The sequence below is a fragment of the Guptibacillus hwajinpoensis genome, assembly GCF_020524165.1.
GTDB lineage: Bacteria > Bacillota > Bacilli > Bacillales > Guptibacillaceae > Guptibacillus > Guptibacillus hwajinpoensis_D.
The window spans coordinates 517,366-575,036 of the sequence record NZ_JAIVKU010000005.1 but is presented as its reverse complement, the minus strand read 5'-3'; the positions used below and the strand labels follow the sequence as shown (position 1 = coordinate 575,036).

The following is a 57,671-nucleotide window of genomic DNA, read 5'->3' as shown; positions in this document are numbered from 1 at the left end:
AATCCTCAAGAACCGCTCTGGTATCTTCAAACGCACATCATTCTATTTGCATATATCGTTGTTTCCGAAACGGTGACAGTCATTATGGAGAAGCGCTATGCTGTGAACAAAAATGATTATCTCTTCACTTTATTTGAACTAGTGATTATCGTAATCTTTTCACTCCTGCTCTATTTCACCAATTTTTTTGGACTCATTTAAGTTGATGGGAATTAGTTTAACATCGAGTAAATGGACTCTTATCATTCGGGAAAATTTCTTATTCTTGAGGAGAGGAGAAACCACTAAGCGAGGGGAGGCTTTGATATGAACGTCGGCCTATTCATCATCGGAATCGCTCTCTTAATCGTTTCTTATTTGGTAGGGGTGAAGAAACAAACGTGGCTACTAGCTGGCTTTAATGAAAAAATGGTGGAAAATAAGTCCTTACTCGGCACCATTACGGGTCTACTGTTTTTTCTGCCATTAGGCGTCATCATCATTGTTATGAGCATAATTGATTTTAAGCATAAAAGCTTGATTATTCTGATAGCAATGGTTGTTCTATATGCAGCTGTCGCCATTTTGATTAATCGAAAGTTACTGCATTCATAGATTCGTAAACACAAGGAGATGACCGGTGTGATCGTGATTGAGAAAGCTTTGCCAGAACATGTGAATGGAATAGCGGAAGTTTGCTCCAACGGATACCGCCACACGTACGAGGAAACGCACTCGAAGGAGTACATTGAGCGAGTGATACGAGATTTTTACAACGAAGAACGCATTCTTAAAGAAGTGAAGCACTCGAGCAGAGAATGGAACGGGTGGTTTGTGGCACTTGATGGAGACAACGTAGTGGGAGCGATTGGTGGTGGCATGATTGGATCCGAAGAAGGTGAGGTATTTGTTCTTTATTTAGATCCGAGTCGTAAGCGAGAACGTATCGGCTCGAAATTGTTAAATGAGTTAACAAAGGATCAACTACGACGAGGGGCGAGAGAACAGTGGGTATCTGTCTCGAAAGGGAACTCGAAGGGAATCCCCTTCTATGAAGCAGTCGGCTTTACAGTGCAGTCTGAACAGGAGAGTTACCAGAACCTAGAACAAGAAGCGTACAAATCCCTTCGTTATCGACGGTACTTATAAAGAGAAAAAGCGACAGTCGGTCACGTTTTCTTTTGATCTTGTCCTATCTCCTTAATTGATTTTTAAAAAACAGCACTGTTTCCAGCTCATCTTCTCGATCTTTAAAAAGCTTGAGCTGCTTTCCCAATCGACATAGCCATCGTATCAAAGAATAATGCTTTCACTGCTTTTCCACACTTTCAACTCTAAACTGGTTTTGCTCCATTAGTTAGAATTTTAACATAATTTAGGGCGTGAGATTGAATAACGTTTGTTGCTTTGAAATAATAGGGGGAGTGTCTAAGAAAAAAGAAATAATGATGAGAAAGGCGGCTAAATCGTGTACTGGTTCATAGCACTTTTCGATGAAGAGACGGAAGCAAAGGTGAAAGAGATCTGGAGGGAGCTTAAAGAGCAAGGTCTTTCTTATTATATCGATGAAGTAAAAGATGGCAGACCACATATAACGCTTGCGAGTTATGAGCATTTAGATAAGGAAGAATACATAAGAAAAATCGATGCCCTCTACGATGGTGCTGAAAAAATAGAGATTACCTTGAATACGGTTAGTTCATTCTTGAATTATGGAACGATCTTTTTCGCTCCAACTGTAACCGAAAAGTTACTTTCTCTTCATTCCGCTCACCATCATCATTTTGAAGACTTTAATGGAAGTGCGAACTCCTTATACTTTCCTGGTCAATGGATACCGCATTGCACGGTAGCAAATCAGCTTAAGCCTGATGATTTAGCACAAGTGTTTCAGTATTGCTTTAAAGAAGTTAAACCCATCGTTGGGAAAATTGAAGCCGTTGCGTTGATTGAATTAAAAGAAGAGGATGAGGACGGCATGGATGCGCCCGTTATTTATACGAAGCATCTAAACTGAAGCATAGAGAAAAGGATATCCTTTATGTCTATCGTGGGATCCTTGTTATGGATGCTATCGTTTGGATGAGTTAAGTTGACTATAACTTGACTTCTAATTGAATGTCTCGCGTTTCTCGTTCATAAATGGCAGGATTGATTTCTTCAGCGATCACGCATCCCATATTTTTGTAGAAATTCTGCGTTTCCACTGAGGGGTGGGCACCGATATATAGCTTCTCGACGCCTAACTGCTTTGCAACCTTTTTCGCTTCGATGAATAGTTTACGGCCAATTCCCATTCCTCGAAAGGGTAAAGAAATATGTATGTAAGACAGTTCGCGATAAGTTGAACGCTCTCCGAACGTCTCGGATTCAACGACGGCAAACCCGATCACGTTCTTTTCTTGTTCTGCTAGAATCACAACGCCTCCATGAGCAATCGTAGATTTAAAGTGAGTAACAATTTCGCGTTTTCGTTCTGTCGTCCAATCATCTTCAAATTGGTCTTCTTTTTCCAATAAGCGATTCGATTCCATCATTAACACATGCGTTGTTTTCTGCTTACGCTCAAATGAATCAAGGATCGAGTTATTAAACGTAGCCGTTGTTAAAACGTGAATGGTATACATGGAAGTTTACTCCTTTTTAGCCGTTGCATGGCATGATATGAGGGGCTAGGTGCGTGAGCTTGAAAAGGAAACCCCGTTTTGCTTCAATCGGGGTTTCCTTTTTAGTTTTCTTAAAATTCCTCGTAAGTCGCGGGATCCTGATCGTTGATCCGACCATCAGCACGAGTCAATTCTGCCATCATGCCCATTTCAGTTTCGTTTAATTCGAAATCAAAGATGGAGAGGTTTTCCCGCTGACGTTCTGGAGAAGAAGATTTCGGAATCGGAATGGATCCTAATTGATAATGCCAGCGTAAAATCACCTGAGACACCGATTTGTTATGTTGCTTAGCGATCTGAGTGATTGTTTCATTTTCCAAAATATCGTTCACTCGAGCTAATGGGCTCCATGATTCGGTTTGTATATTGTTTCGCGCGTGAAATTTTCGTTGCTCTTCCTGGTTAAAGAATGGGTGTAGTTCAATTTGATTGATGCTAGGCTTCACACCCGTTTCATTTTCCAACTGTTCTAAGTGCTCTGGGAGAAAGTTGCATACGCCAATCGAGCGAATTAAGCCCCATTTTTTAGCATCAATTAAAGCTTGCCAGGCTTCTACAAAATGACCTTGCTTCGGGTTTGGCCAGTGAATGAGGTACAAATCATAGTAATCTAAATTTGCGCGATAAAGCGATTCTTGTATAGCTGTTACAGCTTTATCGTACTCCTGATAGCGACCTGGTAATTTCGATGTAACGCGCAATTCGTTTCGTGGAATCGTACTACGACGAATGGCTTCACCAACCGTTCCTTCATTCTCATAATTATACGCGGTATCAATGAGACGGTAGCCAACATCAATGGCGCTCGTGATTCCAGTCGCGCCGTTATTCCCATTTAACTTGTAAGTCCCAAATCCAATTGCAGGTAACGTAAGACCATCATTTAACGTGATTTCTGGGATTGATTGCTTCATCTTCACTCATTCCTTTCTAGAATTCATAACCATTCTTTTAACTAATACCTCGTTGGAAAAATGGCAAACCTATGTAAACGCGACCAAATTAAACCAATTGGAAAAAATCAAAATGATTCTAGAGAGCTTACTGTCATTCGAGTAAGCTCTCTTCTTTTCTGAACGTAGTTAGAGAATCTTCTTTGCATTCTCATAACAGTTTGTATGTGGTTCAGGAGGAGTGAGACCTCTTCTTAAGATTTCAGATGTTAACATTTCGATAAACGCTTGATCTAATTGCAGCTGATACGCATCGCAATAGGCAATCATTAACTCTTGATTTGTAAGAAACATCATGCTTTATGACCTCCCTAGTTTGTTGTGATTGAAACGAGAAAAGAAGTGCTGCTCATTTTTGACTGGGAACATAATCAAGGTAATGAAGCAGTATCCTTTTTCCTTTTAATCGCTTTTCCATATAGGCAACAAACAAGGAAGTGCAGGAAGCATCAACATACTGGTTTTGGATAATCTCATCGACAGCCGACTGATCTGAACGCTTCGGACGATACGGGCGCTCCATTGTCATCGCCGTATAGCTATCAATCAGACCGAGTACTTTCACCGCAAACGGAAGCTGATCACTATGCATGCGGTCGGGATAGCCGGTCCCATCTCGATTTTCGTGATGATGTAAAATAAGGGAAGGCTCAATCTCTATTTCGGGATAGTCACTTAGAAGCTCCAGCCCAAGTTCAGGATGTTGTTCGAGTTCCTTTTTCTCAGAAAGGGTAAGTGGTCCATTCTTATGAAGGATCTCTTTCGTAACAAGCAAGTTTCCGATGTCATGTAAAAGAACTGACTGAAGAATACGAGGCTTCAAAAGGGAATGAAAATGGTAGTACAAGCAAAAATCAATAAAATAGCTAGTAGATTGAACGGAGTGATGAAAGCAGTGCGAATCGTGACGGCGAAGAAGTTCCATTAAACGTAACGATTGGGAAGTAAATAGCTGTGTGTGCCCGTGCAATGTACACTTTTTCATGTTCATTCTCCTCTTTAAGGAGCCGGTTGCACTACTTGCTCCCTACCATTCAAGTGCCCAGGCTAAAATGATAGTTCATCGCATTCTCTTTTAATTTGTTTTGATGTAAGGGAAGAAAATTCCTTATCTTATCAATACCATAAAAAGACGGTTTTGTTAACAGATTTGTGTTCGGTTAGGTTATTCCTATTGGGCAACCATGATATAAACAGATGGTGTTTCTTCTTTAAAATCGAATGAATTTCCCAATACAATATTATCCATTTATAAGATATGATTTTACTATACTCATTTGGTGATCGCCAGATGAGAGAATATACATATCAAGGAGGAGAAAAGATGAAAAAGCTCGCAAAATTTGCAACGATTTCATTTGTTTCAGTCGGATTATTAGCAGGAGCGGCACAGGTCGGTACACCTACAGTTGAAGCGAAAGGTCCTGTGGTTAATGCCCCAGCTGGATGTTATGGGCCGTTCTCTTATACCGTGAAATCTGGTGACACGTTATCTAAGATCGCCTCTCGATATGGGCTATCGACAAGCTACCTTGCAAACTTGAATAATATTTCAAATCCTGACTTGATTTATGTTGGTCAAACGTTAAAAGTTTACAACTGTAATTAACTCCTAAAATAGAGGTTACTGATGTCGATCAGTCACCTCTATTTTACGTATCCAACTAATGATTAACAGCAGCAAGGGAATGCCTAGTACAAAGAAATAGCTTGCAAGAGCATGATACTTCGAGAGAATTGGAACAGTAAACGAGCTATGCGGTATAAGTGAAAGGCTAAGGATTAGCAGTGTGGTTGTGACAATTGACCACGTTGCTTTTTTACGTTTTGTAAGTGTTCTGATTCCTTCAGAAGAGATGTAAAGATAGGATCCGAAAGAGGTTAGGACAGATATAGTCCAGATTGATAGAAAAAGGAGATCAATCCGATCGACGATAAAAGTAACTCCTTTTAACATATAGACCGTTGGATCTTGAATTGTTTCAAGCTGACTGGGACTAAAAAAGGTGAATGTCGCAAACGTAATAAAGCAGTAAAGAGACGTTACTGCAACGTTAGATAGCGTTAAGCTTATAAGAGCAGCTTTCCCTTTGTTTTGTAAATAAGGAAAAACAAATAATGCCATCTCAAAACCAATCATCGAGAAGAACCCTTCAGGTGTTGCTTTTAGAATGGGACGTAACCCATGTTCACCGATGGGGAGAATATAACGTATATCGGAATACCTCATTGAGATAAGGATCATGACGATAAGAGGGAGAATTAAGATGGTGATGAATTGATTGTATCGACCGAGCACTTTTACTCTCCCGGAGACAAGATACGCACCAGATAAAGAAAGAAGCAAAAGCACCACAATCGAAGGCGTTTTGGGAAGAATCCAGGTTTTAATGGAAATGTGAAAAAGCTGAAGAACAAGGATAGCCGTTAAACCAGCAAATAGGACATATCCGATCGAAATCACAGTCCCGACTAGACGCCCAGCGATATGAGGAGCATATTCATAGAGCGTTAATGTAGGAAATCTTTTGCTTAAATAATAAATGATTAAGATAACGATTTGAAAGCCTAATCCAGCTAAGATAATGGCGATCCACCCATCTTTACCAGCTGAGGAGTAAAGCGATGAAGGTAAAGAGAGAATCCCTACCCCCACCTGAGTCTGGAAAATGATAAAGAGAAATTGAACAGAATTTATTTGCTGGCTCGTTTTCATCTCTACTTCCATCTCCGATCCGTCCCACAGTTACTACTACTATTCCCAGCATCAACTAAAACATGCGATTCGAATGAGGAAACCCTTTTTTGGTTCATCTAATTTAGAAAATAATGGATTAGAATTCTGAGGACCTGGGTATTAATTGGTAGATTTTACTTTTGGAGGAGGAGAAGAAGTGGAAGATGCGATTCCGTTTTACGAATCAAAAGGCAGGTTACTTCTATTAACGATTGGAAGCTTATTGTTTGGAGGAGCGGGCGTGTACTTTTCCTATTCGTTATTTAAAGGAGGTAGCTTCTTCATTGCTTTAATTATGCTCCTTTGTGGTGGCTTTTTTCTGTTTTTTCTTTCGATGCACGCCAAAAAATTCTTAACAGGTGAACCACATGTCGTGATAACGCCAGAATACTTACAGCTCTATGTGCTTCCAGCAGAGAAAATAAACTTTCCATGGGAAGACATTGAAGGCTATATTCCTTATCGCATTGAAAGCAATTCGTTTATTGGTCTCGTCTTAAAAAATGAAGAACGTTATGCTAAATTAATGCCAAAAAAGATGAAGAAGTTATCCAGAATGAGTGTAAGGATGGGATATCCCCAATATAATATTGTATTTTCTCATTTAAAGGAAAAGCAGCTTCTACTAGATGAACTAGAAAAAAGAGTTGGTGAAATAGAAAGACATAAAGAGGATCTGCATAAGGAAAAGCGTTTAAATAACGAAAGAGCATAGTCTCATGAGAACTCTATGCCCTTTCCGACAACTTAATAAAAAGGTTGGTTATCAATTTAGCGGCATAAACCACAAATAAGTAAGCGCCTAATAATACGAACCAATTCGTATAAAGCTCAAATAAATGGAGGCCCATTAAGAGAGGTTTAAAGATAAACGTAAACGCAATCGCTGATAGCGTCCCATATAGCCAGTAATTTTTATCTTTATTTAGGCACCATTGATAGAGAAAAATAAAATAAACCGGAATGAAGGAAGCGTCGATACTAATGCTTGATGGCAATTGTGGAATGGCGATATAAGGATAATCCCACCAGGATTTTCGTACTCCTAAAGCGTCCAAATAGGCAGCGAGAACGTGAATGGAAAAACCAAAAAAACCGAGAAGAAAGATTTTCTTTCGATCAATAAAAAGAAAAAGAACGATTAGAGGAATGATTAGCATCGCTAATATCACCCAGAATTGCCATGTGCTATAGTCGGAGAACTGACGCCAGTACTCAATCGTGGCATCCTCAAGTTCTTTTTTTAACGATACGATGTGTTCAAATTGCTTCTCGCGATCCATGTTGAAGACCTCCTTTACAATAGTATTTAACCAGCGAAGCCTGCCTATTACAGATTAAAGAAACTTTTACATATTAAAAGGGATGTCTTGAATCAATGGAGAATTACACTTCTAAATTCCTTTTTTGAGGTGATAAAATGGTTCGAGCAGCGAAGCAGGTGTATGTTAATTTACCAGTGAAGGATTTGGAAAGGTCCATCACATTTTTCAAGGAGCTAGGTTTTGAATTTAATCCAAGATTTACTGATAAGAATGCCACATGTATGATCCTCAATGAAAATACGTTTGTGATGCTACTCGTTGAAGAATTCTTTCAAACATTTACTGACAAAAAGCTAGTGAATGCAAATTCTTCAACAGAAGTGATTATGGCGCTATCAGCTGAAAGTCGCGAAGAAGTGGATGAAATTGTCCGCCAGGCGATCGTAGCCGGTGGAAAGCCCGCGAATGACGTCATGGATCATGGCTTTATGTATAGCTGGAGCTTTCAGGATGTGGATGGACATTTATGGGAAGTGATGCATATGAGTGAAATTGAAGAGGATAAGTAGACAAAGAAAAACCTCATCCCCTTTATGAGAGGGATGAGGTTGATTTACTATTCAGCTACAATAAACTCGAAGTTACCTTCAAACTTAACATCTTTACCAAGTAAGAAACCGCCAGTTTCAATGGCTGCATTGTAAGTCATGCCATATGCTTCACGGTTGATTTTACCCGAAACGTCAAAGCCGGCAACAGTGCTTCCATCTAGTGGACTCTTCGATTTTCCATTATATTCAACGGTAAACGTTTCTTCTTTGGTAACGCCTTTGATCGTGAAGTCGCCTGTAACGACATACTCTTCGTCAGATTTCTTGGTAATCGACTTGCTTTCAAATACCATATTCGGATATTGATCCGCTTCAAAGAAATCGCCAGAGCGAAGGTGAGCGTCACGGTCTTCATTACCTGTATTGATCGATTTTACTGGTATAGTGACTTTAATGCTGGCAGCTGTAAGATTATTTAGGTCGCCATTGAAATCCACGTCAAAGTTCGTAAATTCCCCTTTGGCTTTTGAAACCATCATATGCTTAATTTGAAAATCTAAACTGCTGTGAACCTGATCAAGTGTTAAAGTTGTCATAATAAAATTCCTCCTCAAGAATGGGTGCTTTTTAGTATAAATTAAAGATATCTTATTTTTATCTCGAAGTCAAGATGTTTTATTTCGAGATATTTGTCGAAAGAATCACCGTATCCCGAGTGGAATACGGTGTAGAGAAAACCTAACGTTAATTGGCGACCTTTTCTTCGATGACCATTTCATGCTTGCGTTGCCTTTTTGATTTTCTGAAATGAAGCAGTTCATAGAACACTGGGACGATCACAAGTGTAAGTACCGTAGCACCTGAAAGCCCACCAATCACGACAACCGCAAGAGACTTTGATACAAGACTGCCATCTTCAGCATGACCAAATAGAAGTGGGAGCATGGCACAAATGGTGGCGATCGCTGTCATGATAACCGGACGAAGACGGGTGCTACATGCTTCCATAATGGCGTCGCGAATAATCATGGTTTCTTCGTTTTGTTTCACGCGATCGATTAACACGATGGCATTTGTAACGACGATTCCAATGAGCATTAATGCTCCGATCAGGGCGGTAGCGTCTGCCGGAACACCGGAAATGAGAAGACCTAGCACAGCTCCAATTGATGCTAGAGGGAGCGTCATTAGAATCGCAAGCGGTGCGCGCAGCGTTTTAAAGGTTAGCACCATAATTAAGTAAACGATCAGGATGGACGCTAACATTGTGATGCCAAGGTCTTTAAAGTCATCCGCCTGCTGTTGAGAAGCTCCGCCTGTAGAGAGGGTAATGCTGCTCGGTAAATCGAGATCCTTCACCTTTTGATCAATGTTTTGTGCAATCACCGAAAGTTTTTCTGGCGTAACTTCAGCCGTAATTCGAGCGTACAAATCACCATCTTTATGAAGAACGGTGCTCGGCTTCTCTTCCTTCGTGATCGATGCAACTTGAGAAAGTGGCACCACACCATTAGAAGTTGCGAGCGTTAAATCGTTCAGTTCAGAAAGAGAGTCGGGATCAATGCCAGCATTCAGAAAGACTGGTGTTTGCTGCTCATTCAGCTCAATGGCACCAATAGGCTGGGGACTGACCAGGCTACGAATTTGCATGGCTGTCTGCTGGGCATTGGCTTTTTCCGTATTGACTTGAACTGTATAGACTGGAGATGTTTTATCCAGGTTGCTTGACACTTTTTGAACACCGTCAACGTCTTGCATTTCTTCCATCAGCTGATCAGAAGCGGCAAGGATTTCATTCGCATTGTTGCCAACCACATCATAGGTAATGGAAGAATTGGAAGAGCCGCCAAACATAGAAGAAGGACTTGCTTCAATCGTTACGTTCTTTTCATCCTTTTTCGCCTCATTGACGTGATCAATAAATTTCTCTGCATCAGCATCTTCTTTCATAATGAATGTGTAGGAAACGGTATCTGGATCGCTCACCTGGCCATATTGAGCATCTGCTTCGCTTGAGCCATATTGCGTAATCATGTGATCATAACCATTAAAGTCAGCAAGTGTTTTTTCAAGGTCTATCATACGATCCTGCTTCGTTTCTTCAGGCGTTGCACTTGGAAACACCATGCTCACGGATACCATGGAAGCATCATTTGCTCCGGTAGCGGCTTTTGGCATTGTCATGTAAAGAGCAATCGAGCCACCAAACACTAGAACCGCTAGCAGAATTGGGACAAATTTATGATTGAGCGACCAGCGTAAGACGCTTAGGTAGCGATCAGGCGTTTTGTGTGCTGGCAATGTTGTGTTTTTTAGCATGACTCTACTTAAAAGCGGCACGACGGTTAAGGCAACGAGTAGGGAAGCGAGCAGTGAATACGTTACAGTGAGTCCAAATGGAAGAAGGAAAGCTTTTAATGACCCGTTCACAAGTCCCATCGGTAAAAATACGGCAACGGTAATAAGTGTAGAAGATGTAATGGCTCGTGACACTTCTTGGGTCGCTTCTAGCACCATTTGTTTTGAAAGTTTCTCATTTTGACTACGCCTGAAGATGTTCTCAACAACCACAATACTATCATCGACGAGACGTCCTACTGCAACTGCAACTCCGCCAAGTGTTAGGATATTCAATGTTACGCCCGATAGCCAGAGCAAAAGAAGCGTAATGGCTAGTGAGAGTGGAATCGAAATCGCTGTAATGAGCGTCGGTTTGAATTTCCTTAGAAATAAGAGAATCACGATCGTAGCAAAAAGGGCACCAAGCCCAACTTCTTGAGCCATGCTCGTTACCGAATTTTTCACCATATGCCCCGTGGTGAATAGAGTGGTCGCTTCCACACCAGGATAGTCTTTGTTAATTTTCTTTACCGTTTCTTCAACTTCATTTCCAGCCGTAACCGCGCTTGCGTCACTTTCTTTAAAAAGGACCACTGCGACGGCTTCTTTTCCGTCAACGCGAGCGATCATATCTTCTGATTTAACCTGCTCGACCGAAGCAATATCTTTAAGCTGAACTTCTGGTGCATCTGGGATTTGCAAAGGAATCGGCAAATTTTCCAGCGCGTCAATTGATGTGAGATTATCGGTGACGGTAATCGTGCTTTTTTGACCGTCAATGGTACTGCTTCCGGCAGTGGCTGAAACGTTCTGCCCCTGAAGAACACCCATAACGGCGTTGACCGGAATTTGAAGTTTGGTGAGCTTCTTTTCATCAAGGTTGATTTGAATGCGAGAGCCGCCTTCTCCGACAACGCTTGCAGCAGACAAGCTCTTCTCATTTTCAAACAGTGGCTTGAATGTTTCATTGACTTGATCAATATTCGCCTTTGATAACCCATCCTCAAACGTAATGGATACTTGACCAACTGGAATCATCGTTGTGTTTAACTGTGATACTTGAGGCTTCCCGACACCCTCAGGAAAGGAAAGAGAAGCGAGGGCATCTTGCACATTGTTTTTCGCTTCTTTCATATTCGTTTTGGCATCAAAATTAATGACGATCTGTGAAAAGCCTTCGCCAGTCGTGGAAAGCACCGACGTTTTCCCGTTGATCGAAGCGACTGCCTGCTCTACTGGCTCAGTTACGGATGAAGTCATCGACCCAGCGTCATATCCCTGACCTAGTGTAACGACCGTTACCTGTGGATTATCCGCTTCAGGCAAAAATTCCATTGGCAAGAGAAAGTAGCTAACCGTCCCGACTAACAACGTGATGATAATAAACAATGTCATCGCTGCCTTGTTTCGAAAAGCCCAATTTGTTAATGAAGTCATACAGTTTCCCCCGGTTTCCTTAAAATAGTGAGTCCGCTCCGAAACGTCGTCCTCGTTCTTATTCAATTTACTGTATTTACTTGGAAACCACAGCAGTCCCCAGTCCAAACTTCATCTAGGTCTCAAGACGTAGATGGTGGTGGGGGCTACTGTACTACAAAGCTCATTGTACGCGTGAGATCAAGAACATATGCTTAGAGCGGAGGCCATGAGGGAGTTTGGCTAATAAAATGGAATTTTGGACAATATAATCACTGTTTGGACAATAAATTTCGGTTTTGGCCAATAAAATCGCATTTTAGCCAATATCACATCTCGGGGAGATGATCTCGCACAGAAAATTAGTCATTTTCAGAATAAGTGAGGTTAGGACTTTAGTATTAGGGTATTAACAGATAGTCCATTTCTAGAATACGAGATAAACAGGGATGAACGCGCATAAATGCGAGAGAAAAAACAAGAAGGAGGCAATCCTATTGGACAAATGGATGAAGTTTCTTGAGGTGAATGCTCCTCGAATCTTTGATTTAGCCATTGAGCACACGATTTTAGTTGGCTTAGCGATACTTGTGGCCTTAATGATTGGTGTTCCGCTTGGCATTTATTTAACGACAAATGATTATTTAGCAGAGACGGTTTTGCAGATTGCTTCAGTTATGCTAACGATTCCGAGTATTGCTTTATTCGGTATTATGATTCCAGTCTTTTCGATCATCAACCAGGGAATCGGGTTCGTACCTGCTTTCGTCGCCCTGGTCCTGTATTCGCAACTCCCGATAATACGTAATACATATACCGCTATTAAAAATGTTAGTCCAGAAATGAGAGATGCTGCGAAAGGGCTTGGAATGAAAACAAGTCAGCGATTGCTACGAGTCGAAATTCCAAATGCGTTTCCTATTATCATGGCGGGCATTCGAACAGCTGTTGTTCTAAATATTGGAATTGGTGTCATCGCGGCATATATTGGTGCTGGTGGTCTTGGGGTTCTGATCACGCAGGGTATCTCACGTGGAGACAACTACTTAATCATTAGTGGCTCCATAGCTGTTGCGATTCTTGCGATGATTGCAGACGGTATTTTGCTTTTTATTCAAAAACGGTATACACCAAAAAGCATTGCGAACTAAGGAGTGAGGGGAAGACATGATTACATTTGATCATACAACGAAAACCTATGAGGGCGGCGTAACCGCTGTAAACGGCGTGGACTTTACCGTTGAAAAAGGAAACATCGTCGTATTATTAGGACCATCCGGGTGCGGAAAAACAACGTTACTTCGCATGGTAAACCGTCTTGAAACGATTTCTGATGGAAGTATCACCATTGATGGGGAAGATTCCATGTCCCTCGATCAGATTGCATTACGGAGAAAGATTGGCTATGTCATTCAAAGTAATGGGCTTTTTCCAAACATGACAATTGAAGAGAACGTCATGATCGTACCTGATTTATTAGGATGGAAAAAGAAGGAGAAGCGCGAGCGTTTTAATAAATTGATGGAAATGATCGGGTTAAGTGGTGAAAAGTTTGGGAAGCGGTATCCTCATGAGCTTTCCGGAGGACAGCAACAGCGAATCGGAGTTATTCGTGCTTTAGCTGCTGACCCACCTGTCATGCTGATGGATGAGCCGTTTGGTGCGCTTGATCCAATCATCCGTGAGAAGATCCAGGATGAATTTCTGCAAATACAGCGAGAAGTGAAGAAAACGATTCTGTTTGTGAGCCACGATATTGATGAAGCGATTAAAATGGCAGACAAAATCGTGCTATTACGTGGTGGAGAAGTGATGCAATACGACACACCATCTGAGATGCTTGTTCGTCCTAAAAACGAATTCGTACGGGAATTCTTTGGCAAAGACCGTGCGATCAAGAGCTTAAGCCTTCATACAATTAAAACCCTTCAAGAGGTGATTGGTCTTGCTAACATAGACGATACAATTGAAGATACGATTACCATTCATGTGCGTCACGATTTACGGAACACATTATCTATGCTTCTTAATCAAGAAGCGGATCAGGTGGTTGTGGTGGATGATGACGATAACCGACTTGGTGCAATTACGATTGATCTTGTTCAAAAGTACCTTCATTTTGAAATCAAGGCAAAGCCTACCCTGGTACAGAAAGGGTGAGGAGATGAATAAGAAAAAAGTCATGAGTCGGATTGTCAGTTTTCTCGTCTATGCGCTCGTTGCCGTGTTCTTTATTTGGGCGATTAGCAATAGCTATTTTGACTATATTTTTAGCCAGTCAGGTACGTTTCTTCACTTATTGAAGCAGCACCTGCAGCTCGTTCTCGTTTCTTCACTCTTAGCGGTTGTCGTCGCTCTACCAGTCGGTATTCTTGTGACGCGTAGAAGCTTTCGACGTGCAGAGTGGATCGTGTCAAACACGGTGAATCTTGGTCAAACGATTCCAAGTCTAGCTGTGCTTGCCCTCATGATTAGTATTTTAGGGATTGGCTTTAAAACGGCTGTATTTGCGCTGTTTATTTATTCGCTACTCCCAATGTATCGAAATACAGTGGCAGGGATTGATTCGATTGATGAGAATTTAATTGACGCCGCAAGAGGGATGGGCATGAAGCCGATCCAAATCCTTTTTCGAATCGAATTACCGAATGCATCCTACTCCATCCTTGCCGGCATTCGAACAGCGGTTGTCTTAAATATCGGAACGGCAGCTCTCGCCTATGTCGTTGGAGGCGGCGGACTTGGCGTATGGATCTTTACCGGTATTCAGTTGTTTGATAATGGTTACTTAATTTCAGGTGCCATTCCAGTCACATTATTAGCGATTTTTGTTGATTATTTGCTACGGTTGCTTGAACGTAAGATCGTTCCAAAAGGTTCCAAACCACCACAAGAAACGTAAAGGATGTAGGAGGGGTTTGTATGAAAAAAAAGCTATCTCGTATCATCGGAATCATTCTCGTCCTTTCCATGCTGGCTTCATGTTCAAGTGTAGGAATTGGTGGAAAACAGATTTCCGTTGGAGGTAAGAATTTTACAGAGCAATATTTACTCTCAGAAATGACTGCTTTTCTTCTTAAGGACGAAGGCTTTAATGTGAAGCAAATGAACAACCTGGGGAGTACGGTCGTTCGAAAAGCGCTTGAAAATAGCCAGGTTGATATGATGTGGGAATATACCGGAACTGCCCTTATTACATATATGGGAGAAGAGCCTATTGCTGATCCTGAGGAAGCATTTGATAAGGTAAAAGAATTGGATGCCAAAAACAATGATATTCACTGGATGAACATGTCGAACGTAAACAATACCTATGCGCTTGCGATGAGAAAAGAGCAGGCGAAGGAGTTAGGAATTGAATCGATCAGTGATTTAGCAAAGTACGTAAATGAAAACCCGGGAGAACTAGCGATGGCTTCAGACGCGGAATTTGCGAACCGACCAGATGGCTTACCGGGAGTAGAAGAAACGTATGGCTTTCAATTTGATTCAAGTCAGGTGAAGCTAATGGATCTTGGTCTCACACAACGTTCCTTAGATAACGAGCAAGTGGATGTATCAGTCGCGTTTGAAACCGATGCAACGATTGTTGAGTATGATCTTGTGACGCTGAAAGACGATCAATCGTTCTTCCCACCCTATCGTGCTGCCGTTAGCATTAACGAGGATGTATACGAAAAGTATCCGGAAGTGGAAGAAATCACAGCGCGTTTAGGAGAAAAGCTAAACAGTGATATTATGCGTGAATTGAATTACAAAGTAGACATTGAAGGAAACAGTGTTTCTGTTGTTGCGCATGATTGGCTTGTAGAGAATGGGTTGTTGGAGGAGTAAACGATCATTTGAATTTGGAGTGTCCTGCGAATGCGCAGGGCATTTTTTATTTCTAAAAGGCACCTTTTGGAGAGTTTGTCGCTTTAATAGTAGATGGGGGTGAATTTACTTTTTATGGTATCGTGTATGGGGGGAGTTTCTTCAGCAATCGTGCAGTTATCTGGAAGACTTGAATTCGAGATAATGGACGATTTGAAACTATATCAGGGGCTACTTCGTAAGTATAATAGGAGACTTTTTGTTAGAGAAGACCAGAAATATTGGAGGTACTAAATTGTCTATGAACAATGGAAATGAAAATAAGCCTTTCAATGATGGCATAGCACATAAACAAAACATTGAAGGGTTTCCAAAAACACGTGGAGGAAGACTTCCTTTACCTATTAAGTTAATCGGATACTTTCTGTTTGGGAGTTTTATACTAATGCTTTTAATTGGATTAGTGGGTAATTTTCTATTTGATTAAATCGGAGCAGAATGTTGAATAAAGAAAGAGTTTATCAAGGAATATTCAAATTCTGGAATAGGGTGATTGGGGAGAGAACTTTTTGAGGATAGACTTAACATCACCAGAAGAAATTATTGAATTTGTTATTGTTTTTTCAATAATGCTGATAGCACTTAGGATTTTTGAAAATAAAGAATACACTTTTTTGAAAATTCCGCAACTTTTCTTGTCTCTATAGCTTTCTTTACTTACTTTATTATCGGTTTTACCCAGGGGTATTGGATCGATATAGATAAAAATATTGGGCTCTTTTTTTTATCTATGAATTTAATATTATTAGGAATTAGTTTCAGTATATACTGGGTATCAACTAGATTTAATCTGCCGAGTTTAACTGTTTATCAATCTAAAGTTGCATCGGTTGTTTTTCCTTTACTACTATGGTGGTTATGCTTTTACGAATTTTATAATTATATTTCCTAGTTTAAAAGGTCAACCAAAGCTAGGCACCCCATTGTAAAAACTTGGAAAATAAAACTGAATACTCCTATGATAAGTTTTTTAAGATGGTATTACTTGAACTTGTTTATTTAATTAAGAGACATGAGATTATTGGGTACAGGAAACAATGGGTTATGGCTGAGTTTCCATCGCGTAATTTTACTTGCTTTGAGTTAAAGTATTACCTCTTTACTTTGTTTTGATATTCAATAAACTCGGAGTGTTTGAAGCACAAACTAATTCGCTGTCATATTAATAAAAATCAACTAGTGTGGTGAAGAAAGATTTCATTAGGTATCGGTATATTCTTATTTGTTATCCCAACAATAATTCTGATATATGTACTTATAAAAAAGCGTGAAAAAATTTTTATAGTCTTTTGGTTACAAAATGCATTGTTTTTATACGGGTTATCATTGCCAATGTTAATGTCCAGTTTAAATATTGGAGAAGGACTAAGAGATAAGATAATAAAATTCGACATCCTTATTCTCCCAATTATACTGTTTGTTCTATTTACATTTAACTCCAAACTAATTAAGAGAGCCAAAGCTTTAACATTTAATATAAACAAAATAAATGAATTTGAAAAACTTGAATACAAAGATCCTCGTCTACTAATTGCTTTGTTTTGGCTTGTTTCTATTTATGTTATCTATTTTGAATCATAACCTTCGACTGCTTACATAGTAAATGTTAAACCGTAAATTCTGGTCTTTTGTTGTTATATATTAGAAACTAATAGGCTAGATGATTGCTCCAGTATCTCGGAGCGTTTACTTAATAAAAAGTAAGCTCTCAATGTAGGTTTAGGAGATGATTCTGGAATGTTGGTAGGAGAATTAAGTCATCTTACTCCTTTGTTACTGTATTAGAAAGAGACTATAAATAATTAATTTAAAGAGGTGATACTTTGAAGTCAGATAAGCCTTTACCTTTATCTTTATTACTTGTTTACTTTTTTATAGTAATATCTACTTTTTTCGTATATTTCACAGTATCAAACCCTTATCTTAAGTCCTTTCTAATTATCGCTTTATTGGCATTAAGTACCGCATACAAATGGAAATATTTCCGAAAGAAAGAAAAATAGAATTGAGAGCAGCTTTTTCAATTTCAGTGGAGTTACTATTAGTGCATACAATAGATACTACGAGTCTTAAGCAATCTCGGAGCTTATCTGTAATAAGATAGGCTTCTTTTTAATTAAATGACTATGTTAAAGTTTAATGTAATACTTCACAAAAAAAGAGGAACTTCCAGTTTTGTGGAAGTTCCTCTTTGGTATATTTTGCTTGTTAACTAAAGCAATAGGTTAATTAAGTTGGATATCATTTTCTCTCAATCACTGAAGATATCCTTCATTTCATTTTTTTCTTTTCTTAATCGTTGAAAATGCCTTTCTATCCGTCTTGCTATAAAAGGCAGAAATATAACTATTAACATAAGCCAAAGCATAAAAGTCCACCTTTATTTAAGAATTTCCCAGTCAAACTCCCCTAATCCTTCCGTTCGAGGAAAAAAGAAATGTTAGATATTGAACTTACTTAATCTAAGTGTATCATAAGTTTTTGTACGAAATTTACCTTCTTCCAGTATCTCGGAGCGTTTCTGCAATAACATAATGCGTATAAGTGATTGAATGATCTTCATCAATTAGGTGTAATTTCTGGTTAAGGAATTACACCTTTTTCTTTCAAAAAATAGTTGAGTAACTGGTTGGGTTTTGAAATAATTGGAATTGATCGAAAAATAGAGTTTTGTAGATATTCATATATCCTGTTTATTAGGAGGTAATAGAATGTATGAAACAAGATGGAATACTAAAAAAGAAATTCCTATTATGGCTGATTTTTGGTACAAAATGGCCTGTGAAATGGGAGATATAGATGGCATTCCAAAGCCAGATGTACAGAGGCTTGAGGAAGTTAAAAGCTTATTTCTAAAAGAATTTGAATTAGGTAATTTAGTATTCAGAGTTGCCATTGATAGCGATGATAATATTGTTGCTTGTTCAGGAGGGTTGATTAGGACAGAGTATTCATATCCGCTTGCCGAGGAACAGAGCCTTTTTGGTTGGGTGATAGCAGTATATACGAAGGAAAATCATCGGAATAATGGGCTAGCTTACAAATTAGTCGATGAAACTTGTGGGTGGCTTAAAAAAAATGGGGCAATCCGAGCAAGGTTATGGTCAAGTTCCACTGGAAGAAAGGTTTATGGAAATCTAGGGTTTATAGATATGATGGATATGGCAAAGCCACTTACTTAAATGCCAAATGAACCTAGCAGAGAATGGAATTGAGGTCTTGTTACTCGACAAACCATACAATCAAAATTGTCTCCATAATAAGATTAGAAGAGTTAAAGATTGGGAGGAAATAGGTGGGATTTTAGAGGACCGTTTTTAATAGTTGATTAAAAAAGTTATTCCGCTATAAAAATATTAAGATTGAGTACGAAATGGGAGCTGAAGGGTCTGATTTTGAAATCACATCAAGTGAATAAGCTTTCGAGAGGGGGTAGTAATGTCTTTCGGGAAAAGATTTCTTATTACATGTTTAATCGTAATGGTTGTAATGGGTATTGAATATATATTCTTGCCGGATATTTTAATAATTAAGGCAGTGGCATTAAGTTCGACAACTATAGTCGTTACTAATATAATTAATAAGAAATACCCCTTGAAGAAGAAAGAAGATTCATAACTTCAGTTAATTTATTTGAGGTACTTCACTTGTAAGCGAGCGAATTCGATTGAGCATCCAAAAACACTGTACACCAGCCAGTTAAGGCGAGGTGCACAGTGTTTTATTATTCTGTTACTTTTTTTAGACTTATACCTTTAAGTTTTTACCCCCCTTTATTTTAGATTATTACATGCAAGCCAAGTGTAAGGAACCTTTGATTAAGAAAGATGAGTTCTTATTCCATAAACTCGGAGCGATGGTTTCATATGATGATACATATTTATATATTAGAAGGAGGTTTTCAAATGAATAAACGAATGAAAGAAGGTATTATCTCTGCAATCGTTTTTTTGCAGTCGTTGCTATTCTCTTTGGATATTTCAAAGACGGAGAAATAAATTGGACAGTCGTAATAGGACTAATGAATGAGAGGTGTTTTTAGTGAAAAGACCTTTAGGAGTTTTATTGATAAGTTATTTTTATATTTTTGGTGCGATAATTCTATTATTTACAGGTGTTTTTTATAATGCTGACGCTAATTCAATTGGTATAGCTGAAAGGTTTGGACTTCCAAATGCACCTGAACGATTGATAAGAGGAACTTTGGCAGCATTCTCACTCGTAATGGTTTATGGCTATATTAGGTTGAAAAAATGGGGCTTTTGGGTAATGGTCAACTATTCAATAATATTTGGTGTAATCAGTTCATTGCTTATAACGAATCAATCATATCAACCCTATGTGGGTAATCTGATTTTTTCAATTGGTGTATTAGCTTATACACTATATGTTAAGGATATTTATTTCAAAACAGTCCTTGAACATTAGAGCAAACTATATCTTCATTGTTCAATTATCTCGGAGCTTATCTATAAAAAGATAGGCTTCTTTTTATTGGATTTAAAGTTGAAGGAATTAACAAGGTAGCTAATCCATTATGGAAGCATAGCTACACTAAAACACACATCTAAAGCAGCATTCGAACGTGTTGAGTACGATATATTGGAGCTTTCAGGGGATAATTGGATTTGCTTGAAACTAGAAATCATCTATCCATTCCTGTAAGATGATGAGGGAGTTAATCATAAAAAATAATGGTACTACAAGCGGGAAAGTGTATAGAGGAGGATATTTTTGATTTCTACAAATCAAGTAGCTTTAGGACGCATCACAACAACCATCCTTAATCAAAGAGAAGAATTGACTGAGTCGGTGCCTTTACCTGATTCAATTCATAAGAGTCATGCTGAACAATTGTTGACCTGGAGAATTCAACTAGTAAAAGCTTATGCAGAGTCAATAAGTCAAGATAGAGATGGTATCATTCAAGACCTTAAAGAATGGAGTCATAATGTATCGAGTCAACTTGTGGAATTAAGGCTTCCCTTGGATTTTGCACTTGGAGAAATTAGTCATTATCGAGAAATCATTGGGGAAATCATAAAGAACGAAGTGAAAGCTAGTGGTCTATCAATTGATGATTTTTATCGTATTCTGATTCGGTTCAATGATACGGTTGACCAGGCCATTCAATTGGTAAGCCAATCCTATATGAATGATTTTAAGGATACCATGCAAAATGCATATTACGCTGTGAATGAGCTTTCAGTTCCTTTAGTTCGCATCACGGAGACAGTGGGTATCATCCCAATCGTGGGTGAGATCGATACCAACAGAGCTCAAATGTTAATGGATAATGCTTTGAAACAAGGAAATGATTACGAGTTAGAAACCATCATTTTAGATTTGTCGGGTGTAAGTATCATCGATACGATGGTTGCTGATCAATTATTCAAAGTCATCTATTCATTAGAGCTTATTGGGATACATGCGATACTGACGGGCATTCGTCCCGATATTGTTCTAACGATGGTGGGTCTTGGAATAGATATGCAAAATGTAGAAACCTATAATAGTCTCTATAGAGCGATCGAATCGCTTAATACAATGAGTGAAAAAGCCAGCATCTAATGCTGGCTTTTTACTATGATAATGGCTAAAATATGATTAAACATCACATCCGGATTTTCTTGTGTATGAAGTGATGAGTTCACTCGATTTTGAATAGAAACTCATTTAAACGATTCCCCTCATAGTCTTCCATACTCTCGGAGCTAATCTTTAATAAAGATTAGCTCTTTTTTTCTTTCAATAATGGATTGCCTAAGGATCATTGTTTTGAAATAATTGGTATTAGATTACCGGAAAAAATATCAGAGGGAAATGCCGTAGAAAAGAAGGTGCAACACGATGTCTTTGAAATTAGAAACTGAACGGTTAAATCTGCAGCCATTCAATAAAGAAGATGCAAGTAGAATAAAGGAGTTGGCAAATAATCAAGAACTAGCTAGTATTCTTGGTCTACCTCATCCATATGAATTAGAACATGCCGAAGAGTGGATCGCCATTCAACCAGAACAAATTCAAAAGGGACTTGAATACCCTCTCACAATAGTAGCCAAAAAGGAAAATGAGATCATAGGGACGATTACCATGAGGATTGATAAAAATAACAATAAGGGTGAACTTGGTTATTGGATTGGTCGAGAATATTGGGGGAAAGGGTTTGCAACAGAAGCTGTTAAAAGAATGATTGAATTTGGATTTAATCAACTGGACTTAAACAAAGTGTGGGCTTTAGCTATATCCAGAAACAAGGCTTCCACTATCGTTTTAGAAAAAGCTGGCTTACAAAAAGAAGGTAGATTGAAGCAAAATAGACTGCTGCATAATGAATATGAAGATGTTGATGTGTATGGTCTCTTAAAGTTCGATTATAAGAGTTAGTTTTAAAAAAGACTCAGGAATGAGAATGTAGTAATATCCTTTAGTAATGGAATACTCTTGCAAAGTAACTGAGCGTATTTATCTTTTAGAGAGGATGATTAGTTGCGTCATCTTTTTGAGTGCATGAGAAAAGGTAATAAAAAACAAAGGAATGCCTATAACACTATTATTGAACTTGGAATATTCGAGGAAATGAATGTCTATCGCCCAGTTCTTTGTGGAACCATTCCTCTTGGTATTGATCTGGATCATTCTGATCTAGACATTGTTATGGAAGTGAAAGACTTAGATAGGTTTGAAAAAAAGCTAAACAATCTATATGGCAGCAAACCTAGTTTCAAGATAAATAGAAAGTTAATAAGAGGTCGTGAAGCTGTAAAAGCCAATTTTTTGTTTAATAATTTTGAGTTAGAGCTGTTTGGTCAAGACCAACCTATACATTGTCAGAACGCCTATCTACATATGATTATTGAATACGAAATAATAAAAAGTAACCCAGCACTTAAAGATAAAGTAATTGAATTAAAGGAACACGGATATAAGACTGAACCAGCGTTCTGTGAACTATTAGATATTTCAGGAGACCCTTATGAAGCTCTGATTCAATATGGAATAAAGGAAGGAATTATAATAGGGGAAGGACTTGTTTAAGTGAAAATAGCTTGAATTCGAGTGTTCAAATAAGTCGGAGCGTTAGCTGCAACGAAGGAGTAAAGAAGAATAGAGATAAAAATGAAAATCAGACTGTGTTTAGACATTCAATCGTGACAAATTATATTTGTAGGGGATAAGTCGATGATAGGAATAAGCATAGCAACGAAGTGGGAATACGAAGCAACGTTGGAATACTTTAGCATAAAAGATGACGAACGTTTCGGTTATCCATATGGCGAGTATTTCAAAAGAACAATGAATGATACTGAACTTGTTTTTTATAGTACAGGAGTAAGAAAAGTAAATGGTGTTGGTGGTAATCAGTATATGATTTCTAAATTTAATTTAACGAAAGTAATCGTTGCTGGAACATGTGCAGGAATAGATGATCAGTTTAGTAATTTAGATATTTTTGTACCTGATAACGCCGTTCAATATGATTGCACAGTAAAAGAAATTGAGCCTCTTATTAAACAATCCTTCGTAGTTGACATTGATTTATCAAAATATGGAAATGACTTTTATAACGGCACAATTGGCACTGCTGATAGAGCAGTAGTGATGTGGAAGGACTATTTAGAACTGAAAAAAAACGAAATAACAATAGCCGATACAGAAGCGGGTGCAATTGCTTATATCTGTAAGAAGAATGATGTTGAATGCATTATTATTAAAGGGATATCTGATTTTCCAACAGATGAAAGAAACTCTGATCAATTAGAATCAAACATTGAACAAATGAATGTTTATTTAGAAAATACCCCCAAAGTTATGAACAAAATATTTGACGAATATTTAGAAAGGTTTATTTAAAAGAAATTAAGATTAATAGAAAGATTATGATTGTGGATATAACGAATAGACGAACAATCCTTTCATATAGGTGGATTGCTTTGCTGAATGTATGATTTTATGTAACCAGGGCAACCAGATGTCTTTAGGTAATCCTGGTGATCCTGTGGATGTGGTTGTCTGTATCGAGGATTATGGAACAACAATGGTTCTTCTTAATAAAAACAAGTAATATCATGAATGATATTACTTGTTTTTAAAGCTAGAAATCATTTGTTCTTTTTTTTACTCAAGGGAGTCATAATAGGAAAGTCTGTGTCTATTTGATCAAGAGCCCATAAAAATTGATGCCATTTTTGGATGTCTCCTATGACTTTGATCGAACAAGGTGAGGGACGGTTGTTAGTGGTGGCTAACTCATATAACGTTTCCTTACTCATGATGACCTTAACTTGATCCTCTTCTAGTTCATCAGATAAGTAACGAAAGATCCCTCGTTTGATCTCCGTTAAGGCTTTTTCTTTTCGATCCGGAATAATGAAGTTTAGTTTAAAATCATACTCACCAGCGATCAATCCGTTGATTCGGATACTTAACATGTTCAACACTTGTTCGAGTGTCATGATATCCAGAACCTCTGTAGTGATGGTAGACTGCTGTATTGGAATAATTCCATATCGAAGTTCTTGAGCCCCCATCAGATACTCATTCCGCCATGGACCAGATTCGGCGATGTAGCCTAGCTGCTCCAGAGCGTCGGCACAAAGGTATTTGGCTTTCTTATTGGAGGGGTTTGCGAAAATCACGTGCTTGGTGACTTCAGCTACCCATTGGTATTCACCTTCTCTGAAGGATTCTTTCGCTTTTTTGATGACTTCATCTTCTCCGCCCATAAAATCCACATATTTTTTTGACGACTCTTCCGGGAAAAGCATGTTTAAATGAACAGGGTTTCCGTTATACCATCCCATATATTTTTGGTACACCGCTTTAGCGTTATGATTGACTGTTCCGTAAAAAGAACTGTTAAACCACTCCTCTTTTAAACTTTCAGGAAAGGTGACCATTCTTCCGACTTGATCGATGGTGTAGCCTTGATTGATTAATCTTAGTGTCTGGTCATTAATGTATTGGTACATGTCTCGCTGTTTTTCCATATAGTTAATGCAGTATTCTCTTCCGTGTCTTGGCCAATTATGCACTTCAAATACAGATGTCAATTGATGGCCAAATAACTCAATGGCCTGTTGGATGTATTTCGCCCAGGCGACTGGGTCTCGCACCTCAGCTCCGCGTAATGTATAGATGTTATGAAGGGATGCTGTACAGTTCTCTGCAATACAGAGGCTCTTTTCTTCAGGGATAAACATATTCATTTCAGCCGGAGCTTCTGTATCCGGGGTGAGTTGGAATTGCATTCTTACACCGTCGATGACTTTCTCGACATACGATTTATCCTCCGAAGGCGATATTTCTTCAGCAGAGTTGACTAAAGTTACCACACCCGTCGATACGTACTTTCCAATGCCGCTGTCTATTTGCCCTTTTTCTCCGCGAGGCAAAACCTCACCATACATATAAAATCCTCGCCTCGACATGGCAATACCGGCAGTCACATTCTCTTCAAGGGCCGAACTCAAAAATCCGCTTGGTGCATAAATTTTCACATCATCTGTGGTGCCACTACTAAGGACTCCATCCACTCCGCCATAATGATCGACGTGTGAATGAGAAAAGATGATCGCACTGATCGGGAACTTTCCGAAATAGCTGTCAATTAATTCAAAAGCAGCTTCTGCCGTTTCTCTGCTTGTGAGACAGTCGATCACAATCCATCCTGTTTTTCCACGAATAATACTCAAATTAGCAAGATCAAATCCTCTGACCTGGTAAATGTTTTCAGTCACTTGAAAAAGGCCGGCATTTAAATTCAATTTACCCTGGTACCATAGTTTGGGGTTAGCAGTTGAAGGAAGTTTTTCTTTCAGAAGGAAATCATAGTGCTTTAAATCCCAAACAGGAAGAAGCGAATCATCTGGTTTGATAACGGGGAGGGAGACGCTTTTCAGCACATTTCGAGTTGCCCATTCTTGTTCAATCTTTAATTTTTCAAAGGGGATGTTCATTTTTATTAATTCGTTGATTTCTTGCGTTTTCTTCGTGGCATCTTTGCGAAAAGGGGTGAATTCCGTCTCCAACCTCTCGTTATGGTTTTGGTCCATGTGATGTCACCTCCATGAAATATAGTATTCAGGTGAAATTCCTTTCATACATGGGAGAGCTTACAAAAACATGAGGAGGAGGCTCCTTAAGGTTCTGATGATGAAACCATACATGCTGTACTACGCTAATGATTTATTAAACGGTTTTTACCTCAATATCTTGATACTAGGTCTTCAAATATCTCGGAGCTTATCAGGAATATAAGCTCCGAGATATTTGAAATAAGTGGGATTAGGTTTTTGGTCAGTATGATTTGAAGGCTAAATAGAGGAGTTAGAGCGTTAAGGAAAATGGCATATTAAAAAGCCTGATTTCTCAATTTAAGTGAAAAAATCAGGCTTCCAAAAAATCGCGAGCAAATGGATTGGCCACTGTTAAGGGGTAAACAACTTCCATTGCCCCTCGGAAACAACCTCTACGATCCCATCGGTCACTTTGATGGCTGTCTGATCGTCAATCGCATACCCTGGCACTGAGATGCTGTCGGCCCACTTTTCTGCATTAACCAAGGTATTGTCCGGTAACGACTCGTGTTCTAGGTGAGGAAACAACGCAAAGTCTACCAAACCCAGTGTTTTATCTCCCCCGGTGGGCGGACGCCAGCCGACGAATTCTTCACCGATATTCGGGGCCATCACCATGCTCCCAGCGCTCATTCCTACATAGACGGCATCCAATGATGGCAAGAGGTCTGCCAACCCGGATTGTTTCATCCAATGGGATAGGTAGAGGGCGTCACCTCCTGCCACCAGCAGGACGTCTGCCTCCTGAACAAGAGGCACCCACCGGTCTTTGTCGATGCTTGGCAGCGCGGTGAGCTCTAGAACCCCGACAGACTTCCAACCTAAGTCGACCAAAGGGTTATCGGAATTCCCACTGATGAACTCCCAAGTTTTAATGCCAGGACCGACCCAGGGGTGTCCGTACATCGCAGTAGGGATACACAGAGCATTGGATTCAGCGATCGGCTTCGTGAGCATGTTAACTAGCGTATTGTGGATACTGGAATTGTTGACGCCCGCCGAAGTTAACAGTAGTTTCATTCCAAACGTCTTCGAGGATTTGGAATCCCCCCAATCATTATGCAACATATGTTTTCCACTCCTTAGGATCCGAAGTTCCGTTTTTTTTTACGTAAACCTATAAGATTCTTATATTTCCTTTTATTTTATCATGTTTCAGCTATGCATCTGGAGTTGCTTTTTGAATTTACAAAAAACATCAAGCATAACTTATCCCCCAAAAAATAGGACCTATCTTAGGAAGAAAAGATTGAGTTATAAGAGGTGTTTTGAAATAATTGGTATCAAGCAAACGTTCATGACGTTTGGAGTCGCATTAGGCCAATAAGATGTTAATAAACCTATTGATAAGCTTAGGAGGTATGATTGTTTTCAACCACTCTTTTGCATCCTCATGACAGAAGCCACAATTCCGATGAGGCAAAAGATAATTTCTACTGGTCATTGCTAGTTAGTTAATAAAAAAGTAATAATGATTGAATTTTAAAGTTAATTCGTAAACGGTTACAAACTGGCATAATGTAAGTTTGTAATGCCATTATCAAAAAATAAGTTGGAATAAGAGTCATCCAAGCTAGACTTGACGATAAACGACGGAAAAACGTTAAATTGTCCTCTGAAATCAGTTTTTAATTTTACATTGAAATTTAGATAAGCGGATGTCGATGTGCCCCTGGTGGATACGTCCAACTATTAATAAGGCTAGATACCAGGAAGTTCAGTTTCAAAATGAAATGAACTGGTTAGGTGAGAACCTTTATAAGATAGATGACATGTTTGCAAACTGGTGAAAATGATGATCAACTAATGATGTTTTTTTCTTAGTTCTGGGATAATAACATATTGAAGTTAGATGAGGTAGCAGATATCAAATGTGAGATTAGACAGTGTGGAATCAAAATGAAAGGATGTTTCGAAATGAGTCCAAGACAACAAAATCAGGATACACACTCCAATAAAGAAAAAGCAGTCTCTTTTCTACAACTTGTTTCTTCAGGTAAAGTGAGGGAAGCTTTTCGTAGTTACATAGGTCCTGGTTTTTGCCATCATAATCCTTTCTTTCCTGGGGATTCAGATTCACTGATGATAGCAATGGAAGAGAATGCATTAAAGAATCCTGACAAAACATTGGAGGTTAAACGTGCGATTGAAGAGGAAGATCGTGTTGTCATTCACTCACACATCAAACAAAATCCAGAAGACCTAGGAATGTCGGTTGTCCATATTTTTCGTTTTCAAGGTAATCAGATTGTTGAAGTATGGGATGTAGCTCAACCAATACCTCACAATTCTCCTAATGAAAATGGTGCTTTTTGATCTATTTTTAGTATTTTGGGAAAGGCGATACACTGGGTCAAACCCATTCCCTATATTTTACGTATCTCTGTCGGCGTTGATCTTTTTATAATTGGAATATCATGAGCAATTCTCAAGTAATTTGAAAAGAAAAATTAAAAGAAAGAGGAGAAACGAAAGAGAATGAAAACAATCATTCATCCATCTATCAAACTAAAACCTTCCTTAAATCAAGAAGACTACAACGAAATTCTTAGATTAAAAGAATGCTGCCTTGAAAAAGAAGATGTCACGTTAAAACTAGAACTTGATCACAAATTAAATCAATCTCATAACGAAAATGTTAAAAATAGAATCAACGAGTTTATGTTTTATGATGATCACGCACTGATCGGTTATATGGGCATCTGTCAATTTGGTTCAGAAGCATTAGAAGTAAATGGGATGGTGCATCCTGATTTCAGGAGAATGGGAGTCTTTAAACGGTTGTTTTCATTCGTTCAAGATGAGTGGAATAAAAGAGAATCGAAACAGATGCTTTTGTTAAGTGATCGAAATTCTACAACCGGGATTGAATTTATTAAGAGTACGGGAGCTCACTATGAGAACTCAGAACATGAGATGCATTTAGTAGGTGAAGCAAGGGAAGCTACCGCTATGACAAACCTCCATTTCAGAAAGGCTCTAAATCAAGATGCAAAAGAAATTGCAAGACAAAATACGATCTATTTTCATATGAATTCAGAGGAAGAGTTACCCGAGGAAGCATCAATGGACGGGATGGATGTTTTTCTAGCTGAATGGAACCAATTGGTTATAGGTAAAGTTCATATTGAAGTACAGAATGGTGTAGGTGGTATTTATGGATTGGGAGTACTTCCTGAATATCGAGGACAAGGTTATGGCAGAGAGATCCTCATGAACGCAGTAAAGGAATTAAGAGAAAATCAAGCTCAACAAATCTTGCTCCAAGTGGCAGTGAAGAATAAGAAGGCTTTAAATCTATACCAATCGTGCGGGTTTAAAGAAACTTCCACAATGGATTATTTTAAATTAACTAAGAATTGAAGAAATCTTTTGAAGTAGGATATAACGAAGGGGATAGGTATGACTTATAAATTTGAAGTAATGACTCAAGAGCAAGCAGAGGACATTTCCTACAATTGGCACTATGAAGGGGAATATTCTTTTTATGATATGGAAGCGGATGAAGAAGATTTACAAGAATTCGTCGATCCTGAACTACGTGGGGACTCTAAATTTGCAGTGATGGAGAATAGTGACTTAATTGGTTTCTTCAGTGTTACGAAAGTGAACGACCTCACTTATGATATTGGCTTAGGGATGCGCCCTGACCTTACGAATAAAGGGAAGGGATTGGAATTTAGTAATGCGGGTTTAGCTTTTATTAAAAAGAAATATAACCCTAGTAAAATAACATTATCCGTTGCGACCTTTAATCAAAGAGCAATAAACGTATACAGAAAGTTAGGATTCAAAGAGGTGAACACGTTTATGCAGGATACAAATGGGAGTACATTTGAGTTTATGAAAATGGAATATGAGTGCGTTAACAACCTCTGAGCTTGCCAATGGTAGGCTCTTTTTTTATGAGGAATTTTTATCTAAATAGTACCAAATATTAAAACCGTTTGGTTATGGCGTACGTATACAAATGAAAAGGAAAAGTCTTTTCTTTTAACGATTGCGACAAAATTAATCTCTCTCCATTATTTCAAAGTTCATCAATTTATACTTCATCGACACTCATTCTACTTCATCCCAATCTGGGTTCCATACAATCTCCCACAAGTGACCATCTGGATCTTGAAAATGACCAGAATACCCTCCCCAAAATGTATCGTGAGCAGGATCAGTAATGATGGCACCTGCCCGTTTAGCTTTGTCCATTACACGATCCACTTCTGTCTTACTATTGACGTTGTGACCGAGAGTAAACTCAGTAGGACTTGGATGATGAACGTTTATCTTGGCTTCATGTGCTATATCTTTCCGATGCCAGATCGCAAGTTTTAGACCTGGTTGCAAATCAAAGAAAGCGACAGCGCCGTGGTCGAACTCTTCACCAACGATTCCTTCAGTTGAAAACCCTAGTCCATCTCGATAAAAGTGTAACGCTTCGTTTAGGTCATTTACGCCAATCGTGATGACAGATACTCTAGGCTTCATAAATCCAACCCCTCCTTTTCATTGTAAAATCATTCTATCACATCCATTTTAATTAAGAGCTCTCCAGTGATGGCTACTGTATGGTAACCTCTAGAATCTGGCCCCTTCAACATTTTTATATTTGTAAATTCCATCTGTTTCATAAGTGGAATGAGCTCATTCTCAATCATGTTCTTCACATTATCCCACGACTCTCCATTTTTTCCGTCGCTAAGCGTTAGTGAAACAGCTCCATTTGGTTTAAGGACTCTAGATATTTCTGACAGTGCTTGAGATAAGTTTTCCCAGAAGTAAACAGAATGGACACTAAATACTTTAGAAAACTGTTTATCTTTAAAAGGTAATTGATGAACGTTTCCATGGATAACTTGAGCTCTTTTATTTCTTATTGCTAGTTTGTTTCGGGTCGATGCAGAGTGAAGGAGCGTCTTAGAAAGATCCAAACCGATTACTTTGTGAACGGAAGGTTCGTTTACTAAACGTTTCATCGCATACCCTGCACCACATCCAATCTCCAAGATGTCTTCATCTTTTTGGAGATTTAATAATGTAATGGACCAAATCGTTTCTGGCTTGTGTTGTCGTATCATTTTTTCACCAATGTACCATCCTAACAATCCTTTGGGATGTTGGTACTGTTGTTCAATCGTGCTTGCCATCCGTTTTAAAAAATTCATTGGGCACCGCCTTTCTTTTATACGTTAAAAGTATAAGTAGAATAAATCGATTAAACAATCTAATATAAGTTATAGTTACTATTAATTATTTTTATGGAAGTGATATGGCATTGGAAATTAATCAGCTAAAAGCTTTTGAATTGGTCGTTCGTTTAGGTTCTTTTAGCAAAGCTTCGAGATATTTAAACGTATCGCAACCAACCATCAGTTTACGAATAAAAGAGCTGGAAAAGAGTGTTGGAGGATCCTTGTTTCATCGCGTCGGAAAACATATGGAACTGACAGACCTGGGGCAGGGGTTTCTACCATATGCAAGTCAAGCATTAGAAGTGTTAGGAAAGGGGCTAGAAAGAGCTCAATCCATTAAAGAAGGAAAACGAGGAGAAGTAAAAATAGGAACATTACCTACATTTACATCAGGGCTATTTACTTCAACAATAGTTGATATGCATGAGAATTATCCCGAAATTGATTTGGTCATCCATACAGGTCATAATCAACAAATTATTGAGATGCTCTATGATGGGTTTATTAAAATGGGACTGATTACTCATCCCTTTTTTAATAGTGATTTAAAAACGCTTCATTTGATGAAGGAACCACTTATACTAGTGACTCATAAGCACCATAAATTAAGTGGATTAAAAGATGGAACCTATACAATAGAGGAGGTTTTTGCACATAGCGGTCCTTATATTCTGACTGATTGGAGCGATGAGAGTAAACATTGGCAAAAATCTTATATGACATTTGGCATGGATCGTCTTGAACTTCCTCCACCTACAGCTCTTGACTTTGTTCGTTCAGGAAGTGGTGTAGCTCTTTTGACCGAATTACTCGTTCAAGATCTAATAACGAATGGGACACTAACGAGACTTATGCCTGTGGACATGCCAGAACTATCTAGATGGGTTGCCCTCGTTAGTTTGGAAAGCGAATCTTCTCTCACTCCAGCAGCGCAACGTTTCCTAAAAACGTTGAAAAATCATGCAGCAACACTGAGGTCTATTTAAGGAATTCATTCGATCATACTAATTTGTACGGCGCAATGATCCTTATTGACATCGGTAACCTCGATGAATATACTAAATATGTAAGAAAAAGGTGGAAAGGAATGGTACTTAGCGGATGTGGAATTAATCTTATTTAAACGGGATCAAACTCATATTTTCATAAAAATGAGAACCTGGAAAATAGGATTAGTCTGTCCAAATAGGGATCATTCATCATGTACCTTTTTCAAATAAAAGGAGACGCGTTTTGCGTCTATTTCATTATTTGTTTAAGCGTTTGCATGCTATTTGATATGGGATTAGCTAAAACCTCTTCAGGATTCTTGGAGAGGTTTATTTGTGTTCGATAAGCCTCTCAATAAAATTTAGTAAGAGGTGACATGCATGGCTCGAGTGATACAAGTGAAAGAACTGCAGAAAAGTTTTGGCGAACGGAAAATTTTAAGTGACGTTAGCTTTGAGATACGAAATGGTGAAAAGATTGGTTTAGTTGGCTGGAATGGGGCTGGAAAATCAACTCTCGTCAATATTCTGATGAAAAGGATTGAACCAGATAATGGTTCTGTCACTGTTCCCCGTGTGAATATTGGCTACTTGCCTCAATCAACAGATAATTACCTGGCTGTTGATGCTGAACTTTTCGGGGAAAGGTTATTGGAACAAAGTAAAAAACTAGGGTTTCAGAAAGAGAGATGGGAGCAGGAGAATCTACAACATTTAAGTGGTGGCGAAAAACTGAAATTGTCTTTAGCGAAGATCTGGGCAAGTTCTCCAGAGTTTTTGATCTTAGATGAACCAACAAATCACCTGGATATGCATGGGGTTAAGTGGCTAAGTGAAGAGGTGAGAAATTATTCGGGTGCTGCCATCATCATTTCACATGACCGGTATTTTTTAGATGAAACCGTGACAAAAATATTTGAATTGGAATCTGGAAAATTATCAATCTATGAAGGGAATTATTCGTTCTATCGAAATGAAAAACAGAAAAGATACGAGCAAAGTAAGCGTGATTATGAAAAGCAACAGCGTAAGGTCGAGATGATTGAACAGCAAATCAACACCTTGAAAGACTGGTCGGCTAAGGGGCATCGTGAAGCTGGAAAAGGAGGATCCAATTCGGAAAATCGTCAAATGGGATTGCGGGAGTTCGAAAGAGCGAAGGCTAAGAAAAAGGATAACCAGATAAAATCGAAGCTGAAACGCTTAAATCTAGAGCTTAAGAAAGATGGGGTAGAAAAGCCTAAAGAAGAGAAAACGGTCTCTTTTCACTTTGAATCAGGAGCGAAACGTGGCAAGAGAATTCTTGAAGCAAAGGGGATCAAGAAGCAATTTGGGGATCACTTGCTCTTTGATAAAAGTCATTTTTACATCAAGCATGGTGACCGAATTGGACTGATTGGATCAAATGGTACGGGAAAAACAACCTTTATTAAAATTCTCCTTGAGCAGGAAAAGCTTACGAACGGGTCGCTTTGGATAAGTGAATCGACTAAAGTGGCGTATCTTACGCAGGATGTAACGGACTTACCAGGCAATAAAACACCATTAGAATACCTAGACTTAACGAATCGACAACAGGAAACAAAAGCGAGAACACTTCTTTCCAATATGGGCATTCAGCAAGGAATCCTAGGGAAACCCATTTCTCAATTGAGCCTTGGAGAGCGTACGCGAATAAAGCTGATCCATATGATTCTAATGGAATATGACTTCTTAATCCTGGATGAACCGACTAACCATCTCGATCTGCCGAGCAGGGAAGAGCTAGAAAGGACGCTAAATACGTATACAGGTACGCTGTTGATCGTTTCACACGACAGATACTTCATTGAAAAACTGTGTACGAAATTATTAGTGATCGAAAAGGGGCAAATGAAGCGGGTGGAAGTAGGGATTAAGGAGTATGAAGAACAAAAAAAGAAGAAGGTGACAGGAAACGAAAATGTAAGGCAAGAACTAGCCGTCCTTGAAACCAAAATGACAGAGCTCCTAGGCAAAATCAGTTACTTGTCAGCAGGTACGGAGGAATATGAATCGATCGATAAAGAGCTAATGAAATTGATGGATTTAAAAAGAAAATGGAACAGCTAATGCTGCTGAGCGCAATTCTTGATAAAGGAATTGCGCTTGTTTCTTTTTGAACCGACATTGATATCGCTTTGAAAAGGAGAATATTACCTTTTATCGAAGAAGTAAGGGAATAGTATTTTTTTAGGAGGATGGAACTGTTGAATTTTCAAAAACCAGATGTGGAGCAATTCTTTCAAACTCTCGATATCACTGACTTTGTCATCAGCCCTGATGAAAAACAGCTTGTCATCACTACGAACATTAATGGTCGTTTTAATTTATGGGGAATGGACTTACCGAACATGTACCCGTATCCCATGACGTTTCGAAATCAGAGAAGTCATTTCCTTCATTATGATCAGAAAGGCGAATTTCTTATTGTAGGATTCGACCGGGATGGAGATGAAAATATCCAGTTATATGCTCTGCAGCCCCGCGGTGGCACGTTGCTTCCAATCTGTGAAGAAGAGGGAGAAAAGCATTATTTTAGCAGTCTTTCGGAAGATGGGAAACGCCTGTATTACACATCTTCGAAGGGGAATCCTACTTACCTTAATGGTTATTGCTATAACCTTGAAACGGAAGAGGTGACGACATTGATAGAGGGAAGCGAAGGCCCTATTGAGATGATCGCCGTCAGTGAAGATGAAGAGAATTTTATTTACACAAAGCATTACTCGAACACCCATACACCAGTCTTTATACGGAGTAATGGAGAGGATTTCTCTTTAACCCCACCAAGTGAGAAAGAATTCATGGTCTATGAAGCTATTTTTCTCGGAGATGATAACGTTTATTTTACAACGAACTTTGAATCGAATGATTCCTATCTTGCGAAGTTCAATATACATACAAAACATTTCTCCAAAGTATTGGAACTCGAAAAAGAGAATCTTACATCCTTGAAGGCAGACAAAGAAAATAACCGTTTGTATCTCGTAAGTACAAGCGGAGTGGAAGATCGTCTTTTTGTGTATGACTTAAGTAGGGAAGAGTACAACCTTAAAAAAATCCCAGTGAACCTTATTGATAAGTTGGCGATTTCGGAAAAAGGAAATCTATATGTCCTTGGCGATCGCTCAACTAGTCCCGCAAATATCTATTTCCAAACTCAGGACGGAGATGAATGGGAAAAACTTACGAATAACGTGGTACCGGGAATTTCTGAAGATCGATTGGTTGAGCCAGAAGTGATTCGGTATCCCTCATATGACGGGCTTGAAATTGAAGGATTGTTCTATCGGGCACGTGAATCAAATGGCCATGTGATCCATTGGCCGCATGGCGGGCCACAATCGGCGGAACGGAAGATGTACTGGTCGCTCTATCAATTCTTGTTACATCGCGGCTATTCCATCTTTGCTCCAAATTTCAGAGGATCGACTGGTTATGGCCTGGAATTTATGAAAATGGTCGAGCAAGATTGGGGCTTTGGGCCGCGCCTTGATAATGTAAAGGGAATCGAGTGGTTGGTCGCAAATGACTATGTTGATTCAGATAAGGTGCTTTTAATCGGTGGTAGTTATGGCGGCTATATGGCTTTGTTACTCCACGGTCGTCATTCTGAGCTATATAAAGCTGTCGTTGACATTTTTGGTCCAGGAAATCTCTTTTCATTCATTGATAGTGTCCCGGATCATTGGAAACCGTCTGTAACAAAATTCGTAGGAGACCCAGTTGAACATAAAGATAAATTAACGGAAGATTCCCCGATCACCTATTTAAAAGGGATGAATAAACCGATGCTTGTTATTCAGGGTGCCAATGATCCGAGGGTCGTTAAAGCTGAGTCCGATCAGATCGTTGAAGCATTAAAGAAAGAAGGAGCACAAGTCGAATATATGGTCCTAGAAGATGAAGGACATGGCTTTTCGAAGAAAGAAAATGAAATCAATGTGTATAAAAAGATTTTAAATTTCTTTGATCAGCAACTGATACAGTAAGGCTTTATTTAATGAAATAATCTTATATGATTGAGAGTGACGAATAAGAGGGAGCTTAATTGTTATCATGAGGTAAGTTCTCTTTTAATGGAAATAACAAATGATTGGTGAGAGGTAATGATGAAGCATTTTTTAATGAAACGTTTTACAAAAGCTCTTACATTGATTAAATCTATAAGGGGAAAGTGACATGGAAAAGGAGTGTTTTGTTTGCCGGAAACATGCAGACTTACTTGAGTTGGCCGGGGGAACGATCTATGAAGATGAGTATGTGTACGTAGGCCATATTTATCGAGGAGGGAAACCGACCTATCCCGGGCATGTAATGATTGATCTGAAAAGGCATGTGCCATCCCTCGCGGATATGACGGAAGAAGAAGCGAGTGCTTTTGGGATCATTACCGCTCGAGTGAGCAAGGCGCTTCGTGAAAGTGAGCACGCTGAACATATTTATGCGCAGGTATCCGGTGATTCCGTTCCACATCTTCACATGCATCTGATTCCGCGCTATCCTGGTACACCAGAAGATTATTGGGGACCAATGGCGGTCTATGACTGGCCAGAGGCGCCGTTTGCGACAGAAAAGGAGATTGCCCTTCTTTGTGAGAGGGTGCGTGATCAATTAGAAGGAGTACGGAGGAAGTGAACCTTTCCATCCTTTGGTTTATCGTACTAACGGGCATGGGGATACCATTTCTCTTTTGGGGAGTAAGAGAGGTTTGGAAAGATCGTAAAGGGAATAATCGAGTTAAAGGCTATTTGGAATGTTTGTATGAAATGGCAACACTTCAGTTAAGTTCTGTTAGTCTTCATCTTTTGGTGGGACTTATCTTGATGACAGCAGGTGGTATAGCTCTTTTCTTTTGATCGTATATTAGACCTATGTCATAGTGAATTTACTTGAATGTTTTCGTTTCAGAGAAATACACGTAAAAACGGCCCACAAAGTTTTGTGGGCCGTTTTTACGTTTTGATTTATAAAAGAAGTTTAGGGCGCTTACTTCGTATTTGTAAATCCGCCATCAATGCGGATCACTTCGCCATTAATGTACTGCGCTTTTGAAGTTAACAGGAAGGTGACAAGCTCAGCTACTTCTTCAGGTGTACCGAGACGTTTCTGAGGTATGCCTGCTTCTGCATTTTCTTTCATTTTTGGATTGGCATCGTAGAAATCTTTCACCATCGGGGTTTCTGTTGGACCCGGAGCAATTGCGTTAGCGCGTAATCCGTCCTTCGCATATTCAGCTACAATACTTTTTGTTAATCCAATAATTCCATGTTTTGTAGCGGAGTAGGTGACAACTGAATCCTGGCCAATGACACCGGCACTTGAAGCAGTATTCACGATTGAACCTCCACCGTTCTTGATCATAACATCAGCTACGTAACGAACACCGTATAAGGCACCCATCAAGTTAATATCGACGATCTTCTCGATTTCTTCCACTTTCGTATTTAAGTAATATTCACCACTACCGGAGATGCCGGCGTTATTAAAGAAATAATCAATTGATCCAAAGGCTTCAACTGTTTTATCAACGTAATTCTTTACTTCATCTGCTTTGGATACATCAGCTTTTATGAAAAGCGCATCAACGCCTGCTTTTTTCACAAGGTCGACCGTTTCATTACCGCCTTCTTCGTTAATGTCGACTGCAACGATATTCACTCCTTCATCAGCTAAGCGAACCGCCGCTGCTTGTCCTAATCCACTTCCTGCACCTGTAATAATCGCGACTTTACTCATGCATAAAACCTCCTGATTAGTTGGTAAAAGATCATATCCTGTTGCTATAGTACTAGTATAGACCTTTGCGAATTGCAAATAAAAGAAAACGGCTTGAGCGAAGCAGATAGGCTGCTACCTTGATACATACGGATTTCCAGTTATCCAGAATCTCCAGGGATAATCTTTCGCTTCACCTGAGTTATCAATGCCAATGCGTTTCCCTTCAGAGATGTGGTCAGGCTGATAACCACTGCGAATATAAAGTGGTGCTCGCATTAAAGCATGTCCATAATCCCCTGGGTCAATTCCAATTGCTTTTGTTAGCTTGCCAGGTCCATCTGTCCATTCCTTTTGCTTGCGACCTGGCCTTCGCTGCTCCATTAAATGGAGTCCTTTAAGAGGCTCAACCGCTCGAACAAGAACAGCTTCTGGAACGCCGGTTTCAGCACTCACAACATTGAATAAGCAATGGGTATGCATAACATAGGTATAGGCATTTCCAGGAGGACCAAACATCACTTCCGTGCGCTTTGTCCGTTTGTTGTTGAAGCTGTGGGCTGCTTGATCGGTTGCTCCCAGGTACGCTTCTGTTTCAACAATATACCCCGATGCAAGTCCTTCCTCTGTTTCTTTTACCAACTCACATCCAAGGAGTGCTTTTGCTAGTTCTAGAGTAGGTTTTTGATAGAATTCTCTTGATAAGATTGTCATGAGCGGTTCCTTTCTAATTTGGAGTTAACATACACTTATTTCGTCTCTGTGTATCAGTTTTCCACGAGTCTTCAATATGTAAACAAGCCCTAATTCGTCTTATGAAATCTAAGTTCATTCGCGGGTGACAGGCACCTGCGAATGAACCTAAGAAATTTGTGGTTTTTTACCTTTTTACGACAACATAAGGCCTCATCATTTCATAGTCTTCATGCTCTAATATATGGCAGTGCCAGACAAACAAGCCGGAATAGGGAGAAAACTTCATGATAATTCGTGTGATTTCGTTTGGGTTTGCGCGAACGGTATCTTTCCACCCTCGTTCATTTTCTTCAGGTCTCCTGCGAGGTCCTGTAGGCAATAGGATGCCTTTTTGGTCATATAAGTCGCGATTAAAAGGCTGACGGTCAAGGATTTGAAAGCGAATAAGATGGAGGTGAATGGGATGAGTGGCTTTCGTTACATTCACAAAGCTCCAGATTTCAGTGTCACTTAAGCGTGGATTTTCTGTAATTGGATCAGACCATAGTTGATTGTCGAGTAAGTGAATAGGTCGCTTATAGGAATCCTCTCTCATATCGAGTAAGAGGTCTCTTTGGTTGTTAGCATGGTGCTCGTTCATGGTTTTAAAACGAGCCAGTTTTGTAGGGAGGACGCTATCTTGTTGAGTCAGTTGTTTTGTGACCTGAAATTGCATAATCACTCCAGTTGATTTCAGATTCGGTTTCTTTCCCTGTGGGTAGGATGTAGGGGCATCGTTCCTTAACGTGACCAGCTCCCCGCTGGACTGACCAAAGTCCACGATGACATCCACACGTTCGGCAGGCGCGATCAAAACGCGGGTGACAGGCACCGGACGTGGTAATAGGCCTTGATCTGTACCGATTTGAGTGAAGGGGAGGCCGTTGGAAAGAGAGAGTTCATAGAATCGAGCGTTCGCACCATTTAGAATGCGAAAACGATATTGGCGTGGTTCTACTTCTAAATATGGCCATACCTTTCCATTGACGAGATTCACTTTTCCAAAAAACTCTGGAACAACTGAGGGTGAAACATCTGGAACAGGCGGGGTGGGTTCAGTCGGATAATACAAAGATCCGTTTTGATGGAAGGTGCGATCTTGAATAATGAGCGGAAGGTCGAACGGGCCGTCCGGCAAGCCGAGTGAGCGTTCTTCTTCATCATGAATGATATACATCCCAATAAGACCAGCATAGATGTTTAAGCGGGTAATGCCCATTGCATGATCGTGATACCAGAGATTTGTCGCGGCTTGCTGATTCGGGTATTCATAAACAGGATGGGTAAAAAACGGTCCGAGTTGTTGAAAGGAACGTGTAAACCAGGCTTCTGGGTAGCCATCACTTGTATCCGGGGTAGAGCCTCCGTGAAGGTGCACAACGGTTCGAACGTCTGGCACATCTCTGCCAGCTCCATGCACGGTGTGATCGATCGGAAGAAAGTGTCTGGTGGGAAGCTCGTTTTTCCAAAGGACTTGAATGGGCTGATTTCGAACGACGTGAAATGTTGGGCCAGGAAACATTCCGTTATATCCCCAGATCCGAGATGGTGGCAAATCTCGATGAAGCTTTTGCATGGTTTCTTTCATTGTAACTTCGTAGAAAGGGATGCCATTTGTCATTTTGAGTGGTTGAATGGTCGGAATGATGGGGAGTCGATCCACAAACTTTTCGAGCATGTGTGTCACCCCTTTCAATACAGCGATTTGTTCATTTTATGTGGGGATGAGAAGAAGTATTTTTTATTTTGATTCGAGGGAGGGTGAGAATGTGCACGGAAAAACCCCCTTCCTGTTCAACTAGTACAGGAAGGGGGTGGCTAGAGCTATGTTGCGGACATTCAGCCTAGAGGGATTTCAAGAAGTGGCTCGTAACGGTTGCTGTTAGGGCGTAGCTCGTAAACTTGCACAGATTTTACTAGGAAAGTAGGATACGGTGTTAGCTCTTTCTCAGCGGCATGCGCCATATCGCTTAGCTCCTCTTTCGTTAAACCATGCTGTTCTTTTCCGAGCGTTAGGTGAGCAACGAAATCATCTAGTTCAAAATATTGGTGGATGAGTTGTTCGGAAGGGGAGATCGCTTTAACAATCGCTTCGTGCAAGGGATACAGCTCATCAGATAGAACGCTTAAGTAGAGAATGTTATCACCGAAGTAGTTCGGTTTGGCTAATGAAATCGTGAACGGCTGCGTGCTTTTACAAACCGTCTTTACTTTTTCAACCCAGCCCCGATCAGGTGTTAAACCGCCCTGTGCTTTTAACGTAATATGCGGTTCGACGATCAGAGGATCTAGCCAATAATGTTGGAATTTCTCGACCTTTTTTACATAGTCTGGTGGTGGAGTGATGCCGATAAAATACTGTGAGGGCATAGAGTTTCAGTCCTTTTTTATAGATTAATCGTTAGTGGCGTTTCTGTTTAATTATGGTCATTATAACAAAAATAGGATTGATGGAGTGTTTGACTGGTTGTCGTGTTCGTACATAGGGTATCATTGCTATATCTTGCCACTTTGCAAATATCGACAGTATTCGCCTTAAACCGGGTGGTGACAGGCACCATAGAAGGAGGTTTTCCATGTCTTCAGAACTTGAATCAAATCTGGATCGCGAAACGAAGTCGCCATTATCTAAGAAAGTTATCTTACAAACTTTCTATTGGAAAGCCATTCAACTTCTTACAGGGATCAATCTGCTCATTAGTTTGTTTTATCTCTCATTTCGAAATACCAGTCCGATTTGGAATGTGTTTGGGGTTATGTTTCTCGTGATGATTGTGATGAGCATCTTAGGAGTGCTCAAGCAACGCAAACTTAGCATTACCAGTACACTGCATCTGTTGCTTCTTCCTTTTACTTTGATTTTAATAGGTCTATTAAATTTTCAGCTATCAAATCAGTATCCGGGTGAAACTAGCAGCTTGCCTATCGTGATCCCTTGTTTGTTCCTTCTCGTTCATATAGGTACGCTTATTTTTGCATGGAGAATGGACAAGGAGCGAAAAGGGAGAGTGAACGGCATACCCAGATGGTTTTCAGAGCTGTTGCTATGGGGAAATGTCGTTGTTTTACTCGTCGGACTTTTTACAAGTTCCATGATTCTCTTCCGTTATGAAAACGGGGGCTATGGGCCTTACGTAAACCAGCTCGCTTTGTTTTACGCATTCGTTTTCTTAGCAAGTACTGTACTCGTTTTACAGGGAAGCAAGGCTTGGATAAGACCACACCCAACGTTGCGGAGGATCTTGATGATCGGTGGGTTTTCGATTGCTTTCATTCATTTCTTACCGCTTTTCTCTGTCCCGATTATCATCAATCAGGCAGAAGAACAAGTAGAAGAGGCGTTTAGTCAGTGGGATTCATCGGCCTTCCATTCGTCTGAATTTCAACAAACACCATTTTCTCTTCCCGCTTATTTTCTTGGCATTCCACCAGCTGATGTTGAAGGGGAAAAGGATATGCTGTTTTATGAAGGAACTGAAGGAGTTGACGATGGCATCGAGCTTCGCTTTGATTCCTTTTTTCCAAAAGAAAAGGAGGGGAAGCTGCCCGTCTTAATTCGCATTCATGGTGGATCATGGGCCAATGGAGATAAAGGTGATGCGAACGTCATGCAGCAAAATACGTATTTTGCGAACCAGGGTTATGCGGTATTTGATATTCAATATGGGCTCACAACGCTAAGTTCTTATGGATTAAGTAGCAATGTTCCTGATAAGGTGAGGGGCCCATTTTCAATTGATGATCAAGTTCGTCATATTGGTCTTTTTACGCAGTATTTAGCGGAGCACGCAGAGGAATATGGTTTGGATCTTTCAACGACCTTCATCTCAGGAGGATCGGCGGGCGGTCATCTGGCAACAGCGAGCGCTCTTGCGATGACGGAAGGAAAGGATTCAGATTGGTTCTCCGATGAACTTAAGATAAAGGGATTAATTCCATATTACCCAGCGAATAAAGGGCCCGCGCTAGGAGGTATTCCAGGTTCAGAAGACCTGCTCTGGCCGGAACAGCTTGTGAGTGAAGAAAGTCCACCAGCGCTTCTTTTCCACGGTACACATGATACGTATGTTGGGTATGAAACGGCGGCTTCTTTTAAGGAAACGTATGCGGAACATGATAATAACAAAGCTGCGGTAATTTATATGCCATTTGGAAACCATGGAAGTGATTTCTACTTTTCTGGATATTATAATCAGACGTTTACGTATTATATGGAACGGTTTATGGCGTTATATCGATAGGCTTGTCGTTAAGGGGCTTCCTTTCCATAAAAAATGGCCTTGATTCCTGGTTGGAGGAGGAATCAAGGCCTGTTTTTTTTATTCTTAAAATGGTACGGTATTGGAGTGATACACATCAAACGAGGCTAATTCCGATCCATATGAAGTAAGCGATTACAGAAACGTTGAATAGTGTGAAGAGTAGTCCAATCGTGGCCCATCCTTTTTTCTCATCACTTGTTCGGTAGACAACAAATGCAAATAAAATGGATAGTAAACAACCGATAAGAATGAAAATCATGATAGATAATGCTGCTGATTCGCCGGAGCGGGAAGACACTGGGTCGATCAGAAACATAGCGAATGTCGTTAGTACGCTAATAAAGATGAAGAAACCAGTTCTCCACGTCGTTCTCTTTGAGCGGTAGGTGGTAAACATTTCGTTCTCCTTTCTAGTCTGTTACGTCGCCTGCCCTGCCCTCCATTATAGTGGAGTTAAAAGGAGAGCACAAACAGTGATGGGAAGGGTCAAAGAGAAAGAAGCGAACATATTTGACGATGTTCGACATAAACCGGGTGGTGACAGGCACCGCTCTAACCGCTCCAAATCACACCGGAAATGAGCTCGGACTTGAAAAAGATGTGAAAAAGGAGAAAGTAAGCAAAGAGACATACTTTAAGTTAGTAACTGAAACACCTGAAATAACAATCCATCACAGCGAACCTCTGTTAGAAGTAACCGTGAAAAGCCCTTACGGCGATGAGCCTCATCAGATGAATTTTGCCTTTAATGAAGAGTGGAGAGAAGTGAACTGGGTTCGGTTTCAATAAGCCAAATAAATTGCGAGGTGTCATGATGCGATATACAGTTGTTCGAAGCATATATTTGTTTCTAGGATGTTTTTATTTAGTAAGCGTGCTTCTTGTTGCGGGCTATGCCTTTGTCTATGATTTAGGATTACCTACTCTCTATTTTATCTGGATCATCATAGGTGGTATCTTGCTGTTCATTTTTAGAAGGAATATGAAACGAGTGGTGAATGAAAAACCTAAAAAATAAGGACATCTATTTACCTCTTCATCCTAGGATATAGTACAATAAATCTAGCATCATACATTAAATGGAAGTGGTGATGGGATGAATCAAAATGTGTTAACTCTCCCGGCAAGTGGCACAAGTAAGATCATTTATGAGCACAAGATCCATGCGTTTCCCAGTCATTATCTTTACAAAGAAACACCGTATGTCGCTTTTCGTGAAAGAGGTGGGTTTGTTGAAACGATCTACACCGTTCGTGATCGCCTGGTACTTATGCCTCCCTACAATCCTACATCGGCAGATCTCACACGTTTTGACTTACAAACTCAAGAGAGAATTCTTACCTACATCCAAGATCGTAAAAAAGGATTCGGTTTTGAAAAACCAGGACAAGCCTACATGTTTTGGATTCTTGAACTAGAAACACCATTACCTCACCGACCAAAAGTGACACCGAATACCCCAGGTCGCCAGTATTTTTCATATGAAGATTTCAATTCTCGCAATCAAGTGATTACGAAAAATGGTAGTCTCTCAAAAACTGGCGTCTTCGAATACGATAACTTCCGAGATAATTTGCTGCTTGATAAATACAATCCAATTTTATCCTCCATGAGAAGTATGAAAACCAAGCATCTGAGAAGTGAAAATAGTGAAGACGCCCTCACGTGGAATGTGTTTCAATCGCTTCAACAAATCAATCCAAACCACTGGTATACTGAACTGATTTCTAAAGGAATTAATCAGACAACATTCAATCTCAAAAAACAAGTTCTCCCTAACCAGATCCCTCACAATTTAACGATCAAGCTCTGGGAATCGATTCGACCATCTCTACGAGGGAACCAAAAGGCAGAAGGTGCAACGGAAGTGGATGTCATGATGGAGAGTGACGCTTTCGTCTGGTTCATCGAAGCAAAGTTCAAATCCGACATTTCCACTGGAACGACGCATGATCAGGAGAGAAACCAGATTCTACGAAATCTTGACGTCGGCTCCTATTATGCAAAAGGAAAAGATTTTTATTTTTCGCTTCTTATCTTGGATGATGCGATTTCGTCGAAAGGTGTTTCAGCGGTAGAAAGATATAGTAGAGAACTGACAGAGAAAGGTCAGCCGTTTGAGAATCGGTTTTCAAATGTTCAGGGGTTAACCGTATTTTACTGGAGTGATTTCGTAGAGATTTTTAAGAACTGCATGCAAGAGGTTGAGGATGATTTTGAACAGCTGATCGCAGCTCGGGCTTTTCACTGGATGACAGAAAAGGTAGATCAGCTGGTAAAAAAATAATCCGATTAAGACAAGGGACTCCGTTAATTGGCAGTTCCTTGTTTGCGTTTTAAAACCCTGGGAGAATTCCTTCCAATCTACGTGTCTTTTCTACTAACTTTCGCCTTTTTTTAGGCTCCATTTCAAAAATGTGTTTATCACTTATGAAAAAAGGTTATTCCTCCTACTACGATAAATCGAGAAATTATTTTTCATTAGGTGGAGGAGGAGTCAAGATGCAATCACTTTGGTTTACATTGCTATCTTGTATAGCATTCATGGTGCTTGTTGGATACATAGCTTATCGGAAAACGAAAGGAACCACGAGCGGTTCCGATGGGTATTTTCTTGCAGGAAGGGGATTAAGCGGTGGGTTTATTGCCGGCTCACTTTTGTTAACAAACCTTTCGGCTGAGCAGCTGGTCGGCTTGAACGGCCAGGCGTTTCGAACAAACTTATCAAACATGGCATGGGAAGTAACGGCAGGGGTAGCGGTCGTATTGATGGGACTTTACCTGTTGCCAAAATATTTGAACATGTCGATCACGACACTTCCTGAATTTCTTAGTAAACGATTTGATGAAGGTGTAAGACGCTATACCGTCGTTTTGTTTATGGTTGGGTACGTTCTGGTAACGATTCCATCTATGCTTTATTCTGGTGCACTTGCCGTGCTTAAGCTGTTTGATGTACCGGATATTCTAAACATTACCTATACTCAGTCAATCTGGGTCGTTATTTGGGGCATCGGCATTATCGGCGCTGTTTATGCCATCTTCGGTGGTTTAAAAGCGGTTGCCGTTTCCGATACGATTAACGGGATTGGATTACTCATTGTAGGTGCGCTTGTTCCGATCCTTGGACTGATCGCACTTGGAAATGGCGCTTTTCTAGATGGTGTCAAAACCATCACAACCACAAATCCAGAAAAGCTTAATGCGATTGGTGGTCCGGAAGATTCTGTTCCATTCGGTACGATTTTTACAGGACTCATTATTGCGAATATGTTCTACTGGGCGACGAACCAGTACGTCATCCAGCGCACGCTAGGAGCACAAAGTTTAAAAGAAGGGCAAAAAGGGGTTATTTTCTCAGGATTCTTTAAACTGCTGATCCCGATTTTTATGATGGTCCCTGGAGTGATCGCCTTTCACCTTTACAGTGGGGAGCTGAAGTCCGTGGATCTAGCGTATCCAACGCTTGTGATGAACGTGCTTCCATCCTACTTATCCGGCTTTTTCCTCGCTGTCTTGCTTGGAGCCGTGTTAAGCTCATATAACTCGCTATTAAATAGTGCTTCGACGATGTTTGCACTTGATATTTACAAACCGGCAATGAAAAAAGATGCCACAGATGAACAGCTCATCACCGCAAGTAAATGGTTTGGTTCGATCATCGCCGTTGTGACATTTTTCGTATCACCAATGCTCATGTATGCACCGAACGGACTATGGGATTTAATTCGTAAGTTCACTGGCTTTTTCAACATCCCGATCGTGGCCGTTGTTCTCATCGGCATTCTATCGAAAAAGGTACCAGCACTAGCCGCGAAAGTTGCGATCATTTTCCATGTGGTGGCTTACTACATGATGGTATGGGGAACGGAACAGCTCTTTGGCATTCCGGTTAACATCCATTTCATCCATATTTACGGCATTCTATTCGTAGCAGAAGTCGCCATTATGTTTGGTATTGCTTATTGGAAGCCACAAGAGAAAGCCTATATTTTCCCGAAAGCGTCTAAAGTGAACATGACGCCGTGGAAGTATAGCGTCCCTGCAGGTATTCTACTCATCGCAAGCATTTGCGAAACGTATCTTCTCTTCTCGCCAATTGGCGTTGCGTATGCAGATGGAATGATTTCGCCATCGTTCTTACCAGCGACAGGAGCGCTCGCGGTCGTGACGCTAATCGCATTTGCCGCTGCGACAAAGAGCTGGGAGCGTAAGTATGGTCATGCGGTTCGACGAGCAAAAGATGCCGTGAAAGAAAAAGGAAGAGAGGTTGGAGGTCAGACGCAGCAACCTCAGGTAAATTATTTTTCGGAGAAGGATCTTTAACTAAACATATGAATCGCCCACTTTCTCACTGAGGAAGTGGGCTTTTTGCTATTTTTTAGCTATTTTCTAGCTATTTCTATTCATTTCTTAGTACCATTTTCATAGTAATCGTTCGAAAAGCCTATTTTTCACCTCTATTCTTACCTGTTCAAACGATGAATTATTTTAATATCGATCATGCTAAATCAAGTGAATCGTTGGGAGAGTAAGGCAAACGAATTGTAAAAAAGGAAAATCAAAAGTAAGACAATTGTCACGATCGATCATTGTAAATTCCAAATTAACATAATTAACAAACGATTATCATTAAAATCATATAAAAAAATAGTCGAAATATGTAACATAAAAGAGAAAGATGACACGAGAGGGGATTAACATGAAGAAATTAATATCAATACTTGCATCCGTTAGTATGGCACTAACGATCTTTACTCCGATGGGGTTACCGACAGAGGAAGCGGCTGCGGCCACGACTGGGGATGTCGTTGTAAACGAACTGGCGTGGATGGGAACAACGGTCGATTACAATGATGAGTGGATCGAGCTTTATAACAACACAGGAAATTCAATCTCTCTTGATGGCTGGACATTAACGGCTGCTGATGGAACACCATCCATTACCTTAACTGGATCCATTCAGGCTGATGAATACTTTGTACTTGAAAGAACTGACGATGGCACTCTTTCGGAAGTAACCGCGAATCAACTCTATAGTGGGGCGCTTAGCAATTCAGGAGAAGTACTTGAATTACGAGATGCCAGTGGCGCATTGGTAGATGAAGTAGATGCCTGGCATGCTGGGGATAATACTGCCAAAGCAACGATGTCACGTCTCGATCCCGCCACTAGTGGCACCGACGCGTCGAACTGGACAACCGCTACAAATACATATGCGGAAGGACTTGGAACACCTGGCACATTGAACTCAGGTGCTGGGTCTCAGGATAACTCTTGCTCAGATACCACTGAGCACCTTAATCAGGTTTCCAATCAACCAGATGCGATCAACATCTATTTTAATAAGTGTGCTCTTGATCAATATGCGTCAACAGGAAATGAAGCAAACTATAATGTGAATCTGGAAGAGCGTCTGTTGAATCGAATCAATGAGGCAACGACAAGCATTGATTTTGCAACTTATGAAATTAACTTACCAAAAGTAGTAGACGCGCTTCTCGCAAAAGCAGCGGAAGGCGTCGAGGTTCGAGTCATTGCAGATGCGAAAGATGCAACGGATCCTCATTATATTGAACGCTTTGAGTTAATGAGACTTTATGTGGAAGAAATGGTGCGGGGTAATGATGGAGTGGTTGGAACAGCAGATGACATAACCGTTTTCTCTGACTCTCCTATGCTAGCAGTAGAAGATCAGACGAAGCGAGCGGATCACAATTTACCTTCATCACCAAACGATTTCCCTGAAAGAACAATTATGGTCGGGAATACAGAGATGACAGGGTATGTTTTTGTAGAGGGTGAACAGCAGACAGATGGTACCTATTACTCCCCTGATAACCAGATGCACAATAAATTTGCACTCATTGATGATAAATGGGTATTTACAGGAAGCTGGAATTTTACCGTAACTGGTCTTTATGGATCAGATGAAAACATGGCAAACGGGGTATTAGATGGCAATCAGCAGCACGTTGTAGAAGTGAATTCTTCTGAACTAGCAGGAATCTATGAAACGGAATTTAACGAGATGTGGGGAAGTAACACGCTAAATCCAGATGTTGAGCAGGCTGACTTTAGCTCTCGTAAAATCGATAATACCGCTCATCAAGTGACGATCGGTGGGAAAACGGTGGAAGTGTTCTTCTCACCTGGAGATGATGCTGTTGGACGTATGGCAGAGCTTGTGAAAACAGAAGCAGACCTTAGTACGTACTTCACGATTTTTGCCTGGAGCGATCAAGCGCTCGTTGATGAACTGAAGAACAAGTGGGAAGGTTCATACGTTGATCAGCAAGGAACTCTAACAGGATTTGATGTGAAGGGCGTCTATGATAGCTCCTTTTGGAATCAATGGTGGTCAGCAAGTATCGAGATGACGGGGCGAACGGCAACAGGTAGCACGAACAATCCAAATACCCGCTGGGCCAACGCTGCACCAGTCTATCAAGATGCCGAATCCCGCAAGCTTCATAGCAAAACGATGATTATTGATGCCGATACTTCGAGCGATCCAACGGTCATCGTAGGTTCGACGAATTGGAGTACAAACGGAAATGATTTCAATGATGAAAATCTCTTAATTATTCATGATTCAGACATCACGAATCAATTTGTGCAGGAGTTTAATGCGCGATATACGAGTGCAGGCGGTGTGGTGAAGTAGGGAATCGATTCTTTAAGAAAAAACCATCCTACCAGATGGGCTGAAAAGGAAATCTATCGTTCATCGACCTATGTGCTAACTTAAAACGGAATTCAATCGTACATTTGCTTTTTGAAAGGGCCCGCTTCGTAATGAATGAAGCGAGCCCTTTTTTATCTGAATGGATCAGTGCCTGTCACCTTATCGCACACAGAAAAACAGTTCAAAACCCATTCATCACGTTTAAAAGGTTTACACCTCATAAATGTTGGGAATTTTACCATTATTACAATCACTTTATCTTATTAAAGTGATATTAGATAAAAAAGGATGGTTAAATGAACAACAACGAATATGTCATTGAAACTCTCTTACGTGGCCATTATATTGGACCTTCCCGTCAGCGCATGAAGTCCGTTGTGTATGATTCTCGTGAAGTCGAAGAAGCTGCAGCTTTTGTTTGTGTGACTGGTGAGAAAGTGGATGGACACGTTTTTATAGAAGATGCGATTCAGCTCGGTGCCACCATCATTGTTGGAACAAATGAACCCCTACTAGAAACCTATGCTGTGGCGTATCCGTCCGTTAGTTTTATTTGCGTGAATGATAGTCGAGAGGCATTAGCCCATCTAGCGAAAATCGTGTATGATTCACCTTCTGAAGCGTTAGTGACGATTGGGGTAACCGGAACGAACGGGAAAACGACCGTTTCCTCCTTTACATACTCTCTTCTAAACGCGCTTTCATTACGAACAGGGTGTATCGGAACGGCTGGGATTTGGGATGATCAGAAGAAAACAACGTTTAAACAATCTGTTCCCACGACGCCGGAAGCTCCGGATATTCATCGCGTTCTTGCCTACTTCCGAGAGCGAAAGATGAAGGCCGCCGTGATTGAATCGACTTCAATTGCCATTGAACAGAAGCGATTAATCGGCATTCATTTTGATGTTGCCGTCCATACGAATTTAACCCCTGAGCACCTTGAATTCCATGGCACAATGGAAGCGTATAAGGAAGCAAAGTTAAAGTTATTCGATCAGGCGAAGCGAGCTGTCGTGAATATTGACGATCCTTTGATGGCCCCTGATGTGATCAATCGTTTTCGTGGTTCGCTTATTACGTACGGCACATCTGGTATTGGCGATATGCAGGCGAAAGAGATTCAGACATCAACAAATGGGACTTCGTTTACCTTTTCTGCATTTGGAGAAAACCATCAAGTCGACGCACCGATTGTGGGAGACTATAACGTCGCCAATCTCCTCGCTGCGATCGCAACGTGTTATCAGATCGGGTATACAATAGAAGATATTTTGTCTGTGATCGCTAGCATTAAATCTCCTGAAGGTCGTTTTCAGATCGTGGAGAATGAAGCCCCTTATCAGATCGTGCTCGACTATGCGCATACGCCGGATGCCCTTGTGAATGTGCTTGAAGCGGTTCGCGACGTAGAGTACCGAAAGTTGATTGTGATGATTACCGGCATCGGCCTACGAGATCCGGCTAAGCGCCCTCTAATGGCTCAAGTTGTTGACGGGAAGGCCGATGAAATTGTTGTGAGCGTGGATCAGCCGGGACACACGAATCGCCAGGAAGTCGTGAATGATGTGCTGAAAGGGTTCAAGAACCCATCTGCGCCTCACATTCATTCACGCTTACACCGAGAGGAAGGGATTCATCACGCCTTCGATCTAGCCGAACCTGGCGATGTGGTACTCCTCACTGGAATTGGATTTGGGGGATATCAGATCATTGGTGATGAGCGCGTGCCTTATTCTGAACTTGCTGTCATCGAGGATTACTTCGAGAACGGCTCAATGGATGTCTACCAAATGAAAACGCCTTGTTAAGCGAACAAAAGGATGGAGGTTCCCTGAGATCGATAAGGGAATCGCCATCTTTTTTTGTGATGGCTGATAGGAGGAAAGAACTAATTTAGAAAAGCATTTCTTCCGTCTTGTGGTATTGTTAAGGGAGACAAGCACAGGGAAGAGCAATGGGCTGTACTTGAGGAAGAGCAAGAAGAGGCAAAAGAAAAGGATCTTTCTTTTGCTCATTGATCACTGACACGACATTCATGTAACGTATCTTCTATCAAATAGGATGAAAAGGAGAAGTGAAATGGATTTTAAATTCAGACCGATTAGCGTTGAAGAGGCAAATGAAATCGAGGATTGGCACTATGAAGGTAAGTTTGAGGATCTCTATATGACCCCCTATTTTATCTCTGCTGACAAAGGGGGACCAATCAAAGGACCTGGTGGCTGTGATGGGTTTGTCGCTTTATATGAAGGGAAGGTAGCTGGCCTATTTGAATACACGGTAGATGCAGGTGCAGGCGTCTTAGTGATTGGTCTTGCCTTATCTCCTGCTTTCGTTGGAAAGGGTGCTGGCGCAGACTTCGTACGTCAAGGCATTGCCTTTGGTTTAGCAAACTATGACGACAAACTTGATGTCATCGAACTGGAAGTGAATCAAAACAATAAACCAGCGATACGCGTGTATGAAAAAGTTGGGTTTTCAAAAATCCGCTGCATGGAAAATGAAGTGGTGATGAGGTTAAAGGTTTGATTCGGATTCAAGTGAACGTTGCAGACTGAAGATCGTCTTCACAGAGTTTTGCGAAAAGGAAACATAGAATGAACAGGTTGAATCGTTAATGAAGTTATCGCCTATTTTTACGGTTACCATCATGAAAAGCACTTGACCAGGCACCTCTTTGCCCCTTTTCGTAATAAAGTAAAGCGAAGGGGGAAAATCCTTGTGAGCGAACATTATTTAGGAATCATTCTTCCCAAGTCCACGTATGAAGCGATGCCCGGTCTAGAGGGTGGCACGCGGAGCATGTTCCTCATTTGGGAGAAATCAGCGAGAGAGCTTGGTTTCATGCCATGCTATTTTCGTTTCTTTGATTTAAAGCCTGGGCACATCACAGTGAAAGCTTATGTATATGAGCAGGAAACGTTTCGATTAAAAGAAGTTCCTGCGCCGAAAGTGATTTACACGCGCGTTCTTGATTATTTGCCAGCTTATCGCGCGCATCTTAAGTCCTTAATGAAGGAAGGGCACCTCATTTACAATGTGCCGAATTATGATGTAGAAAAACACAAGGTTCATGAAATCCTTGTTAAAGAGGCGATCGTTCAACCATACTTGCCAGAAACAAAGCTATTTACGATGGCCAACTTAAATCAAATGGCAGCTCGTTACAATCAGCTTATTCTAAAAAAAAGCTACGGAGAATTTGGCATGGGCGCAATGAAAATGGAGCGAAGGAAGACAGGGTGGTGCCTTTCTTATAAAACAAAGGAAGGGGAGCTAAAACAAGTTGATTTTAAAACGAAGCTGCCTACCGTTCTCGTTAACCGCCTCCGCCGTCATACGTACTTAATTCAGGAATTGATTCCGCTAGCTGAGTATAATGGGAAGCCGTTTGATCTGCGCGTCGCCACCCAGAAGAATCGAAAGGGCGACTGGCAGGTGTCAGGCGTAATGGTCAAAGTGGCGAGTGGAGGCGACTTTCTGACGAACGGTGCTCAGGGAGGCTCGACGTACACGTTTGAGGAAGTGGCTCCTCATTCACATCCAAGTTTTCCGTATGAAACCCTCCTGCAGAGCATTCATCAGCTAGCTCTTCAAACCGCCGAGGTTCTCGATCGTCAGTTTCCGAGACTAGCGGATCTTGGATTCGATATCGGGATGACAAGAGCGGGAAAGCCCTATTTTATAGAGTGTAACTTTATTTCGGACTATGTGAGCGGCCTATTTGTAGAGGGAGAGCTGATTCACGATGAGTGGGAATCGGTCTTTCGAACGCCAATCGAATATGGAAAGTTTTTGATGGACCAAACTTAAAATGAAATGAAAAAAGGACTGACGGTCATCAGTCTTTTTTTGATGGTGTGACAAGTGCCTGTAGCGTATGACTGAAGGATCTTCGCATTGAGGTTTTTAAGAGAATTGACGTTTGCGGAGAGGCGAGCTGGTTTATTAGAGTTAAAAGTTCTGACTGCGTTGTCACATTGTGAATGGCTGAAGCGTTCATCCCTAACCGAGCGGCTTCGCTACAAATGGGATAAGCCTTCGTTCCAACGGCAATCAGCACGTCAACATTCTTCTTCGCGACAAGAGCCCCAACTTTGCGATGCTCTTGTTCTGCGTAATCCCCAAGCTCTTCTATTTCTCCTAGCACTGCAACCGTTTTTCTTCCGTCTGCCGTTTCGACGAGAACTTCTAACGCCGCTTCAATGGAAGTGGGGTTTGTATTCCACGTGTCGTCGATCAGGAGACTCCCGTTTCTTCCTTCATAGAATTGCAGGTGACTTTTCACATGTTCAAAGGACTTCAAGCGATGAATCGCATCTGTCATTTTCACTCCAACAAGGGATGTCGCACCGAGCGCGGCTAGCGCATTTGATACGTTGTGTGTGCCGTATCCTGGGACAAAGGCAGCATATTCTCCTTCAGGGCAAACGAGTGTAAAATCCATGCCATTTTTCTTAAGATTGAACGAGATGGAATGCGCACGGAAATGAGCCGATGGATGCTGACCATAATAAAGAACTTTTCCGGTAAAGTCGCTTAACTCAAGGTTTCGGATCGTATGATCATCTTGATTTAACAGGATGGTGCCATTTTTTCCGACCGCTCTAATCATCTTCGCTTTTTCTGCAATATACGCATCCTGACTTCGGAATCCTTCGATATGATCTGTGCCAATCGCTGTAATGATCCCGATCTCTGGACGGAAATAATGGGCCGAATAAAGAAGCTGGTTTGGACCGGATACTCCCATTTCAAAGACGGCGCTGTCCGTGTTGTCATCCATTTCTAGTAGATAATCCAGGTTTCTGGCTAAGCCGTTATGACTTAATTTCGTCCTTACAACGTGATCTTTTTCTGAGAGAATCCAGGCAATCATTTCTTTTGTCGTGGTTTTTCCGCACGTACCGGTTACGCCGATCACGGGAAGCTTGAACAAGCTTCGATAATAAGACACAAAGCGATAATACGCTTTTCTCGCATTTTCAACATAAATGACGGTTACATCATCGCGCACATTTTTCAGCGCTTTCGGATTTGAGGTAACAACGGTAAGGTTGCTCACATTTGGTGGTAATGGTATGGAGGATTTTCTCTTTAAAATAAATACTAGTGAAGAATCCGTGATCAGGTGCTCTCCATATTTCGCCGCGTTTTTAATTGTTTTTGTGATGCTTCCCGAAAGAACCTTGCCTTCAAGTAGTGGAATCAATGGACGTAATGGAAGGTGTTTCATCGTAAACCTACTCTCGTATTAGACTTCTATGTATCTTATTCGGATTAATAGAAATCTGTACGGGCTAATCCATCATCTTACCTGGAAGCATATCCCTCTTTTCTTCCAACCGCATATACTATCTTAGAAGCTTGGCAACGGTGAAAAATAGGGAGGGAGAAGTAGGATGTATGCTATCAAACCATACGAAATAAGAGAGAATAGAATGATAGTCTCGACATCATCTATTCCTGGTCTTGCTGTTCATTTTAATAAAAGCGTACGACTTCAATTTGGAATCAAATCAATCGAAGTGATCGTACACCATTCGGATTCTGTGGAAAGTGAAACGATTTATCTCTCTAGTCATGTGATTCAACAGCTTGGTCTCCCTCTAACGTGTGCTTATGATGTAATCGTCCAAAAGGACAAGATTACAATCGGCCCTTTTATTGGGATTCTGTGTGAAATAACAAATCGAAAACTAGCGGAAATGTTACCAACGTACAAAAGCTTTGTAAAAGGGTATCAGTACATCGGAGGGGCGATCCTTGTCTTCTCGATGGAAGGGATTCAAAAAGAAAAGCGGTTGATTAAAGGGTTTCTTTATCATCCTAAAAAGAATGTTTGGGAGCCTGTAATCATGCCATTCCCAGCCGTAATGATGTCGATTGCAGAACCGAGTTTAACATCAGCTTCGGAAGCTTTTCATGACTATATGACTGAGTTTGACTCTTTACTTGGAGGGAGGGTCTTCAACTATCCCCATTTTTCAAAGTGGGAGATGCATCATATGCTACTGTCAGAATGGAAAGCGCACTTGCCTGAAACGGCTATTTATCAAGATGTTTCTGATATTTATGAAATGCTGAGTAGACATGGGAGTATTTACATTAAGCCACTGTACGGACGTTTAGGAAAGCAGATCTATAATGTGGTGGAGCATGGAACGGAGATTATGGTGAAGTACGATGAGAAACGAGCGGTTTTCACAAATTCTACTGAATTGGATGTCTTTTTTCAAAAGAGTCTAAGTCCGAATGCCTATCTCATTCAGGAAACCATTCCGCTAAAAACCTATGAGCAAAGCGTAATCGATTTTCGTGTGATGGCAGCGAAGAACCAGCATGGGGAGTGGGAAGTTCTAGGGATTTACTCACGCTATGGAGCGAGTGGGCAGATTGTTAGTAACATTTCCGCTGGGGGGCATACCGAAATCGCGAGAAATACCTTAAAAGAGGTATGGAAGCTTGAGGATGATGAGATTCAAAGAGTTGAAAAGGAAATGGAGCAGCTCGTCCTACAATCCATTCAAACGTTAGAAGATCAAGGCTACCATCTAGGGAACATCGGTGTCGATCTTGGGCTTGACGAAGCCTGTCATATTTCTATCATTGAAATCAATCATCAAAATCCTGATCCGTATATTGCCTTGATGGCAAAGGATCGATTAGCATTCTATAAATGTCGGTTTGATAATATGATGTATGCGCGGTATTTGGGTGAGTTTTGAGGAAGCAAGAGGAATGAGTGGTGATTAGTAAATGATAGTAAAGGACGAAGAACCAACATCACTATCCTTTTGTTACCATGTCTCATGTCTAAACTGTGTAAAACAGGTCAGTACGGAACAAAAGGATAGCTTTTAACTCAATTGTTTTTTCATAGTTATCCTCATTCATTGGTGAATTTCTGCCTGTTCAACGATTGGATCGACGCGAAAGCATAGCTGTTCCAACTCTTTAAAAGAACACATCACTTGATCGGATGGTTCATCGAAAAAGACGATGGCATAATCATTGTCTTTTTTAGACCAGACACGTTGACCATACGGAACCGAATCGTCACGCTGAAGCGTAACATGTTCGATATCAAATGTAGATTGAATCCATTCTTGAACTCGTTCACGAGCTTCCATGACTGTAACCTCCTCTAGTTTGAATAAGCACTTCTCCTATCGTTACCCGAATTATATGGGGGTTAAGCTATTTTTTTTGTGGCGTGTTAGAATCATTCTTGTTAGCTAATCAAAACACATCATGGCAAATATAATGGAACCTTAGCCGATAACGAGCGGTTTGCCCTTAGAGGCGGATGACTAGGAGCTATGCGTTATTCGCTTGATTTTAGAGTTCTTTTTGTGCGCAGAAAAGCGATAATATCAATGATTTCATCGCTTGATAACAACTGTTGGTCTAGTGAAAGTTGATACGGAGAAAGATTCAGATCCGTTATCTCGATCCTTTCCTGCTTTGTTGACTCTCGGCCGATCAAGGAATCAACCGTTGTTTCAAATAAATCTGCAATTTCGGCAAGAGAGAGAAGTGAGGGTGTGCGGTATCCTGATTCATACCCGGCATAGGTACTTTTGGCAATTCCAAGCTGATCGGCTGTTTCCTGCAGGGACCAATTTCGCTGCTTTCGTCGTTCGGTTAAATTTTTTAGCATGTTGTAAAACTCCATCTCTATCATCTTTTTTCATAGTTTAGCATAGATAAATGAAAGGTTCTATTAGAAAGTACGCAGTTTGAGTACAAAAACCTTGAATTTTTCGCTTTAGAACTTATAATTGGGAATAGACATACGCGTTTCGCGGACTATTTCTGATGATGGAGAGGTTGCTTATGAAAAAGATACTGCTTCTTTCAACTGGGGGAACGATTGCTTCGATAGAAGGAGAGGGAGGACTGGTTCCGGGCTTATCTGTAGAAGAATTGTTGCAGTTTGTCGCGGAATCATCCGCTCATATTAAAATAGATGGAAAAGTAGTGATGAACCGAGATAGTACCAACTTGCAGCCGGAAGACTGGGTCATCATGGCGAATACCGTATACGAATTTTACGATCAATACGATGGATTTGTCATTACTCATGGAACTGATACGTTAGCTTATACCTCTTCCGCGCTTTCCTATATGCTTCAAGATTTAGACAAGCCAGTTGTGGTAACGGGTTCTCAAGTCCCAATTAGTTTTAAACGAACTGATGCGAG

The 57,671-nt window shown here is 40.4% G+C and carries 56 protein-coding genes and 1 riboswitch (2 of these 57 only partly in view); of the genes, 36 read left to right on the top strand and 20 right to left on the bottom strand.

The features are described 5' to 3' along the window. The 4 genes from LC090_RS15980 to LC090_RS15965 all read left to right on the top strand — a co-directional run. Positions 1-201, top strand: the final stretch of a protein-coding gene (locus LC090_RS15980; protein WP_226659016.1) for a DUF4181 domain-containing protein. It extends 216 nt beyond the left edge of the window; 201 of the gene's 417 nt are visible here — the last part of the coding sequence; its start codon lies off the left edge, out of view; the stop codon is at positions 199-201. A gap of 105 nt (positions 202-306) precedes the next feature. Next, a complete protein-coding gene (locus LC090_RS15975; protein WP_226659015.1) occupies positions 307-594 on the top strand; it encodes a DUF3784 domain-containing protein in 288 nt (95 codons plus the stop codon). 27 nt (positions 595-621) lie between these two features. Then, complete coding sequence (locus LC090_RS15970) at positions 622-1,128, top strand: GNAT family N-acetyltransferase (protein WP_226659014.1); 507 nt, start codon at positions 622-624, stop codon at positions 1,126-1,128. 319 nt (positions 1,129-1,447) lie between these two features. Then, positions 1,448-1,996, top strand: coding sequence for a 2'-5' RNA ligase family protein (locus tag LC090_RS15965; protein ID WP_226659013.1), 549 nt, complete (start codon positions 1,448-1,450; stop codon positions 1,994-1,996). Between the two features lie 79 nt (positions 1,997-2,075). Here the strand turns inward: LC090_RS15965 and LC090_RS15960 are convergent, their stop codons facing one another. The 4 genes from LC090_RS15960 to LC090_RS15945 all read right to left on the bottom strand — a co-directional run bounded on the left by LC090_RS15960 (position 2,076) and on the right by LC090_RS15945 (position 4,583). Further along, positions 2,076-2,606, bottom strand: coding sequence for a GNAT family N-acetyltransferase (locus LC090_RS15960; protein ID WP_226659012.1), 531 nt, complete (start codon positions 2,604-2,606; stop codon positions 2,076-2,078). A 110-nt stretch (positions 2,607-2,716) separates the two neighbouring features. Continuing rightward, positions 2,717-3,559, bottom strand: a complete 843-nt coding sequence (locus LC090_RS15955) for an aldo/keto reductase (protein WP_226659011.1) — start codon at positions 3,557-3,559, stop codon at positions 2,717-2,719. A 168-nt stretch (positions 3,560-3,727) separates the two neighbouring features. After that, complete coding sequence (gene sda / locus LC090_RS15950) at positions 3,728-3,895, bottom strand: sporulation histidine kinase inhibitor Sda (protein ID WP_226659010.1); 168 nt, start codon at positions 3,893-3,895, stop codon at positions 3,728-3,730. 52 nt (positions 3,896-3,947) lie between these two features. Continuing rightward, positions 3,948-4,583: an HD-GYP domain-containing protein gene (locus LC090_RS15945; protein ID WP_226659009.1), complete on the bottom strand. Its 636-nt coding sequence runs from the start codon at positions 4,581-4,583 to the stop codon at positions 3,948-3,950. Positions 4,584-4,594: 11 nt separating this feature from the next. After that, a riboswitch (cyclic di-GMP riboswitch) is annotated at positions 4,595-4,678 on the bottom strand. Between the two features lie 244 nt (positions 4,679-4,922). Here LC090_RS15945 and LC090_RS22085 point away from each other — a divergent pair. Beyond that, entirely contained in the window at positions 4,923-5,207 is a 285-nt protein-coding gene (locus LC090_RS22085; protein ID WP_305076931.1) for a LysM peptidoglycan-binding domain-containing protein, read from the top strand. A 15-nt stretch (positions 5,208-5,222) separates the two neighbouring features. On the opposite strand, the gene LC090_RS15935 is transcribed toward LC090_RS22085, so the two are convergent. Next, on the bottom strand, positions 5,223-6,326 hold the full coding sequence (locus LC090_RS15935) for a GerAB/ArcD/ProY family transporter (RefSeq protein ID WP_226659008.1): 1,104 nt from the start codon (positions 6,324-6,326) through the stop codon (positions 5,223-5,225). A gap of 166 nt (positions 6,327-6,492) precedes the next feature. On the opposite strand from LC090_RS15935, the gene LC090_RS15930 reads away from it, so the two are divergent. Beyond that, entirely contained in the window at positions 6,493-7,050 is a 558-nt protein-coding gene (locus LC090_RS15930; RefSeq protein ID WP_226659007.1) for an STM3941 family protein, read from the top strand. Between the two features lie 13 nt (positions 7,051-7,063). Here the strand turns inward: LC090_RS15930 and LC090_RS15925 are convergent, their stop codons facing one another. Beyond that, positions 7,064-7,618: a CBO0543 family protein gene (locus tag LC090_RS15925; RefSeq protein WP_226659006.1), complete on the bottom strand. Its 555-nt coding sequence runs from the start codon at positions 7,616-7,618 to the stop codon at positions 7,064-7,066. A 137-nt stretch (positions 7,619-7,755) separates the two neighbouring features. Here LC090_RS15925 and LC090_RS15920 point away from each other — a divergent pair, with 137 nt between their 5' ends. Further along, a complete protein-coding gene (locus LC090_RS15920) occupies positions 7,756-8,169 on the top strand; it encodes a VOC family protein (RefSeq protein WP_226659005.1) in 414 nt (137 codons plus the stop codon). 47 nt (positions 8,170-8,216) lie between these two features. Here LC090_RS15920 and LC090_RS15915 read toward each other — a convergent pair whose 3' ends face one another. After that, positions 8,217-8,747, bottom strand: a complete 531-nt coding sequence (locus LC090_RS15915) for a YceI family protein (protein WP_226659004.1) — start codon at positions 8,745-8,747, stop codon at positions 8,217-8,219. 148 nt (positions 8,748-8,895) lie between these two features. Then, complete coding sequence (locus LC090_RS15910) at positions 8,896-11,928, bottom strand: efflux RND transporter permease subunit (RefSeq protein ID WP_226659003.1); 3,033 nt, start codon at positions 11,926-11,928, stop codon at positions 8,896-8,898. A gap of 476 nt (positions 11,929-12,404) precedes the next feature. Between LC090_RS15910 and LC090_RS15905 the strand changes: the two genes are divergently transcribed. The 11 genes from LC090_RS15905 (at position 12,405) to LC090_RS15855 (ending at position 23,634) form a co-directional block, all read left to right on the top strand. Continuing rightward, positions 12,405-13,058, top strand: a complete 654-nt coding sequence (locus LC090_RS15905; RefSeq protein ID WP_305076928.1) for an ABC transporter permease — start codon at positions 12,405-12,407, stop codon at positions 13,056-13,058. Between the two features lie 16 nt (positions 13,059-13,074). Then, positions 13,075-14,067, top strand: coding sequence for an ABC transporter ATP-binding protein (locus LC090_RS15900; protein ID WP_226659002.1), 993 nt, complete (start codon positions 13,075-13,077; stop codon positions 14,065-14,067). Between the two features lie 4 nt (positions 14,068-14,071). Further along, a complete protein-coding gene (locus LC090_RS15895; RefSeq protein WP_224599832.1) occupies positions 14,072-14,809 on the top strand; it encodes an ABC transporter permease in 738 nt (245 codons plus the stop codon). A gap of 20 nt (positions 14,810-14,829) precedes the next feature. Beyond that, positions 14,830-15,741, top strand: a complete 912-nt coding sequence (locus tag LC090_RS15890; RefSeq protein WP_226659001.1) for a glycine betaine ABC transporter substrate-binding protein — start codon at positions 14,830-14,832, stop codon at positions 15,739-15,741. Between the two features lie 280 nt (positions 15,742-16,021). Further along, complete coding sequence (locus LC090_RS15885) at positions 16,022-16,207, top strand: hypothetical protein (protein ID WP_226659386.1); 186 nt, start codon at positions 16,022-16,024, stop codon at positions 16,205-16,207. Positions 16,208-18,491: 2,284 nt separating this feature from the next. Next, positions 18,492-18,962, top strand: coding sequence for a GNAT family N-acetyltransferase (locus LC090_RS15880; RefSeq protein ID WP_226659000.1), 471 nt, complete (start codon positions 18,492-18,494; stop codon positions 18,960-18,962). An 859-nt stretch (positions 18,963-19,821) separates the two neighbouring features. Beyond that, the gene (locus LC090_RS15875) at positions 19,822-20,208 is read left to right on the top strand and encodes a hypothetical protein (protein WP_226658999.1); all 387 of its coding nucleotides are present in this window, start codon (positions 19,822-19,824) and stop codon (positions 20,206-20,208) included. A 306-nt stretch (positions 20,209-20,514) separates the two neighbouring features. Beyond that, complete coding sequence (locus tag LC090_RS15870) at positions 20,515-21,351, top strand: STAS domain-containing protein (RefSeq protein ID WP_226658998.1); 837 nt, start codon at positions 20,515-20,517, stop codon at positions 21,349-21,351. 279 nt (positions 21,352-21,630) lie between these two features. After that, positions 21,631-22,167: a GNAT family N-acetyltransferase gene (locus LC090_RS15865; protein ID WP_226658997.1), complete on the top strand. Its 537-nt coding sequence runs from the start codon at positions 21,631-21,633 to the stop codon at positions 22,165-22,167. Between the two features lie 123 nt (positions 22,168-22,290). Then, entirely contained in the window at positions 22,291-22,818 is a 528-nt protein-coding gene (locus LC090_RS15860; protein ID WP_226659385.1) for a DUF4269 domain-containing protein, read from the top strand. 144 nt (positions 22,819-22,962) lie between these two features. Then, positions 22,963-23,634: a permease gene (locus LC090_RS15855; RefSeq protein WP_226658996.1), complete on the top strand. Its 672-nt coding sequence runs from the start codon at positions 22,963-22,965 to the stop codon at positions 23,632-23,634. A gap of 248 nt (positions 23,635-23,882) precedes the next feature. Here LC090_RS15855 and LC090_RS15850 read toward each other — a convergent pair whose 3' ends face one another. Continuing rightward, a complete protein-coding gene (locus tag LC090_RS15850; RefSeq protein WP_226658995.1) occupies positions 23,883-25,835 on the bottom strand; it encodes an alkyl/aryl-sulfatase in 1,953 nt (650 codons plus the stop codon). Positions 25,836-26,210: 375 nt separating this feature from the next. Further along, a complete protein-coding gene (locus LC090_RS15845) occupies positions 26,211-26,879 on the bottom strand; it encodes a Type 1 glutamine amidotransferase-like domain-containing protein (protein WP_226659384.1) in 669 nt (222 codons plus the stop codon). Positions 26,880-27,776: 897 nt separating this feature from the next. On the opposite strand from LC090_RS15845, the gene LC090_RS15840 reads away from it, so the two are divergent. The 3 genes from LC090_RS15840 (at position 27,777) to LC090_RS15830 (ending at position 29,738) form a co-directional block, all read left to right on the top strand. Then, a complete protein-coding gene (locus LC090_RS15840) occupies positions 27,777-28,175 on the top strand; it encodes a nuclear transport factor 2 family protein (RefSeq protein WP_226658994.1) in 399 nt (132 codons plus the stop codon). Between the two features lie 162 nt (positions 28,176-28,337). Further along, positions 28,338-29,222, top strand: a complete 885-nt coding sequence (locus LC090_RS15835; protein WP_226658993.1) for a GNAT family N-acetyltransferase — start codon at positions 28,338-28,340, stop codon at positions 29,220-29,222. Between the two features lie 39 nt (positions 29,223-29,261). Beyond that, a complete protein-coding gene (locus tag LC090_RS15830) occupies positions 29,262-29,738 on the top strand; it encodes a GNAT family N-acetyltransferase (protein ID WP_226658992.1) in 477 nt (158 codons plus the stop codon). Between the two features lie 183 nt (positions 29,739-29,921). Here the strand turns inward: LC090_RS15830 and LC090_RS15825 are convergent, their stop codons facing one another. Together LC090_RS15825 and LC090_RS15820 are read right to left on the bottom strand one after the other, a co-directional pair. Then, positions 29,922-30,344, bottom strand: coding sequence for a VOC family protein (locus tag LC090_RS15825; protein WP_226658991.1), 423 nt, complete (start codon positions 30,342-30,344; stop codon positions 29,922-29,924). A 29-nt stretch (positions 30,345-30,373) separates the two neighbouring features. After that, on the bottom strand, positions 30,374-31,021 hold the full coding sequence (locus LC090_RS15820; protein ID WP_226658990.1) for a class I SAM-dependent methyltransferase: 648 nt from the start codon (positions 31,019-31,021) through the stop codon (positions 30,374-30,376). A gap of 104 nt (positions 31,022-31,125) precedes the next feature. Between LC090_RS15820 and LC090_RS15815 the strand changes: the two genes are divergently transcribed. From LC090_RS15815 to LC090_RS15795, 5 genes are all read left to right on the top strand, one after another. After that, complete coding sequence (locus tag LC090_RS15815; protein ID WP_226658989.1) at positions 31,126-32,034, top strand: LysR family transcriptional regulator; 909 nt, start codon at positions 31,126-31,128, stop codon at positions 32,032-32,034. Between the two features lie 384 nt (positions 32,035-32,418). After that, positions 32,419-34,128: a ribosomal protection-like ABC-F family protein gene (gene abc-f / locus LC090_RS15810; protein ID WP_226658988.1), complete on the top strand. Its 1,710-nt coding sequence runs from the start codon at positions 32,419-32,421 to the stop codon at positions 34,126-34,128. Between the two features lie 128 nt (positions 34,129-34,256). Next, positions 34,257-36,050, top strand: coding sequence for a S9 family peptidase (locus LC090_RS15805; RefSeq protein WP_226658987.1), 1,794 nt, complete (start codon positions 34,257-34,259; stop codon positions 36,048-36,050). Positions 36,051-36,240: 190 nt separating this feature from the next. After that, positions 36,241-36,696, top strand: coding sequence for an HIT family protein (locus LC090_RS15800; protein ID WP_226658986.1), 456 nt, complete (start codon positions 36,241-36,243; stop codon positions 36,694-36,696). Then, positions 36,693-36,917 (top strand): hypothetical protein, encoded by a 225-nt coding sequence (locus LC090_RS15795; RefSeq protein WP_226658985.1) that lies wholly within the window; start codon positions 36,693-36,695, stop codon positions 36,915-36,917. The genes LC090_RS15800 and LC090_RS15795 overlap by 4 nt, the downstream gene beginning before the upstream one ends. Before the next feature lie 130 nt (positions 36,918-37,047). Here the strand turns inward: LC090_RS15795 and LC090_RS15790 are convergent, their stop codons facing one another. From LC090_RS15790 to LC090_RS15775, 4 genes are all read right to left on the bottom strand, one after another. After that, the gene (locus LC090_RS15790) at positions 37,048-37,797 is read right to left on the bottom strand and encodes an SDR family NAD(P)-dependent oxidoreductase (RefSeq protein WP_226658984.1); all 750 of its coding nucleotides are present in this window, start codon (positions 37,795-37,797) and stop codon (positions 37,048-37,050) included. A 114-nt stretch (positions 37,798-37,911) separates the two neighbouring features. Further along, positions 37,912-38,490, bottom strand: a complete 579-nt coding sequence (locus LC090_RS15785) for a DNA-3-methyladenine glycosylase (RefSeq protein ID WP_226658983.1) — start codon at positions 38,488-38,490, stop codon at positions 37,912-37,914. Positions 38,491-38,656: 166 nt separating this feature from the next. Continuing rightward, positions 38,657-40,189: a multicopper oxidase family protein gene (locus tag LC090_RS15780; protein WP_226658982.1), complete on the bottom strand. Its 1,533-nt coding sequence runs from the start codon at positions 40,187-40,189 to the stop codon at positions 38,657-38,659. A gap of 161 nt (positions 40,190-40,350) precedes the next feature. Beyond that, positions 40,351-40,881 carry a 2'-5' RNA ligase family protein gene (locus LC090_RS15775; protein ID WP_226658981.1) on the bottom strand — a complete coding sequence of 177 codons (531 nt, stop codon included), beginning with the start codon at positions 40,879-40,881 and terminating at the stop codon, positions 40,351-40,353. Positions 40,882-41,087: 206 nt separating this feature from the next. Between LC090_RS15775 and LC090_RS15770 the strand changes: the two genes are divergently transcribed. After that, positions 41,088-42,752 (top strand): alpha/beta hydrolase, encoded by a 1,665-nt coding sequence (locus LC090_RS15770; RefSeq protein WP_226658980.1) that lies wholly within the window; start codon positions 41,088-41,090, stop codon positions 42,750-42,752. Between the two features lie 115 nt (positions 42,753-42,867). On the opposite strand, the gene LC090_RS15765 is transcribed toward LC090_RS15770, so the two are convergent. Continuing rightward, positions 42,868-43,170: a hypothetical protein gene (locus LC090_RS15765; protein ID WP_226658979.1), complete on the bottom strand. Its 303-nt coding sequence runs from the start codon at positions 43,168-43,170 to the stop codon at positions 42,868-42,870. A 113-nt stretch (positions 43,171-43,283) separates the two neighbouring features. On the opposite strand from LC090_RS15765, the gene LC090_RS15760 reads away from it, so the two are divergent. From LC090_RS15760 to LC090_RS15730, 7 genes are all read left to right on the top strand, one after another. Further along, on the top strand, positions 43,284-43,562 hold the full coding sequence (locus LC090_RS15760) for a hypothetical protein (RefSeq protein ID WP_226658978.1): 279 nt from the start codon (positions 43,284-43,286) through the stop codon (positions 43,560-43,562). Between the two features lie 307 nt (positions 43,563-43,869). After that, positions 43,870-45,060 carry a hypothetical protein gene (locus tag LC090_RS15755; protein WP_226658977.1) on the top strand — a complete coding sequence of 397 codons (1,191 nt, stop codon included), beginning with the start codon at positions 43,870-43,872 and terminating at the stop codon, positions 45,058-45,060. A gap of 215 nt (positions 45,061-45,275) precedes the next feature. Then, positions 45,276-47,099, top strand: coding sequence for a solute:sodium symporter family transporter (locus LC090_RS15750; RefSeq protein WP_226658976.1), 1,824 nt, complete (start codon positions 45,276-45,278; stop codon positions 47,097-47,099). A 376-nt stretch (positions 47,100-47,475) separates the two neighbouring features. Further along, positions 47,476-49,440, top strand: coding sequence for a phospholipase D-like domain-containing protein (locus LC090_RS15745; protein WP_226658975.1), 1,965 nt, complete (start codon positions 47,476-47,478; stop codon positions 49,438-49,440). A 317-nt stretch (positions 49,441-49,757) separates the two neighbouring features. After that, positions 49,758-51,272, top strand: coding sequence for a UDP-N-acetylmuramoyl-L-alanyl-D-glutamate--2,6-diaminopimelate ligase (locus tag LC090_RS15740; RefSeq protein WP_226658974.1), 1,515 nt, complete (start codon positions 49,758-49,760; stop codon positions 51,270-51,272). A 271-nt stretch (positions 51,273-51,543) separates the two neighbouring features. Beyond that, a complete protein-coding gene (locus LC090_RS15735; protein WP_226658973.1) occupies positions 51,544-51,993 on the top strand; it encodes a GNAT family N-acetyltransferase in 450 nt (149 codons plus the stop codon). Between the two features lie 192 nt (positions 51,994-52,185). After that, positions 52,186-53,277: a YheC/YheD family protein gene (locus tag LC090_RS15730; protein ID WP_226658972.1), complete on the top strand. Its 1,092-nt coding sequence runs from the start codon at positions 52,186-52,188 to the stop codon at positions 53,275-53,277. A gap of 28 nt (positions 53,278-53,305) precedes the next feature. Here LC090_RS15730 and LC090_RS15725 read toward each other — a convergent pair whose 3' ends face one another. Beyond that, positions 53,306-54,700, bottom strand: a complete 1,395-nt coding sequence (locus LC090_RS15725) for a UDP-N-acetylmuramoyl-tripeptide--D-alanyl-D-alanine ligase (RefSeq protein WP_226658971.1) — start codon at positions 54,698-54,700, stop codon at positions 53,306-53,308. Positions 54,701-54,905: 205 nt separating this feature from the next. On the opposite strand from LC090_RS15725, the gene LC090_RS15720 reads away from it, so the two are divergent. Beyond that, positions 54,906-56,192 (top strand): YheC/YheD family protein, encoded by a 1,287-nt coding sequence (locus LC090_RS15720; RefSeq protein ID WP_226658970.1) that lies wholly within the window; start codon positions 54,906-54,908, stop codon positions 56,190-56,192. 165 nt (positions 56,193-56,357) lie between these two features. Here LC090_RS15720 and LC090_RS15715 read toward each other — a convergent pair whose 3' ends face one another. Together LC090_RS15715 and LC090_RS15710 are read right to left on the bottom strand one after the other, a co-directional pair. After that, complete coding sequence (locus LC090_RS15715; protein WP_226658969.1) at positions 56,358-56,597, bottom strand: hypothetical protein; 240 nt, start codon at positions 56,595-56,597, stop codon at positions 56,358-56,360. 194 nt (positions 56,598-56,791) lie between these two features. Next, a complete protein-coding gene (locus LC090_RS15710; protein WP_226658968.1) occupies positions 56,792-57,127 on the bottom strand; it encodes a helix-turn-helix domain-containing protein in 336 nt (111 codons plus the stop codon). Positions 57,128-57,303: 176 nt separating this feature from the next. Here LC090_RS15710 and LC090_RS15705 point away from each other — a divergent pair, with 176 nt between their 5' ends. Beyond that, positions 57,304-57,671: the start of an asparaginase gene (locus LC090_RS15705; RefSeq protein WP_226658967.1), read on the top strand. 646 nt of this gene lie beyond the right edge of the window; the window shows 368 of its 1,014 coding nt (coding positions 1-368); its start codon is at positions 57,304-57,306; its stop codon lies off the right edge, out of view.

Excerpts from the sequence above, each read along its gene's own strand:
- LC090_RS15935 (WP_226659008.1), bottom strand. The coding sequence starts at position 6,326 with ATGGAAGTAGAGATGAAAACGAGCCAGCAAATAAATTCTGTTCAATTT.
- LC090_RS15725 (WP_226658971.1), bottom strand. The coding sequence starts at position 54,700 with ATGAAACACCTTCCATTACGTCCATTGATTCCACTACTTGAAGGCAAG.
- LC090_RS15825 (WP_226658991.1), bottom strand. The coding sequence starts at position 30,344 with ATGAAGCCTAGAGTATCTGTCATCACGATTGGCGTAAATGACCTAAAC.
- LC090_RS15890 (WP_226659001.1), top strand. The coding sequence starts at position 14,830 with ATGAAAAAAAAGCTATCTCGTATCATCGGAATCATTCTCGTCCTTTCC.
- LC090_RS22085 (WP_305076931.1), top strand. The coding sequence starts at position 4,923 with ATGAAAAAGCTCGCAAAATTTGCAACGATTTCATTTGTTTCAGTCGGA.
- LC090_RS15865 (WP_226658997.1), top strand. The coding sequence starts at position 21,631 with ATGTCTTTGAAATTAGAAACTGAACGGTTAAATCTGCAGCCATTCAAT.
- LC090_RS15900 (WP_226659002.1), top strand. The coding sequence starts at position 13,075 with ATGATTACATTTGATCATACAACGAAAACCTATGAGGGCGGCGTAACC.
- LC090_RS15850 (WP_226658995.1), bottom strand. The coding sequence starts at position 25,835 with ATGGACCAAAACCATAACGAGAGGTTGGAGACGGAATTCACCCCTTTT.
- LC090_RS15755 (WP_226658977.1), top strand. The coding sequence starts at position 43,870 with ATGAATCAAAATGTGTTAACTCTCCCGGCAAGTGGCACAAGTAAGATC.
- LC090_RS15915 (WP_226659004.1), bottom strand. The coding sequence starts at position 8,747 with ATGACAACTTTAACACTTGATCAGGTTCACAGCAGTTTAGATTTTCAA.
- LC090_RS15960 (WP_226659012.1), bottom strand. The coding sequence starts at position 2,606 with ATGTATACCATTCACGTTTTAACAACGGCTACGTTTAATAACTCGATC.
- LC090_RS15895 (WP_224599832.1), top strand. The coding sequence starts at position 14,072 with ATGAATAAGAAAAAAGTCATGAGTCGGATTGTCAGTTTTCTCGTCTAT.
- LC090_RS15855 (WP_226658996.1), top strand. The coding sequence starts at position 22,963 with ATGATAGGAATAAGCATAGCAACGAAGTGGGAATACGAAGCAACGTTG.
- LC090_RS15840 (WP_226658994.1), top strand. The coding sequence starts at position 27,777 with ATGAGTCCAAGACAACAAAATCAGGATACACACTCCAATAAAGAAAAA.
- LC090_RS15835 (WP_226658993.1), top strand. The coding sequence starts at position 28,338 with ATGAAAACAATCATTCATCCATCTATCAAACTAAAACCTTCCTTAAAT.
- LC090_RS15885 (WP_226659386.1), top strand. The coding sequence starts at position 16,022 with ATGAACAATGGAAATGAAAATAAGCCTTTCAATGATGGCATAGCACAT.
- LC090_RS15860 (WP_226659385.1), top strand. The coding sequence starts at position 22,291 with ATGAGAAAAGGTAATAAAAAACAAAGGAATGCCTATAACACTATTATT.
- LC090_RS15720 (WP_226658970.1), top strand. The coding sequence starts at position 54,906 with ATGATAGTCTCGACATCATCTATTCCTGGTCTTGCTGTTCATTTTAAT.
- LC090_RS15830 (WP_226658992.1), top strand. The coding sequence starts at position 29,262 with ATGACTTATAAATTTGAAGTAATGACTCAAGAGCAAGCAGAGGACATT.
- LC090_RS15780 (WP_226658982.1), bottom strand. The coding sequence starts at position 40,189 with ATGCTCGAAAAGTTTGTGGATCGACTCCCCATCATTCCGACCATTCAA.
- LC090_RS15910 (WP_226659003.1), bottom strand. The coding sequence starts at position 11,928 with ATGACTTCATTAACAAATTGGGCTTTTCGAAACAAGGCAGCGATGACA.
- LC090_RS15790 (WP_226658984.1), bottom strand. The coding sequence starts at position 37,797 with ATGAGTAAAGTCGCGATTATTACAGGTGCAGGAAGTGGATTAGGACAA.
- LC090_RS15955 (WP_226659011.1), bottom strand. The coding sequence starts at position 3,559 with ATGAAGCAATCAATCCCAGAAATCACGTTAAATGATGGTCTTACGTTA.
- LC090_RS15800 (WP_226658986.1), top strand. The coding sequence starts at position 36,241 with ATGGAAAAGGAGTGTTTTGTTTGCCGGAAACATGCAGACTTACTTGAG.
- LC090_RS15715 (WP_226658969.1), bottom strand. The coding sequence starts at position 56,597 with ATGGAAGCTCGTGAACGAGTTCAAGAATGGATTCAATCTACATTTGAT.
- sda (WP_226659010.1), bottom strand. The coding sequence starts at position 3,895 with ATGATGTTTCTTACAAATCAAGAGTTAATGATTGCCTATTGCGATGCG.
- LC090_RS15815 (WP_226658989.1), top strand. The coding sequence starts at position 31,126 with ATGGCATTGGAAATTAATCAGCTAAAAGCTTTTGAATTGGTCGTTCGT.
- LC090_RS15785 (WP_226658983.1), bottom strand. The coding sequence starts at position 38,490 with ATGACAATCTTATCAAGAGAATTCTATCAAAAACCTACTCTAGAACTA.
- LC090_RS15775 (WP_226658981.1), bottom strand. The coding sequence starts at position 40,881 with ATGCCCTCACAGTATTTTATCGGCATCACTCCACCACCAGACTATGTA.
- LC090_RS15770 (WP_226658980.1), top strand. The coding sequence starts at position 41,088 with ATGTCTTCAGAACTTGAATCAAATCTGGATCGCGAAACGAAGTCGCCA.
- LC090_RS15745 (WP_226658975.1), top strand. The coding sequence starts at position 47,476 with ATGAAGAAATTAATATCAATACTTGCATCCGTTAGTATGGCACTAACG.
- LC090_RS15820 (WP_226658990.1), bottom strand. The coding sequence starts at position 31,021 with ATGAATTTTTTAAAACGGATGGCAAGCACGATTGAACAACAGTACCAA.
- LC090_RS15920 (WP_226659005.1), top strand. The coding sequence starts at position 7,756 with ATGGTTCGAGCAGCGAAGCAGGTGTATGTTAATTTACCAGTGAAGGAT.
- LC090_RS15880 (WP_226659000.1), top strand. The coding sequence starts at position 18,492 with ATGTATGAAACAAGATGGAATACTAAAAAAGAAATTCCTATTATGGCT.
- abc-f (WP_226658988.1), top strand. The coding sequence starts at position 32,419 with ATGGCTCGAGTGATACAAGTGAAAGAACTGCAGAAAAGTTTTGGCGAA.
- LC090_RS15975 (WP_226659015.1), top strand. The coding sequence starts at position 307 with ATGAACGTCGGCCTATTCATCATCGGAATCGCTCTCTTAATCGTTTCT.
- LC090_RS15945 (WP_226659009.1), bottom strand. The coding sequence starts at position 4,583 with ATGAAAAAGTGTACATTGCACGGGCACACACAGCTATTTACTTCCCAA.
- LC090_RS15750 (WP_226658976.1), top strand. The coding sequence starts at position 45,276 with ATGCAATCACTTTGGTTTACATTGCTATCTTGTATAGCATTCATGGTG.
- LC090_RS15845 (WP_226659384.1), bottom strand. The coding sequence starts at position 26,879 with ATGAAACTACTGTTAACTTCGGCGGGCGTCAACAATTCCAGTATCCAC.
- LC090_RS15735 (WP_226658973.1), top strand. The coding sequence starts at position 51,544 with ATGGATTTTAAATTCAGACCGATTAGCGTTGAAGAGGCAAATGAAATC.
- LC090_RS15925 (WP_226659006.1), bottom strand. The coding sequence starts at position 7,618 with ATGGATCGCGAGAAGCAATTTGAACACATCGTATCGTTAAAAAAAGAA.
- LC090_RS15740 (WP_226658974.1), top strand. The coding sequence starts at position 49,758 with ATGAACAACAACGAATATGTCATTGAAACTCTCTTACGTGGCCATTAT.
- LC090_RS15805 (WP_226658987.1), top strand. The coding sequence starts at position 34,257 with ATGGAACTGTTGAATTTTCAAAAACCAGATGTGGAGCAATTCTTTCAA.
- LC090_RS15765 (WP_226658979.1), bottom strand. The coding sequence starts at position 43,170 with ATGTTTACCACCTACCGCTCAAAGAGAACGACGTGGAGAACTGGTTTC.
- LC090_RS15710 (WP_226658968.1), bottom strand. The coding sequence starts at position 57,127 with ATGCTAAAAAATTTAACCGAACGACGAAAGCAGCGAAATTGGTCCCTG.